The sequence below is a fragment of the Noviherbaspirillum soli genome (genome assembly GCF_015352955.1).
Taxonomy (GTDB): Bacteria; Pseudomonadota; Gammaproteobacteria; order Burkholderiales; family Burkholderiaceae_D; genus Noviherbaspirillum_A; species Noviherbaspirillum_A soli.
On sequence record NZ_JACYOX010000005.1, the window covers coordinates 56,733 to 112,494 of the forward strand.

The following is a 55,762-nucleotide window of genomic DNA, read 5'->3' on the forward strand; positions in this document are numbered from 1 at the left end:
GGTCGGCGTATTGTCGTTGATGAAATTCGTCAGCGTCTTGCGCAGATCTTCGATGTTGACCGCGCAGGCCCGCATCACTTCCGCCGCTGACGGGTTGTCGAGCAGTGCCAGCAGCAGATGCTCTACCGTAATAAATTCGTGCCGGGCCTGTCGGGCCTCGACAAATGCCATGTGCAAACTTACTTCCAATTCCTGAGCAATCATGCTTCCTCCATCACGCATTGCAGAGGGTGCCCTGCCTTGCGCGCGTGCGTTAAAACCAGTTCCACTTTAGTGCTGGCGATATCCTTGGGATACACGCCACACATGCCTTTACCATCTCGATGAACCTTGAGCATGATTTGCGTCGCCGTTTCACGATCCTTGTTGAAGTACTCCTGGATGATCGCCACGACGAATTCCATGGGGGTGTAATCGTCGTTCAACAATAATACTTGATACATCGGCGGCGGTTGGAGCTTTTCCTGCTGCTCCTTGCGCTCTATTACAGTATCGTTTTGGTCCTTGGTTGCCATGCGTTTCTTCTACTGCCTTCATGTCGGCCTCCGTACCAGCGAGCCGATGGTCATTGATATAGGCATCGATATTACGCCCTTTCTTGTTGAAGCGCAGATGACGTTCGAATGCTCAAAATCAAGGGAAGTTCGCGTCAAATTTCAGACTTTTGGCCTGCCGGCAAAAAACTTGACTTTTTTAAAATTTCCGCGAACAATGTAGATTATCAATTAATGCAACCAAGCATTATTGATCGAAGTGAGCAGGTTATAAGAGGGGGCAGCGTTGCATGAAGCTTCTGCTTTTACGGCTCGTGTGATTGTTAATATTTGAAAGACGCTTTTATGGCAACTGGTACCGTTAAGTGGTTCAATGATTCCAAAGGTTTTGGCTTTATTACTCCTGATGACGGCGGCGAAGATTTGTTTGCACACTTTTCCGCAATCAACATGAGTGGCTTCAAGACTCTCAAAGAAGGTCAAAAAGTGAATTTCGACGTCACGCAGGGCCCAAAAGGCAAGCAAGCTTCGAACATCCAGGCTGCTTCCTGAGATCCAAACGGACATCATCAAAATCCCCGCACTGCGGGGATTTTTTTTGCCCTGCTTCCCTAAAAGCAAACATGTTCCGGTAGCTTCCCAACAAAAAAGAAGCCGGAGTGATCCGGCTTCTTAATCAGGCAAATCGCCGCTTTACATGCTCTCGATCATCACTTCCCCAAAGCCGGAGCAGGATACCTGGCTTGCGCCTTCCATCAGGCGCGCGAAGTCATAAGTCACCCGCTTCGAACTGATGGCCTTTTCCATCGAGGAGATGATCAGGTCGGCAGCTTCCAACCAGCCCATATGACGCAGCATCATCTCGGCCGACAGGATCAGGGAACCCGGATTGACATAGTCCTTGCCAGCATACTTTGGCGCAGTGCCATGGGTAGCTTCAAACATCGCCACCGAATCGGACATGTTTGCACCGGGCGCAATGCCGATGCCGCCAACCTGGGCAGCCAGGGCGTCGGAGATGTAGTCGCCATTCAGGTTCAGGGTCGCGATTACGCTGTATTCATTCGGACGCAGCAAGATTTGCTGAAGGAAAGCATCGGCAATCGAATCCTTGATGATGATCTCCTTGCCCGTCCTTGGATTCTTGAACTTGCACCACGGCCCGCCGTCGATCATCTCGGCGCCAAACTCGCGCTGCGCCAGCGCATATCCCCAATCGCGGAAGCCACCCTCGGTGTACTTCATGATGTTGCCCTTGTGGACGATGGTGACGGACGGCTTGTCATTGTCGATCGCATACTGGATCGCCTTGCGCACCAGCCTTTCAGTGCCTTCCCGCGACACGGGCTTGATGCCTATCCCTGAGCTTTCCGGGAAACGGATCTTCTTCACCCCCATCTCATTGACCAGGAAATTGATCAGTTTCTTGGCGCCGTCCGAGCCTTCTGCCCATTCAATGCCTGCATAGATGTCTTCCGAATTTTCGCGGAAAATCACCATGTCGGTTTTTTCAGGCTCGCGCACCGGCGACGGCACGCCCTTGAAATAGCGCACCGGGCGCAGGCAGACATAGAGATCGAGTTCCTGCCGCAGCGCGACGTTGAGCGAGCGGATGCCGCCGCCCACCGGCGTGGTCAGCGGCCCCTTGATGGAGACCACATAATCCTTGACTGCCTGCAGGGTTTCCTCAGGCAGCCAGACATCGGGACCGTAGACGCTGGTCGATTTTTCGCCGGCGTAAATCTCCATCCAGCTGATCTTGCGCTGGCCGCCGTAGGCCTTGGCGACGGCGGCGTCAACCACCTTGATCATTACAGGGGAAATATCCACGCCGGTCCCATCGCCCTCGATGTAAGGGATGATGGGATTGTCGGGAACCTTGAGGGAAAAATCTGCGTTGACGGTGATCTTGCTGCCCTCTGCAGGCACTTGTATATGCTGATACATCGTTGTCTCCGGAAGGAAGGCCGAAAAAATTTATTTCAAATACAAAACATGATGAAAGCTTGGAGCGTGAATTTGCTTTGGCGTTCTGACTGATTTCAAACCGTTCTTATATAAGACAGAAGACCTGTGTTGCATTGAGCATCACAATTCTACCCTAGACCGTTGCTGCGACTGACCAGTCGAGACGGCTCGCGCCCGCGCGGCAAGTACAATCCGGTGTCATACATCGCTGCCGCCATCCTTTCGCCATGCCTCTTATCCTGTTCAACAAGCCATTCCAGGTAATGTGCCAGTTTTCCGCCCACGCCACCCGACCGACCCTGGCGGATCACCTTACGATTCCAGGCATCTATCCCGCCGGTCGCCTGGACGCGGACAGTGAGGGCCTGGTGCTGCTGACCGATGACGGCCGCCTGCAGCATGACATCAGTCATCCGGTGCAGAAGCTGGCCAAGACCTACCTGGCGCAGGTGGAAGGGGTGGTGACCGACGAGGCATTGCAACGCCTGCGTGCGCCGCTCGATCTGGGAGATTTCATTACCCTGCCCTGCCAGGCTGTTCGCATCGAGGAACCCGGCTGGCTGTGGCCGCGTACGCCACCCATCCGGGCGCGGCTCGGCATACCGGCAAGCTGGATTGCACTGACCCTGACGGAGGGAAAGAACCGGCAGGTGCGCCGGATGACTGCAGCGGTTGGCCTGCCGACCCTGCGCCTGATACGTATCGCGATCGGCCCTTACGCGCTCGCCACCCACCCGCTGCTGCCAGGTGAATGGATGGAAGTCTCGCCGCTGGAGATACGGCGCAAGTAGCGCGTCGAATACGCTGAGCGTAACGGCGGCCGGTCAGCCGCAACGACGCCCAATACCTTGCGTGCGGCGCTGCTAGAAGCTCAACAGCCGGATATTGGCGGCACGCTCGATCAGCCAGATGGAAGCGAGGATGGCAATCAGGATCGATCCGCCAAGCAGCAGCAGCCGGCGGTACAACCAGCTGCGGCGCAATACATAGATCAACGGCAGAAAGGCAGCGACGATCGCAAGTTGCCCGACCTCGACGCCAACGTTGAAGCCGACCAGTGCCAGCACCAGCGCATCCTGCGGCAAGCCAAGGTCCGACAGAACGCTGGCAAAACCGAAACCGTGGATCAGGCCAAAGAGAAATGCCATCACCCAGCGCCGCTCGCGAAACAGGGGAAACACATTATTCAGCGCTGCAATCACCACCGATGCGGCGATCGTGGACTCCACCCAGCGCGATGGCAGGCTGACCACGCCCAGAGTGGCCAGCGTCAGCGTGATCGAATGTGCGACCGTAAAGGCGGTCACGATGCGAAGCACATTCCAGAATGCCGGCCTGAATGCCGATACCGGCTTCCAGGCCCCTGCCTCGCGCATGGCAACGGCAGGCAACAGCAGCGCAAGCAGGAACAGGATATGGTCGTAGCCTATCCAGATATGCCAGATGCCTTCGCGCAGATAGTCGAGGAACTGCTGCATGCGGCTTGGCGCGCTGAGCGAGAATTGCTGGTCAGCCTTGTCCGGGCTGAAAATGCCAGTGCTTGAAGCCCCCTCGTATTGCAGCCGCAGCAATCCCTTGTGCTGCGGGTCGATATCGAAAAACAGGCGGTAACGCACCTGCAGGCTTTCGCGCACTGCCGCGCATTGCGCCTGGAACTGCAGCACGGCATAGGCGCCGTCGGTGTGGTTATCGACTAACAGCGCATCCGGCCGTACAGGACATGGTGATCCCGCACTGGAAATCTGCAGCCTCGACAAGGCATAGGCTTCAATCTCGGCCCGACGGGATCGCAGTTCGCCCCAGGTGATGGCGCCGTTGGCATCGGTATCAAGACCGATGGCGAAGTCCAGGTCGCGCAGGGCGATATCCCATTGGCCGGCCACGACATTGTCCTTCACCGACAGGGACAAATAGCTGTCGCTGGGCTTGTGGGCATGCGCGGAAACGGCCCATATGAAGAACGCCAGCCCTATCAGTAGCCGCATCATCGACGTACCTCGCCGAGCTGCCTTGCAAGATCGCGCAGCCGCGTGTCCTCGATCCGGCTTTCCCTCAGCCATTGCACGACCGGCGCAGCGGCAGCCGGCGACTTGGCGGCCAGGGCCGCTTCGAGCAGGATGCGCGCATCCCGCGGCTCCTTCTGCACTTTCCAGTTTTCCCGGGCCAGAACGAGCGCGTTCTTTTCGTCGTGGTAGATCTGCAGACGGAAGCGAGCCTCCTCCTGCTGATGCACAGTATCGCCGCGCAACTGGGCAGCTTCATAGCGCGCGGCAAGAGTTGCGGCATGCGCCTCGGCGACCGGCAGGTTAAGCCGGGTTTCGGCCAGCACCAGACGCAGCAGCAATCCGTCCGATGGCGTCCTGTCTTTCAACATGGCGACCACTTCTCCGTATCGTTTATGGTCCAGCAGGAAATCGGCATAAGCGGCAAGGAGAAAGGTGTCGGTAATGCCAAGACTGATCGCCTGGCGAAAATAAGACTCGGCAGCCAGCGGACGATCCTGCCTCTGCGCCATTTCGGCCAGCCGGATCAGTACCCAGAGCTTCTCCGCGGCGGTGGCTTCCGGATGCGCGGCCAGGGTGTCGGCCAGCTTGTCATGGGCGCTGTCGAGCTTGCCGGTCAGGCCATCGACCATCGCGCTGCAGCCCACGGCAATGAGTTCGCTGGTAATACCGCGCAGGCGCAGGCAATCCGCCTTGGCTTCCTGATAGCGGGCCTGCACGATGTAAATCGTGGCGCGCAGGGCGCGTGCCTGAGCATGATCGGGATCGCGCCCCAACACACTGCCAAGGTCGTTCAACGCACCGTCAAAGTCATGCCGGAACTGGGCCAGGCCCGCCCGCAGCACCTGGACTTCCACTGGCGGCTCGGGCATGTCCCACCACGGCGCCAGCGCCGCCTGGGCGTAACCGAGGTAGCGTGGATCGCCTTCTTCTCCGACAAGGCCGTAGTAGCGGCTGGCCAGCGCGGTGGCAATGGTGACGTTGCGAGGGTCGGCACGCAGTTGTTCGCGCAACTGGCGCATTTCCCGCGCCACCGGATCGTTCGGACGCAATGGCAGGTTTTCCAGGACCTGGTCATCGGTTTGCGGCACGAAAGGTGCTGCCAGCGCGGCGCGATCGTAACTTGCCAGCAGCAAGGCGGCAGCAAGGAGAAATCCGGTCAGAGCAATGCGGGACATGGGTTACGGCAGAAATGATGGCAGTGCATGATAGCAAGCCAGCGAACATTCGCATCGGAACCCAATTTATTTCGTTTGATTATTTTTTTAGCGCTTGTCAACCATTGCTACGATGATGCGTTACTCGGAGTGATTCGCAAGAATCGTCCAATAATTAAACCAGACACCGAATTGAAGGATAGAAAATGAAAAAACTGATAGCTGCAGTCGTCGCAGGTCTGTTCTCGCTTTCCGCTTTCGCCGCAGCACATACCGCTGCACCGGCAACGCCGGCTGCGCCAGCCGCCGCTGCAACGCCGGCAACGCCTGCCGCACCCGCCGCGGCACCAACCACGAAAAAAGCCAAGAAGGCAAAAAAATCAAAAAAGGCAAAAACGTCGGAAATGGCAGCATCGAAGTAATGCAGCCAGCATTCCTCAGGAAAGGCAGACTCGGTCTGCCTTTTTTTGGTTTACACTGCTGCCCATGAAAATTTCGACACGAGTTTCCATTCTGGCCAGTGCCCTGCTGCCGCTTGGCAGCGTATATGCGGAGCCGCAATTCCCTGTCGTGCCCCTGACCGCGGGCATGTATGTCATACAGGCAGAAGTGGCAGCCACCGAGGCACAACGCCAGCAAGGCCTGATGTTCAGGGAAAAACTGGCGCCCAATGCCGGCATGGTGTTTCTGTTCAATCGGCCCGCCCAGGTTTGCATGTGGATGAAAAACACCCTGGTGCCGCTATCGGTCGCCTTTATTGACGAGGGCGGAAAGATCATCAACATCGAAGACATGCAGCCGCAAACGACCAATTCCCATTGCGCCGGCAGCCAGGCGAGCTATGCGCTGGAAATGAACAAGGGATGGTTTGCGCAGAAAAATATCAAGCCGGGCACCGTGATTGCTGGCCTGCCGAAGGCGCGTCAATAGTCAACTGCAACAGGCGACCCGCAGTACCCGTCACATTTTCCAGATCGAAAAACACAAAAACCCCGCCAGTTCAAAACTGGCGGGGTTTAGCTAGCCCTACAACTTCCGGCCAGTCGATGACTGACCAGAGGCTATTTAAGCCAATGCTTTCAGCGCAGCGGACAAACGGCTCTTGTGGCGAGCTGCCTTGTTCTTGTGGATGATCTTCTTGTCGGCGATGCGATCGATGATCGAGATCGAGGACTGGAAAACCTGGGTTGCTGCGGACTTGTCGCCGCCTTCGATTGCCTTGCGCACTGCCTTGATGGCGGTACGCAGCGTCGAACGCTGGCTGGAGTTGTGTGCGTTCTGCTTGACTGCTTGACGAGCACGCTTGCGTGCTTGTGCGGTATTTGCCATGAAATTCCCTAAACGTGGTCGGTTGCGTTCGCAACACCTACCAGTTGCGAAACCAATTCAATAAAGCCCCGGATTATAAACCGTTTTCCACCGGGCGGTAAAGCACTAAGCGCTTCGAGCCGGCACAATACCGTGGACTTGCCTGGGTTGCAACCCCTGCCGGGCTATAATGCCGGCCATGAATTTGCATAGAACCCTTGCCGCGGTGTCAGGCATGACCATGGTGTCCCGGATAACCGGCCTGATCCGCGAGTTTCTGATTGCCCGCGCCTTTGGCGCTTCCTCCTACACCGACGCTTTCTTCGTTGCCTTCCGGATCCCCAATCTGCTGCGCCGCCTGTTTGCGGAAGGCGCGTTTTCCCAGGCTTTCGTTCCTATATTGGCCGAGTACAAGAACCAGAAAGGCGAAGCGGCCACCCGCGACCTTGTCGACCATGTGGCTACCATCCTGCTCTGGACCCTGCTTGCCACCTGTGCGCTCGGCATTGTGGCTTCACCGGTGGTGGTGTATCTGATGGCAACAGGGCTGAAGTCTGATCCGGATGCCTTCTCCGCCGCGGTGACGATGACCCGCATCATGTTTCCCTATATCGTCTTCATGTCGCTGGTGGCGCTGGCGGGCGGCATCCTGAACACCTGGCGGCAATTCAAGGTGGCGGCATTCACACCCGTTCTGCTCAACCTGAGTTTCATCGCAGCCGCGCTGTTCCTCGCGCCCTTGCTCGATCAGCCGGTGTACGCGCTCGCCATCGCGGTGTTCATCGGCGGCGTGCTGCAACTGGCGATACAGATTCCTTCCCTCGTCCGGATAGGCATGCTGCCCCGGCTTTCATGGAATCCGCGCATTGCCTTGTCGGATGCAGGCGTGCGGCGGGTGCTGCGGCAGATGGTGCCGGCCACCTTTGCCGTGTCGGTGGCCCAGATCAGTCTCATCATCAATACCAACATCGCTTCCCATCTGCAAAACGGCAGCGTTTCCTGGCTGTCGTATGCCGACCGGCTGATGGAACTGCCAACTGGCCTGCTGGGTGTGGCCCTGGGCACCATCCTGTTGCCCAGCCTTTCCAAGGCGCATGCGGACCGCGACACGGCTGAGTATTCCGCGCTGCTCGACTGGGGATTGCGCCTGACTTTTCTGCTGGCCCTCCCAGCCGCGGTGGCGCTGGCGTCCCTGTCGGAACCAATCACGACGACACTCTTTCACTATGGCAAATTCGATGTGCAGTCAGTCAACATGACCGGCCGCGCGCTGATCGCCTACGGTGTCGGCCTGATTGGCCTGATCGTGGTAAAGATACTCGCGCCCGGTTTCTACGCGCGCCAGGATATCCGCACGCCGGTGAAGATCGCCATCGGCGTCCTGGTAGCCACGCAATTGATGAACATGGTGTTTGTTCCCTGGATCGCTCACGCCGGTCTGGCCCTGTCGATCGGCCTGGGCGCCTGCCTGAACGCCGTCTTTCTTTTCCTGGGCCTGAGGCGCCGCGGCATTTACAAGGTGCAGGCGGGCTGGGGCCTGTTCCTGGCGCGGCTGGCTGGCGCGCTGTTTCTGCTGGCCGGATCGACGATGTGGGTGGCAGCGCACTTCGACTGGATTGCGATGCAGGCCCATCCCCTGCTACGCATGGGCGCACTGTTTCTGGTGATGGCAGTGGGCGGCGTTGTGTATTTCGGCGCGCTGCTGCTGACCGGATTCCGTTTTGCCGACTTCAAACGCATTGCGCGTTGAGCAATGTCGGCCGGATTCGTGCAACGCCAGGGCCAGTCCACGGTCAGACAACCATGATCAAGAATCTCGATTTCTTCGCCGCGCTGGTGCAGCAGGACAATACCATTCCGCTATTTGAGGCGGCGTTATCGATTGCCCAGGATGCCGATCCGCAACTCGACCTGGCGGCAACCCAGCTTCAGGTCGATACCATGGCGGCCCGCCTGCGCCGCAGGCTGCCGTCGGATACTTCGTCGGTGCAGAAGCTGCGGCTGCTCAACCATTTCTTTTATCAGGAACTGGGATTCGCCGGAAACATCAACGACTACTACGATCCGTCGAACAGCTACCTGAACCGCGTGCTGGAATCACGGCGCGGCATCCCGATTTCCCTGGCGGTGCTTTACATGGAACTGGCGCACCAGATCGGCCTGGATATCAAGGGCATCTCATTCCCGGGCCATTTCCTGATGAAGCTGTCGGTGCAGTCCGGCGATATCGTGCTTGATCCGCTCAACGGCGCCAGCCTGTCGCGCGAAGAGCTGGAAGAACGGCTGGAGCCCTATCTTTCGCAGAGCCCGGACCGTGACAGCGCGCTTTCCGCCTATCTCCACGAAGCCCGGCCACGGGAAATCCTGGTGCGCATGCTGCGCAACCTGAAAGCGCTGTATTTCGAGCGCGCTGAATGGGAGCTGGCGCTGGGCGTGCAGCAGCGGCTGGTGATCCTGCTGCCCGACGACCTGGCCGAACGGCGCGACCGCGGCATGGCCTATGCCAACCTGGAGTGTCCGCAGGCGGCCCTGAAGGATATCGAAGACTATCTGGCGCAAAGGCCGCACGCCCAGGATGCAGGGATGCTGCGCCAGATGCTGCCTTCCCTGAAGGAAGCGGCGCGGCGCCTGAACTGAGCCCGGACGTGCATCAGGCCTTGCTTCTGGCTTCGATCGCTTCCCATTTTTCCAGGCTGGCCATCAACTGCTCGTCCAGTTGCGCATAGCGCTCATTGAGCTTCTTGACCTCCGTCGGCTGCTCGCGGTACAGGTTGGGATCGGCCAGCTTTTCCGTGATCGATTTCTGCTCGGCTTCCAGCGCGGCAATCAGGGCTGGCAGTTCGTCCAGCTCGCGTTGCTCCTTTGAACTGAGCCTCTTTGCCTTGGGCGCGGGTGCGGCCGTTGGCGCTGGTGCGCCAGGCTTTTCCTTTTGCGCCGCCCTGGCTTCCGCCTTCGGCGCATTGGCACGCGGCTCGGGTACGGCGCGCACCCGCTCCCAGTCGGTATAGCCGCCGATGTACTCCTTCCAGTTGCCCTCCCCTTCGGCCACGATCACCTGGGTCACAACATTGTCCAGGAACATGCGGTCGTGGCTGACCAGGAATACCGTGCCGTCATATTCCTCCAGCAGTTCTTCCAGCAGTTCCAGGGTGTCGATGTCGAGGTCGTTGGTGGGCTCGTCCAGCACCAGCACATTGGCCGGCTTGGCAAACAGCCGCGCCAGCAGCAGCCGGTTGCGCTCGCCGCCCGACAAGGACTTGACCGGCGAACGGGCCCGCTCGGGCGCAAACAGGAAGTCGTTCAGGTAAGTCATCACATGCTTGCGCTGCCCATTGATTTCGACCCAGTCGCTGCCTGGCGCAATGGTGTCGGCCAGGCTCGCTTCCTCGTTGAGCTGGGCGCGCATCTGGTCGAAATAGGCCACCTGCAGCCGGGAGCCCTGGCGTATCGTACCGCTGTCGGCCTGCTCCTCGCCGAGGATCAGCTTCAGCAGCGTGGTCTTGCCGGCGCCATTCGGGCCGATCAGTCCAACCTTGTCGCCGCGCAGGATGGTGGCGCTGAAATTATCGACGATGACCCTGTCGCCGAAGGCCTTGCTGACCTCGACCAGTTCCGCGACGATCTTGCCGGAGCGGTCGCCGGTTGCCACATCGAGCTTCACCTGGCCCTGCTGTTCGCGCCGCGCACTGCGTTGAAGGCGCAGTTGCTCGAGGCGCCGTACCCGGCCCTCGTCGCGGGTACGGCGCGCCTGTACGCCCTTGCGTATCCAGACCTCTTCCTGCGCCAGGAACTTGTCGAACTTGGCGTTCTCCACTTCCTCGTTTTCCAGCAGCTCCGCCTTGCGGTTCTGGTAGGTGGTGAAGTTGCCCGGAAAGGACAGCAGGCGGCCACGGTCCAGTTCAATGATGCGTGTGGCGACGTTGTCCAGGAAGCTGCGGTCATGGGTAATGAACAGGACGCTGCCGCGGAAGTCGCGCAGCAGGCCTTCCAGCCACATGATGGAAGTGAAATCCAGATGGTTGGTTGGCTCGTCGAGCAGCAGCACATCCGGTGCACTGACCAGGGCGCAGGCCAGCGCCACCCGCTTCTGCATGCCGCCAGACAGCGTGCCCATCAGGGATGACTTTTCCAGGTTGAGCCGGTCCAGCGTGGTTTCGACCCGGTTGTTCAATGTCCAGGCATCGGCGGCGTCGAGGCGCATCTGGATTTCATGCATGCGCTCCATCAGCGCGTCGTCGTTGTCGCCACCGAACTGGGTGGTCAGGTGGTCGTATTCCGCCAGCAGGCCAGGCAGGTCGCCCAGCCCGGCCGCAACGGCATCGAACACCGACATGTCAGGCGAGAATTGCGGCTCCTGTTCCACGTAGGCGATTTTCAGGCCCTGCTGCATCACCATCAGGCCATCGTCCAGTTTTGATTTGCCGGCAATGATCTTCAGAAGAGAAGACTTGCCGGTGCCGTTACGGCCGATCAGCCCCACCCGCTCAGCCGGTTCCAGGGAGAATTCCGCATGATCCAGCAATGCGACGTGACCGAATGCCAACTGGGCATTGGAAAGGGAGATGACTGCCATGGTGTTCCAGAGAGGGGGTGATCGGAGGCCGCATTGTACCGCTTGCGTCGGCGGGACTGGAGATTGCCGCAATGTCAGCTATAATCTCGGGCGTAATTCAGCGCCCAGCGCTTTCTTACGCGCGTCTCGCCGTAGTTCAATGGATAGAACGAGTGCCTCCTAAGCGCTAGATACAGGTTCGATTCCTGTCGGCGGGACCAAATTCCAGTACAGCATCTACCATCGCCGGCCCACGCGCCCGCGTCTTGAGCCTCACTTGCAGGCAGCCCGTACAGCCCCGGAAAACGGAACCATAGAGTCGCAACAGTAGGACTTTATTCATGGCGATCGCCGCCTGCGCTCGCTCTGCAGGTATCTTCCCTCCATGGCGCACCGCCGGCAGTTGCAGCGGCACGCCATGGGCCACCGCTGAATCAGGCTGATCAATGCTCCGTCACTTTGCCGCGCCAGGCGCCGGTCTCCTGTCCGCGGCTTTCCAGCATTTCCTTGAACCGCTTCAGGTTGCCCTTGAGCTGCATTTTCACCAGACCAAGCGCGTCGCCCACCTTTTCATCCATGGTTTGCGGGTCGTAGTCCATCTGCAGCATGATGCGCGTGACATTGTCGGAAATCTTGTGGAAGGTCACCACACCGGCATTCTTCACGCCGCCGGTACTGCGCCAGGCAATGCGCTTGTCGGGGATCTGTTCCGTGATCTCGGCGTCCCATTCCTCCGGCTTGCCGGCGACGTCGGCGCGCCAGTGAAGATGGGTGTCGTCTGTCTGGCGGATTTCGTGAACGCTGTCCATGAACTTCGGGAAGTCCTCGAACTGGGTCCACTGGTTGTATGCCGTGCGCACCGGCACATTCACGTCGATCGACTCGGATGTAGAGGAGAGCATGCCTGATCCGCGCGATTTGCCCATCTGCTTGGACAACAACATGCCGCCAACGGCCAGCGCCGCTACTGTAACAAGTCTGTTTACCATCATCGTTCTCCTGAGTAGGCTCGGGGAGCCGTCTGACAAGCCGGCTGCAACATCACATCGATCAAGGCTAGACCGCGCGGGCTGTGCCGGCACTACCGGATGACACTGCGGCCAACCGATTGGTTCGTATGACGCATTCCGCTATTTAAATTCGATCAAACCCCCGGATTGCAAACTACTCCAGAAGCCCGCCAGCACAAGACAGAGATCCAAACCGGCAGACGTGTGGTTTTGCGGCAACACATGGAAAATTAATAGCGGGAAACTCCTCTGTTCAGGGATATGACACCTTTCGCTATCCTTTATTGTTTCACTTTCGGTTGAAAGTCCGCCAATCGGCTAAATAATCATGATGCATCTTGCAAGACCACGTTCCGTGCAAAGGCTATTGCTATGCGTTGTGGCTACTTCCAGCCTTCCGGCGCAGGCACTGGGACTCGGGCCGCTCACGGTGCAGTCCGGCCTCGGCAACCCGCTGCAGGCCACGATCCCTGTGTATGGCCTTCCCGGCGAAGAGCTGACTGCCAATTGCCTGAAAGCGCGTGTGACGACCCTGGATGGCAGCATGCTTTCCAGGCCAGCCGCTGCGGTGACGGGAAGCGGCGCCAATGCGAGCGTACGCATCAACGGCCGTGAAGGCATCGCCGAGCCGGCGGTCAGCATTACTGTGGAAATTGGCTGCGCGAACGCGGTCAGGCGTGAGTACCAGGTATTGCTCGACCCGGTACCGCCTGCGCAACTGACTGCATCGCCTGCTGCCGATGTCAGTCAGCCCGGCACGGCACAGCCAGCCCCGGCCAAAGCCAGAACCGCAAAGCCTGCAACTGAAGCGCCTTCCTCGACAGTGGCGCAACGCAAGACTGCCACGCCTTCGCCACACAAAAAACCAGCCGAAGGCAAAAGCATGCTGAGGCTGTCCACCGGCGATGCTGAAATGGAACAGGCGAGTACCAGCCTGGTTCTGCGTTACGCAACCAGCCTGTCCGAGCCGCGCGTGGATAACGATCCGGCCAGAATGGCTGCGCTGCGCGCCGATCAGCAACGCGTGGCGGCATTGCTGCGCGGAGAGAACCCGACCGTCGATATTCAGGCCCAGTTGCGGGATGCACAACTCGCACTGAAGACAGCCAGGCAGGACGCGCTGGAGGCCAGGCGCCAGATGGATGAGGAACGCAAGGCCCTGGAAGCGGAACGGCAGGACATGATCCCGGCGCTTTGGGCCAATCTGGTGGCAGCGCTGGCGCTCGTCGGCATGGCGGCCAGCGGCTGGCTGCTATGGCGTCGCCGCCAGGACCAGCGCCGCCACCAGGACGAACTGGCGATGCTTGCAATGCCGTTCGATACAGTGATGTCGGAAACCAATGCAGGCAACGTCCCGGCACCGTCTATTGCCGATCGGACGCACCCGGTTCCTGTAGCAATGCCCCCGGAGCCGGCGCCAGCCGCAACTGCGGCGCCGGCCGCCATCCTGCCCACGGCATTCGACTGGGGGGTGCATCTGCATGAAGTGCCGGTGGCGACTACGCCTCCGGATGCGATTGACATGCCGGCGTCATGGCAACTGATCGAACAACAGATAGATGGCCTGCGCGATGAAACTCGTGTCCCCGCCGAGATGGCGGTGCAGGTCATGGCGGACGGTCCTGCGCAGAGCCATGCCGCGCAGGTGGCCGACATGTTGCTGGCGGCTGAAAGCTGGATGGCAGAACATAATCCGAAACGGGCGGCAGACTTGCTGCAGCCTTATCTGGAACGCGAGGACATGCTGTCACCGGCGCCTGGCCTGTATCTTCTGACGCTGTACCGGACTATGGAAGACGAGGACCGGATACAAGCGGTCAAGGCGCAGCTTCAGCCCTGGTTTCCCGGGGAAGTCAGCCAATGGAGCGCAGGCGCAGAGGGGCGCCGCACCATTGCCGATTTCCCCAGCGTGCAGGCAATGATCGATACCCTGAAAGACAGCGGCGCCCTGCCGTCTTACCTGAGGGGATTGTTACTGGCGCCGGAGCCATTTGACTTTTCCACCTACCGCGAGATTGTCCGCGCCATCGGCATCGCCGACGTGGCCGTGAAAACAGACGGGATTTCGTCAATGACGCTGGACTTCCATTGAACAGTTCCTGCGCGGATGTACCATATGGTTTCCCTCCATCATCTACCTTGAATAAAACATGGTAATTTCCCACGTCCTCAAGCGGTGCCGGCGTTACGGTGTCCGGTCTGGCGCAGCCATCCTGCTCGTCGGCGTCATTGCCGGCAACCTCCAGGCCGGCCCGGTCGATGAGCAAGCGGACATTGCACGGCTCATGCAGAGCGGGCAGCTTGCGGAGGCACTGAGACGGGCGGAAGGCCTGCTGATGCTCAATCCCGGCAACGCCAAGATGCGCTTCACCAAAGCCATCATCCTTGCGCAGCAAGGCAAATCCCCCGAGGCGATCACGCTGCTGCTCAAGCTCACCGAAGACTATCCGGATCTTCCCGAACCCTATAACAACCTGGCAGTGCTCTATGCCGCAAATGGCCAGTACGAGAGTGCGCGCATTGCGCTGGACAAGGCGACTGCCACCAACCCCGGCTACGGCATGGCCTACGAAAATCTGGGCGATGTCTACACTGAACTGGCCAGCCAGGCTTATGAGAAGGCAGCCAAGCTTGACGCCAACGGCAATGCCAGGGCCAAGATGGCCGCACTGCGAGGCAATGTCCAGTCGGCGGGAGGCATCGTCAAGCCGACCGCCATGCCCGGAAAAGGCACGCTGGCGATGGCGGATAATACGACGCCGGTTTCCAGACCCGGCCAAGACAAGACAGCGGCGCAAAAATCCGCGACCGAGCCTGCCGCGTCCGCCAGCAAGGCCGAGCAGGCCGCCGTGCTCGATGCGGTCAAGGCATGGGCCGATGCCTGGAGCGCACGCAATGTCAATGCCTACCTTGCCGCCTATAGCAGCGACTTCGTGACGCCGCGCGGCATGAGCCACGAAAAATGGGCCGCCGAGCGTACCGAACGCATCACCGGCAAGCAGCACATCAGCGTCAAGGTGGAAGCGCCCAGGGTAATGTTGAATGGCGACCAGGCAACGGTGCAGTTCAGGCAGCAATTCAATTCCGACAAGCTGCGCTCGACCGACCAGAAAACCCTGATGCTGATCCGCCGTGACGGCGCCTGGCGCATCCGTGAAGAGCGCGTGGGCTAGCCGCTCGCGCAAAGGCCGTTGCCGGACCAGGCGCGCAGGCGCCTGAGGCTAACTGGCCAGGGCGCGCACCTGCTCCCAGTCGGTATAACCCTGCAAGACCTTGGCAATGCCGTCCTGGCGCAGCGTGGTCATGCCCTCCTCCATCGCCTGCGCCGTCAGTTCGGCCACGCTGGCCCGGTTCAGGATCATGCGCTTGATCGTCACGCTGTTGATCAACAGTTCATGGACGCCCAGCCGCCCCTTGTAACCGCTGCCGTTGCACTCCTCGCAGCCATGGGCTCGGTACAGCGTGAGCGTGCCATCCTTGCCGGCATGGCTGGCATGCCAGTCGGCCAGCACCTCGTCGGCCGCCAGCCTGGTGTCAAGACAGTATTCATAGGCCAGCATCGCCAGTTCGTCGTCGGAGGCAGTGTAGGCAATGCGGCAGGAAGCGCACAGGCGACGCGTCAGGCGCTGGCCGACGACGCCCAGCAGGGCATCGCCGAAGTTGAACGGGTCCAGCCCGAGATCCAGCAGACGCACGACGCTTTCAGCGGCGCTGTTGGTATGCATGGTTGAAAAGACCAGGTGGCCTGTCAGCGAAGCTTCGATCACCGTGCGCGCGGTTTCGGCGTCGCGGGTTTCACCGACCATGATCACATCCGGGTCGGCACGCAGGAAGCTGCGCAGCACCGCGGCAAAAGTCCAGTCGATGCGCGGCTGGACCTGCACCTGCCGCAAGCCTTCCTGGGTAATCTCGACCGGGTCCTCGACCGTCCAGATCTTGCGTTCCGGCGTGTTGATGTGGGCCAGGATGGAATGCAGGGTGGTGGTCTTGCCGGACCCGGTCGGTCCGCAGACGAACAGCAGGCCATGGGGCCGCGCAGCGATCCTGCGTATGCCTTCCAGCGCGTAGGGCGACAGGCCGAGACCGTCCAGCGACACCACCTTGGGTGCGCTCAGGATGCGCATCACCACATCTTCCAGGCCTTCGGTCGTGGGCATGGTCAGCACCCTGAGTTCGATGCGGGCCGGGCCGAACTGGGAAAAATCGATCTTTCCATCCTGCGAGCGCCGCTTTTCGGAAATGTCCAGGCGACTCATGATTTTCAGCCGGGATACCAGCGCATTGCGGAAGTTGGCCGGGATGTCGGAATAGTGGGACATCACGCCCTCCTTGCGAAAGCGTACCCGGGTTGGCCGATTGCCCTTCATGGTTTCGATATGAATGTCCGACGCGCCATCCTCGTAGGCATCCATGATGATCTTGTTGACCAGACGCACCAGCGTGTTGTCCGACTCCGATACATCATCCATCACGCTGATGGTGCTTGCCGGAGTGACCAGGTCGGCACTGCCCAGTTCGAACACCAGGTCTTCCATGCTTTCCCGGCTGGCCTGGCTGCCATAAAATTTCTTGATTGCGCCGTTGAGGTCGTCAGCCGACGCCATCACCGGGTCGATCTTCAGTTTGGTGTAGAAGCCCAGCGCCTGCAGGCCTTCGATGGCCAGCGGATTTTCCAGCGCGACGACCATGCGGCTCTCGGTACGGTAAAGCGGCATGATCTGGTGCTTGCGCACCAGATCGGCCGGCACCGATTTGATCAGGTTCAGGTCGAAATCGAACTTGCGCAGGCTGACCAGGGGAATGCCCAGCTTCTGCGCCAGCACCCGGCGCAGGGTATCGCGCTTGACCACTTCCATTTCAACCAGTATCTCGCCGAGATGGGTCTTGCGGTCGCGCGTCTGCAGGGTCAGCGCTTCCTCCAGTTGCTCCACCGAGATCAGCCCCTCCTGCAGCAGCGCTTCGCCAAGCCTGACGTGCGGCATTTCCTTCTGCTGCTGCAATGCCTTTTCAACCTGTTCCTGGCTGACGATATGCTGTTTCTGCAGATAGTCCCCCAGCCTCTGGGACCGCAGGGCTTCCTGCTTCTTCAGGCCGAGGTCGACAGCATCCTGGCTGACCAGCTTGCCCTCGACCAGCAACTGCCCGAGTTGCTCGCCGATCTGATAGCTGGTGATCGCGCCTGAAGGGATAAACCAGCGCAGCACATCGTCGCCATAGCTGCACAGGAAAAGGAACAGGCCGAACGGATGTTCGACATAGCCGATGGTTTCCGAAATCAGGCTGTCGCCATCCTTGAAATTGACGACGCAACGCTTGCGCAGGGAAAGGTTGGCCGGGTCGAACTGATCGCCCTGGTCCAGTGGCAGCGGCTTCAGCGCAATCGGGCGGGTCAGGCGGAGGCTCTTGAGTTCACGGAACCCTATCTGATTGGCGAGCAGGGACTTCTGCATCAGGAATTCGATGAGGCCGTTCTCGGGATCGAGCCGCACCAGCGTTCCCGCCGCCCGCTGGCCATCGTGCATTGCCAGCATTGCCGGTTCAGGGCCCGCCGCGTCAGTGGCAAGTTGAAAGTGCGGCGGTATGGGCCATTCAAAGTCAGTCATCATGGTATTTGCTGCCTGTTTTGCTTATTCAGCTGGAAAGCGGGGACGATGAAGCGCTATCGACGCAATTTACAGCAAGAATCAGGCAGGGTGAAGCAAAGAAACCGGACCGGCCAGGCAACGCAATGGAGAAGGCGCGGGAAGGTAATCAGCTGTAACAAGCTTGGCATCAGTTCGATCCGGCCGCATAGAATCGCCACTGGCTTGACGCCGCCATGCAGCCTATCCGGCCCGCGTCGGCTCTGTCCGATTCTGTTCGATGGCGTACAGACCCTCGCGACCGACCGGGATTAGGCTGTGGTCACAATATCAGGAGGTCATATGAAAACAAATCGCATCATCATCGCATCTGCTCTTGCCGCTTCCACCTTCCTGGCTGGCTGCGCGGCCCCTGGCTATCCGCCGGCCGCCTCGTCGCCCTACCCCGCTCCCGCCGGCCAGCAAGGCTATTACACCAGCTACGGCGTGGTGGATTCGATCCAGGTGGTCAACACCGCCGGCGGCAACAGCGGCATCAATGCGGGTACGGTCATTGGCGCACTGGCTGGGGGCATTCTGGGCAACCAGGTCGGCGGCGGCACCGGCCGTGCCGTGGCGACGGCCGCAGGCGCCGTGGGCGGCGCCGTGGTGGGCAACCAGGTCGAGCAACGCAATCGCCAGGGCGGCACCGCCTACCAGATCGGCGTGCGGCTGGACAATGGCACCTATCAGACCTTCACCCAGGAATCGATCGGCGACATGAACATCGGCAACCGGGTACGGATCGACAACGGCAGGGTCTATCGCTACTGAACCGGCCCTGAAAGAAAAACCGCTGCGACACCAGTCTGTCGCAGCGGTTTTTTATTGCCCTTGCAGGCTGTAGCCTGCAAGGATCGGATTTACTCCGCGTCTGGCTGCCTTGACGGCTCAGCCGTCGCAAACGCATCCACCTTCGCACAGTTTTCCGTGATGCGCAGCAGGGTTGGCATGCCCGACAGGTCACAGTCAAGCCGCCGCGCATTGAAGATCTGCGGCACCAGGCAGCAGTCAGCCAGCGTTGGCGTGTCGCCGAAGCAGAACTTGCCGGCGCGGCCATCGGCGTTGATCTTGGCTTCCAGCGCTGCCAGGCCTTGCTCGCACCAGTGGCGATACCAGGCATTCTTGTCTTCCTCGCTGACCTTCAGATCGCGCACCAGATAGCGCAGCACCCGCAGATTGTTCAGCGGATGGATGTCGCAGGCAATTGCCAGCGCAATGCTGCGCACATAGGCCCGGTCCAGCGGCGCGGCTGGCAACAGCGGCGGCTCCGGATACATCTCGTCGAGGTATTCCATGATGGCCAGGGATTGCGTCAGCACCTGGCTGCCGTTTTCATCCTCTTCGTCGACCAGCGCCGGCACCAGTGCCTCCGGATTGATGCGCCGGAATTCCTCGGTCAGCTGCTCGCCGCCCTGCTTGACCAGATGAATTGGCACCATGTCCACGTCCAGGCCCTTCAGGTTCAGCGCAATGCGTACCCTGAACGATGCCGAACTGCGGAAGTAGGTATAGAGCTTCAGGCTCATCAGATCACCTTGACGCGCAGCGGGGTCAGCCCTTCGACGCTGCCTTCCAGCAGATCGCCCTTCTGCACCGCGTTCACGCCTTCAGGCGTGCCGGTGAAGATCAGATCGCCAGGCTGGAGTTCGAAGTAGCGCGACAGGTGCTCGATGGTTTCAGCTACATTCCAGATCAGCTTGCTGATGTCGCTGTTCTGACGCGCAGCGCCATTGACATCGAGGCGGATGTTGCCCTTTTCCAGCAGGCCGGTTTCGGACAGCGGATGCAGGGGCGCAATCGGCGCCGACTTGTCAAAGCCCTTGCCGGTGTCCCAGGGACGGCCCAGCTTCTTGGCCTCGCCCTGCAGGTCGCGGCGGGTCATGTCCAGGCCGACGCCATAGCCCCAGATGTAGTTGCCCGCTTCCGCCGCGGGGATGTCGCGTCCGGCCTTGCCGATCGCAACCACCAGCTCGATTTCATGATGCAGGTCGGAAGTCATGGCCGGATACGGCATTTCGCCGGTGCCGCCGGCGGCCACCGGCAGCAGCGCATCAGCTGGCTTGAGGAAGAAGAACGGCGCTTCGCGACCGGTATGGCCCATCTCCTTGGCATGCTCAACATAATTGCGGCCGACACAATAAACGCGGTGAACCGGGAACATCCGGGTGCTTCCGGCAACTGGAACGACAGCCTGGGCAGGCGGCGTGAAGGTGTACTCCATGTTGGCTCCTTTTTAATAGTGCGAGGATTATGCCACTCTGATATGTATTTCGCCCAATCCTGCGATGACCGATGAAATCGATGCATCTGCCTCTTTAAATCCAGCTAGCGCCCCCAGATAGAGGGCAGCGCGGCGACCGGCCGTGGCGACTTTCCAAGGAGTATTTGACATGTTCAATCGTTTGCGCCGCCTGGCCCGGCTGGCTGGCCGCGAAGTCACCATCCTGTGGTTTGCCTGCCGCCACCCGGCAACGCCGTTGACGGTCAAGCTGGGCGCCGGCCTGCTTGCGGTCTACCTGCTGAGCCCGATCGACCTGGTGCCCGATGCACTGCCCGTGCTGGGATGGCTGGATGATGCAACCATTCTCGCCTTTGGCATTCCGGCCCTGCTGAAGCTGATGCCGGCCGGTGCGCTGACCGATGCCCGCAGCGCCAGCGAGCGTTTCCTGTCGAAATGGGCGTTCTGGCGGCGCGCCTGAGGCAACTGCCTATTCCTCGCCGAGATAGGCCTGGCGCACCTTCGGGTCATCCAGCATGGCTTGCGCCGGGCCGCTCATGGTGATCAGGCCCGACTCCATTACATAGCCACGGTGCGCGGCCTGCAGTGCCAGCCGCGCATTCTGCTCCACCAGCAGGATCGTTACGCCCCGCGCAGCAACATTGCGCACGACTTCGAAGATGCGCTCCACCATGATGGGCGACAGCCCCATTGACGGCTCATCCAGCAGCAGCAGGCGCGGATGGCTCATCAGTGCGCGCGCCATCGCCAGCATCTGCTGCTCGCCGCCGGAAAGCGTTCCGGCGAGCTGCGTGGAGCGCTCCTTGAGCCGGGGAAAAACGTCGTACCATTTGCCGATATCGTCATCGATACCCGCCTTGTCATTGCGGATATAGGCGCCCATCAGCAGGTTTTCGTGGATGGTCATGCGGGAAAACACGCCCCGGCCTTCCGGCACCATTGCCAGCTGCCGGCGCACCAGCTGGAACGAGGTCAGGCCGCGAATCGGCTGTCCTGCGTATTCGATGTGGCCTTCCACCCTGCAGTCCGGCAGTGTTCCGGTGATCGCCTTCAGCGTGGTGGTCTTGCCAGCGCCATTGGCGCCGATCAGCGTGATCAGCTCGCCTTCTCGCACTTCCAGACTGATGCCCTTGACGGCCTGGATGCCGCCATAGGCAACCGTCAGCCCGTCGACCTTCAATACGGTTGCGGCCATCAGTGCGACCCTCCCAGGTAGGCTTCAATGACAGCAGGATTTTTCTGGACTTCCGCGGGCGTGCCTTCGGCAATCGGTTTGCCGTAGTCCAGCACGGTAATGCGGTCGCACAGGCCCATGACCAGCTTGACGTCATGTTCGATCAGCAGAATCGTGCGGCCGTCCGCCTTGATCTTCAGCAGCAGTTCACGCAGGCCCAGCTTTTCAGTGGCATTCATGCCCGCGGCGGGCTCGTCCAGCGCCAGCAGCAGTGGATCGGTGGCCAGCGCCCGGGCGATTTCCAGGCGTCGCTGATCGCCGTAGGACAGGTGGCGGGCGGTGCGGCGGGCGAAGGCGCCGATGCCGACGAAATCAAGCAACTCCTGCGCACGGCGCCGGATCGCCGCCTCCTCTTCCCGCGCGGCCCGATGCCGCAGCACCGCGCCCAGCACGCCCTGGCGCGTGCGGACGTGGCGTCCGACCATCACGTTTTCCAGCGCGCTCATTTCGCCAAACAGCCGGATGTTCTGGAAGGTGCGGGCAATGCCGGCCTTGGCGACTTCATGCGGCGCCGATGGCGAATACGGTTTGCCATCCAGCTCGAAGCTGCCGCCGTCGGGCTGATACAGCCCCGTCAGCACGTTGAAGAAGGTGGTCTTGCCGGCGCCGTTCGGACCGATCAGACCATAGATCTGCCCTTTGGCGATGCGCATGTCCACGCCCGACAAGGCCTGCAGGCCGCCAAAGCGCTTGGTTGCCCCGCGAATGTTCAGCAAGCTGTTTTCCATTGCGTGGCTCCCTTACACCGGCGCGACGCCGGTGCTGGGCGCAGGCTTGTCGACATCGGCTTCGGGACGATCTTCATGCCGCGGCGCGGGCCACAGTCCTGCCGGACGGGTCAGCATGATGACGACCATCGCCAGGCCATACAGCAGCTGGCGCAGGATTTCCGCGTCGACCAGCACCTTGCCGAACAGCGCATGCTGCACCGGCTCCACGGTATGCCGCAGCACCTCCGGCAAGGCCGCCAGGATCACGCCGCCAAGCACCACGCCCGGTATATGGCCCATGCCGCCCAGCACCACCATGGCCAGCACGGCGATCGATTCGGTCAGGGAAAAGGATTCGGGAGAGACGAAGCCCTGAAACGCGGCAAACAGGCCACCCGCAACGCCGCCGAACGATGCGCCCATCGCAAAGGCAAGCAGCTTGACGTTACGGGTATTGATGCCCATCGCCTTGGCTGCGATTTCATCCTCGCGGATGGCGATCCAGGCGCGGCCCAGACGGGAGTCATGCAGGCGGTAGGAAATGAACACGATCGCCAGGCAGAGCGCCAGGAACAGGAAATAATAGGCATTCACCGAGGGCATCGAAAAGCCGCCTATCTTCACCATGGCGCCCGATCCGGCCTCGCCGCCGAGCGACACGCCAAAGATGCGCACCGGGTCGATCAGGTTGATGCCCTGCGGTCCGTTGGTGATGTTGACCGGACCATTCAGGTTGTTCATGAAAATCCGGATGATCTCGCCAAAGCCCAGGGTCACGATGGCCAGGTAATCGCCACGCAGCTTCAGCGTGGGCGCGCCCAGCAGCGCGCCGAAGACGCCGGCCAGCAATGCCGCTAGCGGAAGAATCACCCACAGCGACAGATGAATGCCCTGCTGCGCCACCTCCGGCCCGAAAAAGGCAATCGCCGCCTCGCCCAGCGGCTGGTACTGGTTCACCAGCGACTCGAGCAAGGTGGCGAACTGCGGCGAAGCCATCAATCCGGTCAGGTAGGCGCCGAGCGCATAGAAGGCGATATAACCGAGATCGAGCAACCCCGCGAAGCCGACCACGATATTCAGGCCCAGCGCCAGCATGATGTAGAGCAGCGCCAGGTCGATGATGCGCACCCAGGAATTGCCAAAATTGGAAGCGATGAAAGGGAACGCCAGTACGACGACCGCCAGCGCGATCAGGCTGGCGCGGCTGCGGGTTGGGCGCGAAGAAATGGTGTAGGCCATAGGATAGGGTAGGTTCCGTTCAGGCGCGATCGGCAACGCGCTCGCCCATCAGCCCGGAAGGACGCAGCGTCAGCACGATGATCAATACGATGAAGGCAAAGATATCCTGGTAGTTACTGCCGAGGAATCCGCCGGTAAGGTCGCCGATGTAGCCGGCACCCAGGCTTTCGATCAGGCCGAGCAGAATACCGCCCAGCATGGCGCCATAGATATTGCCGATGCCGCCAAGCACAGCGGCCGAAAATGCTTTCAGTCCGGGCACGAAGCCCATTGCAAACTGGGCCGAGGAATAATTCGCGCCCCACATCACGCCAGCCACTGCTGCCAGCGCCGCGCCCACAGCAAAGGTGACGACGATGACACGGTTGGCATCCACGCCCATCAGGCCGGCAATCCGCGGATTCTCGGCCGTGGCCCGCATTGCGCGGCCCATCTTGGTCTTCTCCACCAGCAGCACCAGCAACAACATCGACAGCGCCGCCAGTGCCAGCAGCATGACCTGCGTCGGCGTGATCAGCGCACCCATCAGGTTCAGCGACTCGGAAGGCATCACCTGGGGGAAAGGAAGTGGATTGCGTCCCCACACCATCATCGCGATCGTTTGCAGCAGGATGGAAACACCGATTGCCGTAATCAGCGGCGCCAGACGCGGCGCGTTGCGCAGCCGTCGGTAAGCAACGCGCTCGATCACGATATTGACGATGACACAGACTGGAATCGCGCCAAGGATGGCAATGATCAGCTTGACTACCCCTGGAAGGCCCGGGGCGGCACTGTTCACCAGTTTCAATATGGTCAGGCCCGACATCGCACCGATCATCAGCACTTCACCATGGGCAAAGTTGATCAGATTGAGAACGCCGTAGACCATGGTGTATCCCAAGGCGATCAGGGCATACATGCTGCCCAACACCAGGCCGTTGACGATTTGCTGCAGGAAAATTTCCATGGCCGGCCATGATCAAAAGTAGTTATATTTTTACGCCAGAACGGCAATCGGTCATGGCGCGCTTTTTATTCCGTACCTGAGGAATCAACCAGGTTCGGGCAGACCATGCAAGCCCTTGGGCAGGGGAAACGTCACATTCTCTTCCACACCTTCCAGTACCCGTACGCTACGCGCACCGAACACCTTCAACTGTGCAATCACCGCGTCCACCAGAATCTGGGGTGCCGATGCACCGGCAGTGACGCCGATGCGTTTGGTTCCCTCCAGCCAGGCCGGGTCGATTTGCGCTGCGTTATCCACCATGTAGGCGGCCGTCCCTTTCTTTTGGGCCACTTCACGCAGCCGGTTCGAATTGGAACTGTTCGGACTGCCAACAACGATCACCAGGTCAACCTGGGGCGCCATGAACTTCACCGCTTCCTGGCGGTTGGTGGTGGCATAGCAGATGTCACCTTTCTTGGGCTCGGCGATATTGGGAAACCGGCGCTTGAGTGCGGCGATGACGTCGGCGGTGTCATCCACCGACAGTGTCGTTTGCGTCACATAGGCCAGCTGGTCAGGATTGCGCACCTGGAGGTGCTCGACGTCGTCGGCGGTTTCCACAAGATACATGCCCTGGTCGGCTTGCCCCATGGTACCTTCCACTTCAGGATGACCGGCATGGCCGATCATGATGATCTCCCTTCCTTCCCGCCGCATCTTAGCCACTTCAACATGCACTTTCGTCACAAGTGGACAAGTCGCATCGAATACCGTGAGGCCACGTTGCGCCGCTTCCTCCTGGACGGAGCGCGGCACACCGTGGGCAGAAAACACAAGCGTGTTCCCGGGAGGGACATCAGCAAGCTGCTCGATGAAAATAGCGCCCTTGCGCCGCAGGTCATCGACCACGTAGGCGTTATGCACGATCTCGTGGCGCACATAGATGGGAGCGCCGAACTGCGCCAGCGCCCGTTCGACGATTTCGATTGCCCGGTCGACGCCAGCGCAAAAACCGCGCGGTTGCGCTAGCAGGATTTCCTGTTCCATAACTGTGTGTATTCCCTGATCGATTAAAAACGCGCTGCCTGGCTGCCGCTGCGCACGCTACAGTATGCCGATGATGCGTACGTCGAAACGCAGCGTCTGGCCAGCCAGCGGGTGATTGAAATCGAAAAGCGCATCATCGGCGTTGATTTCAAGCAGCACCCCGGCAAAGCGGCCGCCGCCGGGCGCCGCAAATTCAACCACATCGCCTACCTTGTATTCCTCGCCAAGCTGCGAATTATCGGCAAGCGTGGCGCGGGAAACCCGCTGCAGCAATTCCGGATTGCGCTCGCCGAATGCTTCGGATGGCGCCAGCGAAAAGCTGCGCTCGGCGCCGTCGGCCAGGCCAATCAGGCGTTCTTCGAGAAAGGGGGCAAGCTGGCCCGTGCCAAGTTGCAGAGTGGCTGGATTGCCGTTGAAGGTGGTAACGATGTCGTTGCCATCCTGCGACGCGAGTCGGTAATGCAGCGTCAGATAGGCTCCTGGGCCCACGACCGGCTGTGTTAGATTTTCCATGAGCTTCCGCCAGACAAAATAATCCGCCATTTTAAGCCACCACAGCCGCTAGCGCCGACTGGTGGCGATTGCACCGATCGAAGCACCCTGCATGAAAGACAGAACATGGGAATTGCTGACTGGCCGGAAGCATTGCGGCCGAGGGAAAGACTGATTGCGCTTGGCGCACACACCTTGTCCGATGCAGAATTGCTGGCGATCTTTCTCCGCACCGGTCTGCCTGGTTGCTCCGCCGTTGAACTGGCCCAGCGCATGCTGTTGCACTTCGGGTCCTTGCATGCACTCTGCAATGCTGCGGTACATGAGTTCTGCAAGCTCCCAGGCCTTGGCCCAGCGAAATTTGCGCAATTGCAGGCAGTACTGGAATTGGCACGCCGCACGACAATGGAAGAAATAAAACGCGGTTCGCCGCTGACCAGTACCCTGGCCGTTCGGCACTATCTCCAGTTACGCCTGGCCACCCTTCCCTATGAGAGCTTTGCCGTTATTTTCCTGAATGCAAAACACCATGTTATTGCATGTGAGGAATTATTCCGTGGCACCCTGACGCGGGCGCAAGTACATCCTCGTGAAGTGGTACGGGCAGCAATGCATTGCAATGCAGCCGCTTGCATACTGGCTCACAACCATCCTTCCGGCGAGCCATTGCCCAGTAGCCAGGACCATGAAATCACGCATCTCTTGATCGATGCGCTCGGCCTGATCGAGGTGCGAGTACTTGATCACCTGATTGTCGCAGGCAAGCGAATCTACTCCTTTATGGAGCATGGCGAACTGTGAAAAACGATGCGTCTTTTTGTTAAATAAAAAGAACAAAGCAAGAAACAATTGTTTTTCGCAAGTCGTTGAATATTCTACTTTTTTTGGATATACTCTCGTTTTTTCCAATTTCGGAAATATTTGAAGGAGTGAAACATGGCACGTCAATGCCAAGTCACCGGGAAGAAGCCGATGGTCGGCAACAACGTTTCCCATGCAAACAACAAGACCAAGCGTCGCTTTCTGCCTAACCTGCAGAATCGTCGCATTTTCGTAGAGTCGGAAAACCGCTGGGTTTCCCTGCGCCTGTCTAACGCTGGCCTGCGCATCATCGACAAGATCGGCATCGACGCCGTCCTGGCCGATATGCGCGCCCGTGGCGAAAAAGTCTAATCCCACAGTAAAGGAATCATCATGGCTACCAAAGGCCGCGACAAAATCAAGCTGGAATCGACTGCAGGCACGGGTCACTTCTACACCACGACCAAGAACAAGCGCACCATGCCGGAAAAAATGGAGATCATGAAGTTCGATCCCAAGGCTCGCAAGCATGTTGCATACAAGGAAACGAAGATCAAGTAATTGATCTGACCTCCCGGAAGCCCGCATTCGATTGCGGGTTTTTTTTCGCCTCCAGGTTTGAGAGTCGCCTTCTGGCCAAACCGGTCAACACTAAAAAAAGAGCCCGGCGAACCGGGCTCTTTTTGAGGGAATGCTTCCTAGCCTTGCTCAGGCATAGCTGCGCAACCGTAAGGAAAACTCCTGCAGCGAACGGATACCGGAGGATTCAGCGCGACGGCACCAGTCCTGCAAATGATGCAGCAGTTGGTCACTGGTGGAATGCGACCTTTCCCACAGTGCGCTCAATTCAGCACGCATATCGTGCATGGTCTTCAGCGCCTTGCTATGTGCCAGCAACTCGCTCAACTGCTGACGCTGCGGCGCTTCCAGTTTGGCGGGTTCCTTTTGCAGCAGTTTGCGCGACCGGCGCAGTGCATCGCTGCCCATTTCCGTTTTGCTGCGGATATGGGCAATTTCTTCACGCCAGGTATGACGAATGGACTTGGTGTATTTCGCCATCACGTCATAGCGGTTCGATACGATGGACTGCAAAGTGGCCAGGTCGGCAACACGCTTTCCGCTATCGAATTTCGGCGCCGGTGCGACCTTTTTCACGGTCGCCAGACCCAGCGTCTCCAGGATACGGATGTACATCCAGCCGATATCGAACTCGTACCACTTCGACGACAGTTTTGCCGAGGTGCCGAAGGTGTGATGATTGTTATGCAGTTCCTCGCCGCCGATCAGGATCCCGATTGGGAAGATATTGGTTGCCGCATCATTGCAGTCATAGTTGCGGTAACCCCAGAAATGGCCGATGCCATTGATAATGCCGGCGGCAGTCACCGGAATCCAGAGCATCTGCACTGCCCAGACTGACAGGCCGACAATGCCAAACAGCGCAAGGTCGATGAACAGCATCAGGATGATGCCAAGCGCACTGTGCTTGGTATAGAGATTGCGCTCGATCCAGTCATCAGGCGTGCCGTGACCGTATTTCTCCACGGTCTGCTGGTTTTTTGATTCTGCACGGTAAAGTTCAGCACCTTCGAGCAGCACCTTCCTGATGCCACGAGTAACCGGACTATGCGGATCTTCCTCAGTTTCACACTTCGCATGATGCTTGCGGTGGATCGCTGCCCATTCCTTGGTGACCATGCCAGTCGTCATCCAGAGCCAGAAACGGAAAAAATGGCTGGGGATGGCGTGCAAGTCGAGTGCGCGATGCGCCTGGCTGCGATGCAGGTAAATAGTCACACCGGCGATCGTTATATGGGTAACGACCAGCGTGTAGATAACGATTTGCCAGGCGCTAGCACGGGTCAGGCCATTCGACAGAAAGTCCAAAACTGCATTCAGAATCATTCAGGCTCCAAAGTTGATGGGCGGGAGGTCATATTCCCTGGCGGTCATGATCCTAGGTATGGATTAGCCGCATTTATTGAATTTTGTCCTATATTTTACGCGCTTTATTGCTTTATGGATGAAAGTTCTGACGATGCAAATGATTGTGACACATCCGTTGCCATCCTGATCTCATGTTGGGAATAGGGAATTCTGATCTTTTCTTCGCTTAAAACCTGCCAAATTGCACGGTTGACAAGTGACAACAAATTGCCTTTTCCGTTTTCCGGATCCTCTATCCAGAACCCCAGCTCCACTTCAAGCCCATTCAGGCCAAAGCCTGTCAGCAACGCGTGCGGTACCGGATCTTGGCAGATGCGTGGAATCTCGTGAATGGCATCGACCAGTTTAGGCAGCAGCACTTCCACATCGGTTTCATAAGCTACCGTCACCCGTGTAGCAAGCCTGAGTTTCCGGTCGCTCAGGGAATGATTCTGTACCGCACCTGAAATGAGGATATCGTTCGGTACCACTGTCTCTATTCCGTCCAGGCTGCGTATTATCGTATAGCGTGTGTTGATCCGGGTTACCTGTCCGTAAAAGGTTGCCACCGAAACCATATCGCCTACTGCCATGCTCCGTTCGAGCAGGATAACGAATCCTGATACATAACTGCTGACGATCTTCTGTAAACCAAGACCTATACCGACCCCAAGTGCACCACCAAACACGGAAAGCACCGTCAAATCGATGCCGGCAAGCGAAAGGCTGAGAAGAATGGCAACCAGAATCAGACTCGCCCGCCCTGCCCTCGCCATCACCAGGCGCGCCGATGAATGTATGGTGCTTACTTTCATCAGCCTTTCTTCCAGCACGGCGCCTAGCCATAACGCAAGGATGAGGGTTGCGCCGATGGAGGCAATGGCCTGAATAATCACCAGCAAGGAGGTCTGGTAGCGTCCGGTTGGAATCGAGGTGCGTTCCAGGTAAGCGATCAGGTCAGGCCACAGACCCGTCAGATGTATGGCAAGGCCCAGCCAGACCAGCGCGGCAAACACCTTTTCAAAGCCGAGCAGCAAGCCGCCGGCATTGCCGTTGCGCATGAAAACGCGCCGTAACAGATAGAACACCAGACGTACCAGCGCAAGAGAGCCCACGATTGGCAAGGCAAGCGTCAATAACGGCACTGGCTGCCATTTTAAAAACGCCATGCGAGCGGCCGCCAGGATGGCAAAGGCAGCGATAGGCCACAGCATCGAATGGACCGACCGGGCTTGGCTATCTTCGGTAACTACGGTTCGACTTTGGGCTGAACCCCAGCGAACTGCCAGACGAGAAAGCAACTGGGAAAGGAGAATGGAAGCCGTAACCGCGCCCGTCTGCCAGACAAAGCCGGCAGTACGGACCTCCGACCATAGATCAAGCCAGGAAAACGAAAGCATCATCTATTTCTGCAGGGAACGATTAAGGATGGCGCTGAGCGTACCCCGCAAATCAGAAGGGGTCAACCAAGCGCATCCTTGAGGTAACAAAGTTAATTGCTTCGTTCTAGCACCGCAGCGAAAAAACCGTCAGTCTGATGTAAGTGCGGAAACAGTTTCAGGAAGTCGCCCATCTCCAATGGGATCTTCTGCTCGTCCAGTACTTGTTGCATAGGCACAAGATGGAACGATGTATTTGTCTCCAGAAATTTCCGGACAATGGATTCGTTTTCCTCTTCCATGATGCTGCACGTGGCATACACCAGACGGCCACCTGCCTTCACCAGCCGTGCCGCTCCTTCAAGAATCGAAAGTTGCTTGGTGTTGAGTTCGGTGATTGATTCAGGTTTCAGGCGCCATTTCACATCCGGGTTACGGCGCAAGGTGCCAAGCCCGCTGCACGGCGCATCTACCAGGACACGATCTATCTTCCCCGCCAGGCGCTTGACCTTGGCATCGTTTTCATGCGCGATAACGACGGGGTGCACATTCGACAGCCCACTGCGCGCCAATCTTGGCTTGAGTTTGGTCAGCCGCTTTTCCGATACATCGAATGCATACAGACGTCCGGTATTACGCATGATTGCGCCCAGTGCAAGCGTCTTGCCGCCAGCGCCGGCGCAAAAATCCACCACCATTTCACCGCGGCGCGCACCCAGTATTTGCGCCAGAATCTGGCTGCCTTCGTCCTGCACCTCTATCGCGCCACTCTTGAACAAAGGCAGATTCTGCAGCGCCGGCTTTTTCCTGACCCTCAGCGCCAGCGGCGCGTAGGGCGTAGGCTCCGCGAGAATCGGCGCTTCGGCCAGTGCGGTGATCACCTGCTCCCGGTCGGCCTTGACGCTGTTGACACGCAAGTCCAGCGGCGCTGGCGTATTCAGGGTCTGCGCCAGCTTCTGCACTTCCTCTTCCCCGAAACGCTCCAGCAGACGCTCGTACAGCCACGCCGGCAGATTTGCGCGCAACGCAGCGGGCAGCATGTCACGGTCGATCTGCATCACCCGATTCAGCCAATCGCTTTCCTCTGGCGACAGTCCACCCAGCGCGTCTATTCCCGCCGCATCGGCAAGACCCAGCAAGGCCAGCCGGCGCATGCTCGGCCCCTGGCCTGATTCAGCAAAACTGGTATAGACCAGCTTGTTGCGCAACAGCCCGTACACTGCTTCGGCAATCACGCCGCGTTCGCGGCTGCCAAGTCGGGGATGATCGCGGAAATAACGGGACAGGGTATTGTCGGCCGGGCCGGTAAAACGAAGGATTTCCCGCAGGACTTCCTCGGTATGGCCGATCAGGGCGGGAGGCAGCCTCATGCGGATTCTTTCAAGGTCAAATGGTTTTCGGATTGGGGGATAACGCGCACGCAGCCATTGCCGACGAAAAGGCGACTTTCGACCGCCGCCAGTACTGCCGCGGGATAGAGACGATGCTCCACCTCCAGCACGCGCGCCGACAAGGTTTCCTCGGTGTCATCAGGCAAGACCGGCACCGCTTCCTGGGCAACGATAGGCCCATGGTCAAGCTCGGCGGTGACGAAATGGACGGTTGCGCCATGGAGTTTCACGCCTGCTTCCAGCGCCTGCCTGTGCGTATGCAATCCAGGAAAACTCGGTAGCAGTGAGGGATGGATGTTGAGCATGCGTCCGGCGTAATGGGCAACGAATTCAGCGGTCAATATCCGCATGAAACCGGCCAGGACCACGAAGTCAGGGGAAAACCGGTCGATTTCATCCTTTAACGCGCAATCGAACGCATTCCGGTCCGGATAATTTTTGCTCGGCACCGTGACGGCGGGAATCTGATGCTGTTCTGCAAATGCCAGACCGGGTGCATCCGGGCGATTGCTGATAATGGCGGCGATGCGCACCGGCCATTTTTCCTTCCGTGCGGCTTGCACGATGGCTTGCATATTGCTGCCGCGTCCAGAAATAAGAATGACGATACTTTTCATGGCGCGCATTGTACATGACGACCTGCGCGCACTTTGCGCTCAGCTCACCGGGCAGAGCCCAGAAAACCTTACTGGAAAGAATAGAAAACCCGGAAAGGCACTTTCTTTTCAGCCCAAAAATCCGCTGCGTCGCGAAACACATCGAGCAGGGTTTCACGAGCCTCGCGGTCAAACTTCTGGGTATTGGGAAGCTGCTCCAACACAACAAGAAATCCGGACTGACGGCCTGCCTTGTACACGAGGCTTGTCAGGCAGTCGGACAGGGCGTCGAAATTCTTGCCAAAGTGCCGCGGGAACTGAAAAGCTTCGGCAATCGTGGTCAATACCTGCTGTTTAGTCGTTGCATCGCCACAATAGGCATAAAGAAAATGCTGGCCCAGCTTGGCCGCCTCCGCCTGAAGTTCAGTGACACGGAAAGCACGGATCGACTGCACCACGTTGGGCGGGACAGTCTGGAACAAGCTCGCTTCTGCTGGCGCTTCTGGCATCAACTGCGGACCTTTCTCCGGAACCATAAGGGTATAGATATTCACTTCTCACTCTTGAATGCGTCGAAATGACGCGTAATGGTCTTCTGTGTAATAGAGTTCCCGTGGACTATTTAATTCCCCGCCAGTAATGATGCGTCTGGCACCACGGTTGCGCGCACCTGGGGTCTTTACAGTGAATTCACGATAATACCCTCGGTTTTGTTTTGGCAAAAGCCTTTCATAATTGCCAAATACCGCCCCATCTTTCTCGTAAGGAAATGGCCCACCCTGCCTGATCAATTGCAGCGTGCGCCTTGCTTCAACAGGAAGCTCTGAGACGGAAACGACATCGCTGCCACTGCTGGTACGTGCCCAAACACCGAATGCCAGCAGCATCCCAAGCAGGAGGATTAATGTCTGCCGAATAAAAATTCTCATTGAAAACAAGGCTATGTCACTTTCTGCGCAAGTTGACAGCGATGAAAAACCAGTTCCAAGGTTACCTGTACAGTTTGTGGGAAGCAACTGAAGATGGTTCGAGGTGCTTGAACTGAAACGTGAAGCGCCCAGAAACCGAGGCTTGCCATGAAGCCCGTATTGAAAGCCAGAGCGGCCCTAGTCGCCTCGTGCCACGCCTTCCCGGCGGGGGTCGGCGCCGCCGAACCACATGTCCTCGCCATTGCGCTGGACACGCATGATGGCCTGCAGGCCGGAAGTCTGCTCGTCGAGCCTGATCTGATGGTCCTTCTGTTTCAACAAACTAATGAAATTGGCGGAAAACCGGCCTCGCTCGAGTTCCGTAGGGCCATTTCGGCTACCAAAGTTCGGAAGACTGATCGCGCGCTGTACATCCATGCGCCAGTCCAGCACGCCGACCAAGGTTTTCGCAACGTAATTAATGATGTAGCCGCCCCCCGGGGAACCTACCAGCAGAATCAGTTTTCCCGACGAACGGTCGAACACCATGGTTGGCGCCATTGAACTACGCGGCCGCTTGCCGCCCTGCACCCGGTTGGCAACCGGGCCGGCATCATCTGCTGACACGTAGGAAAAATCAGTCAGTTCATTATTGAGCAAGAAACCGTGCACCATCTGGCGCGACCCGAATGCGCTTTCCACTGTCGAGGTCATCGCAACCGCCTGGCCGTCCCGGTCAACAACGGAAATATGCGTGGTTGAAGGCAATTCGGGTGAGGCATCATCACCCCAGGCCAGCTGCATGCCTTCCGGCTTGCCGGCAGCCGCCGCACCCATCGAGAGCTCGCCTATCAAGGCCGCGCGTTGCGCCAGATAGCGTTTGTCCAGCAGCGATGCAATGCCGCCGGGAACAGGCACGAAATCCGGGTCGGCCACATAGCGGTTGCGGTCGGCGTAAGCAAGCCGGCCCGCTTCGCTGAACAGGTGCACTGCCTGTGCGTTCAGGCCGTTGCTGTCAGGCGCAAGCCTGCCAATATCCGTATTTTCCAGTATGCCCAGTATCTGGGCAACGGCCAGTCCGCCGGACGACGGCGGCGGCATGCCGCAGACGCGCCAGATGCGATAGGTGGCGCAAAGCGGTTCACGCTCCCTGGCTTGGTAGGCTGCAATATCCTGCACGCTGAGACGCCCCGGATTGCGTGGGTGCAGCCCGACCTTGCTGACCATGTCACGCGCAATCTCTCCCTTGTAAAAAGCGTCCGCACCTTCTTTGGCGACACGCCGCATGACCGCTGCCAATGCGGGATTTTTCAGCAAATGACCAACTTGCCATGGCTCGCCATACTGATCATAGAAATAGGTTGCCGCAGCCGGGTCTTGCCTGAGATAGGGGTCGTCGCGCAGCAGCTTGGCGAGCCTGGGGCTGACCTCGAAGCCCTGCTCCGCCATCCTGATCGCCGACGCGAACAGCGCTTCCCAAGGCAGTTTTCCATGCTGCTGGTGCGCCCGTTCGAGCATGCGCAGCATGCCGGGGACGCCAACCGAGCGCCCGCCGATCAGGCCGTCAAAATAAGGCACTGGCTTGCCGCTGGCATCCTGAAACAGCTTTTCATCGGCCGCAGCCGGGGCGGTTTCACGGCCGTCCAGCGCGCGCAACTGCTTGCCGTCGAAATGCAGCATCAGGCTGCCGCCGCCCAGCCCGGACGACTGTGGCTCGACCAGCCCAAGCACCATCTGCACTGCAATGGCGGCGTCCACCGCCGAGCCGCCCTGCTTCAATATGTCGTATCCGGCATCGGCAGCCAGAGGATTGGCCGCCGACACCATGAAGCTGCGTGCATGCCATCCCGGCTTGTCGGCATAACCGGAAGCGGCTTCCGGCGCCGCCAGGCTGGCATCGCGCTCCGGCCAGCCGTCGGGCGAGGCGCAGCCGCCCAGAAGCGCGGCCAGCAGCAGCGCCTTGGTCAGATGGGCGAACGTCGCCAGACGGCGGACCGGGATCACTTGGGCTGCATGCGGATAGCGCCATCCAGCCGTATCGTCTCGCCGTTGAGCATCGTGTTTTCGATGATGGTCTTGGCAAGGTGGGCATATTCATGCGGCCGGCCCAGGCGAGGCGGGAACGGCACCATGCGTCCCAGCGCGTCCTGCACTTCCTGCGGCATGCCCAGGAGCATCGGCGTTTCGAAGATGCCTGGCGCGATGGTCATCACCCGGATGCCATTGCGGGACAGGTCGCGCGCCATTGGCAGCGTCAGGCCGGCCACTGCCGCCTTGGAGGATGCATAGGCCGCCTGGCCGATCTGGCCATCGTAGGCGGCTACCGAAGCGGTATTGATGATCACGCCGCGTTCACCGTCGGCATTGGCTTCCTGCTTGGCCATCGCATCCGCGGCAAGGCGCGACATATTGAATGTGCCGACCAGATTGATATTGACGGTGCGCTGGAAGACTTCCAGCGGGTGCGGACCATCCTTGCCTACCGTCTTGACGGCCGGCGCCACGCCGGCGCAGTTGACCAGGCCACACAGCTTGCCCAGTGCCAGCGCCGCTTCCACCACGGCCTTGCCATCGGCTTCCGAAGTGACATCGCAACGCACGAACTTGCCGCCCAGTTCGGCGGCCAGCTTCTCTCCGGCCTCTGCCTGCACGTCGGCCAGCACCACCTTGCCGCCATTTTCCACGATCATGCGCGCGGTGGCTGCGCCCAGCCCTGATGCGCCGCCGGTAATGATGAATACGTTCTCCTGAATCTGCATCTTGTCCTCTCTGGGGATGGAAAATGTTGGATTGCCTGCACGATTGACGTTAACGTCAACCAGCGGATTGTAGCGATTTTTATTTGAATAACAAAAAATGCGGATCGGGGCGTCTGACAAAATGGGCGCAGCGGTCTCCGGCCAGGTGCGCTGGCGCAGACGGTAAGCGCAGGCGCATGACGCCAGAAACATTTGGCCGGGCGCCACCAGAAATGCAACGGGCAAAAATTAGCCACCAAGATAACGGGGCACGACTTTTATAATGCACGCCTTCCCAACCCTGGCATTCCGGAAACAGCATGGCACTCACCATTCAGGTCAATCTCAGCACCTTGCTTCAGGCGATCGAGGTTTTGGGCATCGTCGCCTTTGCCATGTCGGGTTTCATCGAGGCCCGGCGCCGTGAAATGGACATGGTGGGCATTTTCACCGTCGGTTTCATTACCGCCTTTGGCGGCGGCACGCTGCGTGACCTTTTGCTGGACCAGCGCCCGCTGTTCTGGGTCGAACGTCAGGAATACGTGCTGCTGATCTTTGCGCTGGCGCTGGTCATCACGCCATTCACCCGCCACCTGAGCTCGGGCCGCGCGGAAAAATTCATCCTGGTGGCGGATGCGCTCGGCCTGGGCCTGTTCAGCGTGCTTGGCACGTCGATTGCCGAAGATGCCGGCATGCCGTTGTTCGTCTGCGTGATGATGGGTGTGATCACCGGCATTTTCGGCGGCGTGCTGCGGGACGTGCTGTGCAATGAAATTCCGCTGGTGCTGCGGCGCGGCCAGCTTTATGCAACATGTGCGTTTTTCGGCTGCTGGGTGGCGCTGCTGCTGGACAAGATCAATGCGCCGGAGAGCCTCACCGTCAGCGCCGGCATCGCGGTTACCTGCGTGATGCGGCTGCTGGCGGTGCGTTTCGATCTGAGGCTGCCGGCTTAGCGCGGCAAGCCCGGCTGCGTTGCGGCCGCAACGGCATGCGACACCGCTGCCGGCTTCGCGGCGCCGGTTTCCACCACGGTCACCGGCAACAGCGGCACGATCAGCAGCGCCACGATGTTGATGATCTTGATCAGCGGATTGATTGCCGGGCCGGCGGTGTCCTTGTACGGGTCGCCCACGGTATCGCCGGTGACCGCAGCCTTGTGCGCCTCCGACCCCTTGCCGCCGTGATTGCCTTCCTCGATGTACTTCTTGGCGTTGTCCCAGGCACCGCCACCGGTGGTCATGGAGATGGCGACGAAGATGCCGGTCACGATGGCACCCATCAGCACTCCGCCCAGCGCCGCCGGTCCCAGCAGCATTCCAACCAGGATGGGCACGATCACGGGCAGGAGCGAGGGCAGCACCATTTCCTTGATCGCGGCTGACGTCAGCATGTCCACCGCCTTGTCGTACTCGGGCCGGCCGGAACCGTCCATGATGCCGCGGATATCCCGGAACTGCCTGCGCACCTCGACCACCACTGCGCCGGCCGCCCTGCCGACCGCCTCCATCGCCATCGCCCCGAACAGATACGGCACCAGGCCGCCGATGAACAGGCCGACGATGACGGCCGGGTCGGACAGGTCGAAGGCGACGGAAATGCCGGCACTGTCGAGCGCATGGGTATAGTCGGCGAACAGCACCAGCGCAGCCAGGCCGGCCGAACCGATCGCATAGCCCTTGGTGACTGCCTTGGTGGTGTTGCCAACCGCATCCAGCGGATCGGTGACGGCCCGTACTTCCTCCGGCATGCCGGACATTTCGGCAATGCCGCCGGCATTGTCGGTAATCGGCCCATAGGCATCGAGCGCGACGATGATGCCGGCCATGGACAGCATGGATGTCGCTGCGATGGCGATGCCGTACAGGCCGCCCAGGGTGTACGAGACCACGATGGCGGCACAGACCGCCAGCACCGGATAGGCAGTGGATTTCATCGATACGCCCAGTCCGGCGATGATGTTGGTGCCGTGCCCGGTCGTCGAGGCGGCGGCGATATGCTTGACCGGCTTGTACTCGGTGCCGGTGTAGTACTCGGTGATATAGACCATCAGCCCGGTCAGCACGATGCCCACCACCGCGGAGCCCATCATTGGCACCCGCAGTTCGGGCGGCATGATCAGCCAGGTGACGATGCCGAAGCCGATCAGCGACAGCACGGCTGAAATCCACAGGCCGACATAGAGCGCCGACATGATTTTCTTGCCCGGCAGGTATTTCACCCGCGAGCAGCCGACGATCGAAGCCAGGATGGACACCGCGCCCAGCAGCAGCGGATACAGCGCCGCCTGCGTCTCCAGGCCATTGAGCATCAGGGTGCCCAGCAGCATGGTGGCGATCAGGGTGACGACGTAGGTTTCGAACAGGTCGGCCGCCATGCCGGCGCAGTCGCCGACGTTGTCGCCGACATTGTCTGCAATCACGGCCGGGTTGCGCGGATCGTCCTCGGGAATGCCGGCCTCGACCTTGCCCACCAGGTCGGCGCCGACGTCGGCGCCCTTGGTGAAGATGCCGCCGCCCAGGCGGGCAAAGATGGAGATCAGCGAGGCGCCGAAAGCCAGGCCGATCAGCGGCTTGATGATGTCATGCTGCGATACCGTAAAACCGGCGCCGTGCGGCGCGCTGGCGATCAGCACCCAGTAGAACAGCGTCACGCCCAGCAGTCCGAGACCGACTACCAGCATGCCGGTGATCGCACCGCCCTTGAAGGCCACATTCAGCGCCTCGTGGATGCCGACGCTGGCGGCCTGCGCGGTGCGCACATTGGCCCGCACGGACACGTTCATGCCGATGAAGCCGCAGGCGCCCGATAGCAGCGCGCCGATCAGGAAGCCTACGGCAGTGATAAGGCCGAGGCCGGGAATGAAGGCAATCAGCAGGAACAGGATCACGCCAACGATGCCGATCGTGCGATATTGCCGCGCCAGGTAGGCGGCTGCGCCCTGCTGGATTGCCGCCGATATATCCTGCATGCGGGCGTTGCCGGGGTCCTGCCGCAAGATCCATCCGCGCGACATCAAGCCGTAAATCACCGCGATCAGGCCGCACAAGACGGCGAATCCCAAAGCTGCTGCCATGTTGACTCCTCCATTGTTATTCACGACAAAGTTGCAAGGACCGTGACGCCGCTATGAGTGGACGCCTGCTACCGAAACTTATGCGCTGCCCTGTTCTTATGGAGTGCCTGGGCTGACCGAGTCTGTGCTGCATGCGGTGGCTAAGCCGCAAAAAAACAAGGCGGACACTTGGTCCGCCTTGCTGCTGTTTAATTCGCCAGTGCGGCGAAAGCCCGATCCCGGATTTCCTCGACTGGTCCGACGCCTTCTATCCTGCGGTATTTGGGCGCGCCCGGCTGGCCGGACTCCGCCCATTTGTTGTAGTAGCCGACCAGCACTTCGGTCTGCTCGTGATAGACCGCCAGGCGCTTCCTGACCGTTTCCTCATGGTCGTCATCGCGCTGGATCAGTTCTTCGCCGGTGACGTCGTCCCGGCCCTCGACCTTGGGCGGATTGAACTTCATGTGATAGGTGCGGCCGGATGCCTGATGCACTCGGCGTCCACTCATGCGTTCGATAATGGCGCTATCGGGCACATCGATTTCCAGAACGTAGTCAATTGCCACGCCGGCTTCCTTCATTGCGTCAGCCTGTGGAATGGTGCGTGGGAAGCCGTCGAACAGGTAGCCGTTCTGGCAGTCCGCTTCCTTCAGCCGGTCCTTGACCAGACCGATGATGATGTCGTCCGATACAAGGCCACCCGCGTCCATCACTTTCTTGGCAGCCAATCCCATTGGCGTACCTGCCTTGACCGCTGCGCGAAGCATGTCGCCGGTAGAAATCTGGGGGATGTTGAACTTCTCTTTGATAAAGGTCGCCTGCGTGCCCTTACCGGCACCAGGCGCTCCCAGGAGGATGAGGCGCATGAATCTTTCCTAACGAGTTTTGAAATCTGTTGCGGCGGCCGAGCTACGACGCCGTGGTAGTCTCTTTTACCACATTAACTTTGCACGAAACTTACCACAGAACCTTGCAACTATGGCAGCATCCGCATCGTTTTCCGCTATGACGCAGCGCAGTTGTCGTGATAGTGGCGACGCACTCGGGCCAGGTCCTCGGGCGTGTCGACACCGGCAGCGGGCGCATGATCGGTCAAATGGACGGCAATCGGGTAGCCGTGCCACAACACACGCAGTTGCTCCAGCGCTTCAATCTGTTCCAGCGGCGACAGCGCCAGGCCGGGATAAGCCTGCAGAAAAGCCTGGGAGTAAGCGTACAGGCCGATATGCCGCAGCGGTCGATAACCGGGCGGCAGTGTTGCCATAGATTGGGCAAAGCCGTCGCGGTGCCAGGGAATGGCGGCACGCGAGAAATACAGCGCACGCTGGTTCCTGTCGAGCGCCACTTTCACCACATTGGGATTGAAGACATCTTCCATGGCGGAAATCGGGTGGGCAGCAGTGGCCATGGGCACGTCGGCGGTGATCAGGCTGGCGGTTGAGGCAACCAGTTGCGGGTCGATCAACGGCTCGTCGCCCTGCACGTTTACCACCACCGCATCGGCGGGCAGGCCGATTGCCGCAGCCACTTCGGCGATGCGATCGGTGCCGGAAGGATGGTCGGCGCGCGTCAGATGGGCGGAAACGCCATGTTCGCGGCAGGCGGCCAGGATGTCGGCATGATCGGTCGCGACGATCACTTGGGCAGCGCCGGACAGCGCGGCCCGCTCGGCCACCCGCACCACCATGGGCTTGCCACCGAGGTCGGCCAGCGGCTTGTTGGGCAGGCGGGTCGACGCGAGCCGGGCAGGAATGATGACGGTAAAAGCCATGCCCTGCTTAATCGGCATGGTTGGAAGCCTGCTGGCCCGGCGCGCCCGGCACCAGCGTTGCCGCCTGCAGGTCGCGCGCCTCGTCCGGCCACATGATGGGAATGCCGTCCCGTATCGGATAGGCCAGCTTGTCGGGCCGGCAGATCAGTTCCTGCGCCTTCTTGTCATAATCCAGCGGGCGTTTGCAGATGGGGCAAACCAGGATGTCTATCAGTCGGGAATCCACGTAATTTCTCCACAATAGTGTCGGCCAGCGCGACATCGATGACGGCCTCGACTGGCACGAACCATAGGCGCGGATCGTTCCTGAGGGGCTCAGAGTGGCGACATTTTACTGCATCCTTCTCTGTGATCAGGATGACATCGGCATCCACGCCGGCGAAGGGATTGTCATGGAATGCATAGTGGTCGGGCAGAGGCAGGCGCGAGAAGCGCAGCCCGGCCGCTTCCAGCATGCCGAAGTAGCGCTCCGGGTTGCCGATGCCGGCGGCGGCGGCGATGCGCGGCGCGGGGCGCTGGCCAGCCAGTTCCGCCAGCGGGATGCGCCTGCCGGGCTGGGCCAGCTGTACTGCCATGTTGCCCTTGAGGCTCATGCGAAACGCATTTGGGGCAACGCCGGGCGCGCTGGCGGCGCCGTTGATGACGGTGACGTCACGGCGGCGCGATAGCGGCTCGCGCAGCGGTCCGGCCGGCAGCATCCAGCCATTGCCGGCGCCTCGGCCGTCGAACAGCATGATTTCAAGGTCGCGTGCCAGCGCATAGTGCTGCAGGCCATCGTCCAGCAAGAGCAGATCGACCTCGGGATGGGCCCGCAGCAGCGCGGCGCCGGCGGCGGCGCGGTTGCGCCCGACCGCCATCGGGCAGCCGGCATGGCTGGCGATGAGCAGCGGCTCGTCGCCGACCTCTTCCGGCAGCGAGTCGACAGTGACCAGGCGCGGCACGTCTACATTGGCGCCGTAGCCACGCGACAACACGCCCGGCCGGTAACCGGCATTGCGCAGCTGTTGCGCCAGCCAGATCGTCAGCGGCGTCTTGCCGGTGCCGCCGACAAAAATGTTGCCGACCACCAGCACCGGCACCGGCAGCCGGGCGGCTTTCAGCCAGCCGATCCGGTATAGCCAGCGGCGCGTACCGGCCAGCAAACCAAACAGCAGGGAGAGCGGCAACAGCAGCCAGGCCGCCGGGCCGCGCCGCTGCCAGATGCGTTGCAGAGCCGGCGCCAGGCCGGCAGGCTGGGTGGACACGCGGTGCTCGGCCTGGCCGGACGGCCGCCCTATTTCGCGCCGCCGGACTGGGCGGCGAAGGTCAGCTGCGGCAGGCCGGCGATACGGGCCGCCTCCATGATGTTGATCACCGTCTGATGCGTCGCCAATGCGTCGGCATTGATGATCAGCACAGGATCGGGCTTGCCCGGCCCGGACGCAGCCGAGGCGGCGCGGCGCAGGTCTTCGGCAAGGCCGGCCACGTCGCGATAAGCGATCTGGACATTGTTGATCGCATAGCGCCCCTGGGCATCGACCACCACATGGATTTCGGGTGGCCGCTGCTGGGCCTTTTCGGCCTCTGCCGTGGGCAGCGTCACCTGCAACGCGGTAAAGCGGCTGTAGGTGGTCGTGACCATCAGGAAGATCAGGATGACCAGCAGAACGTCAATGAAGGGGATCAGGTTGATTTCAGGCTCGTCGCGGGCCTTGCCTCGGCGGAAATTCATGGTCGGCTCCTTAATGCGGATGCTTACTTGCGGGCATCATGCACGATGTCGACGAACTTCACCGCCTGCTGTTCCATGTCGACAATAAAGCTGTCGACCAGCGCCCGGAAATGCCGATAGAAGACAACGGCAGGCATCGCGATGGCAAGGCCGAAACCGGTGTTGTACAGCGCCACCGAAATGCCGTGCGCCAGTTGCGCCGGGTTGCTGCCGGCGGCATCCTGCGCGCCGAAGATCTCGATCATGCCCACGATGGTGCCGAACAGGCCCATCAGCGGCGCCAGGCTGGCGATGGTGCCCAGCGTGGTCAGGAAGCGCTCCAGGTCATGGGCGGCGCCACGGCCGGCTTCCTCGATCGATTCCTTCATGACCTCGCGCGGCGCATTCACATTGCGCAGCCCGGCGGCCAGCACCCTTCCCAGCGGAGAATTCTGGGCCAGGTTGTCGATGACTTCCCTGTTGATCTTTCCGGACTGGTAAACCCGTATGACTTCCTGCAACAGTGTCGGCGGCAGTATCCTGTTGCGCCGCAAGTACAATGTTCTCTCTACGATCAGGGTAAGCGCCACCAGGGAGGCGATAAGCAAAAACCAGATCGGCCAACCGGCGGCTTGAATAATGGCGAACAAAAAAAACTCCTCAGTTTTGGGGGCAAATTGCTGGATGCAGGAATGTAACGTGTTGTCCCGGCATGGGCAAGTTTCCACAGACATTGTTGTCAGGAAAATAATGAGCCTGAAAGTTTTGCACAGGCGCTGTGGATAACATTGTGAACAAGGGTGGGATGCGCCGGCAAAGTGCTTGATTTCAAAGGCATTTTTTTGTGTGCTCAGGAAACATGCAGAGCCAGATAATCAATAAAATCAAATACTTATATAAAGTTCTGGAGTTTTTGGATGATTTGTGACAGGCAGATGTCTCAGGCTTTTTTCTGTGGAAAGGTAAGCGGATGAGCGAACTGCATCCCGTGCAGCCGGCGCCGGCATCGCCTCCCGTGCTGACCGTTTCAGCGCTGAACCAGGCGGTGGGCCGCATGCTGGAGCGGAGTTTTCCGCTGAGCTGGATTTCCGGTGAAATTTCGAATTTCACCCGCGCCGCCTCCGGCCATTGGTACTTCACGCTGAAGGACAGCGCCGCCCAGGTGCGGGCAGTGATGTTCCGCGGCCGGGCGCAATACGCCGATTTCATGCCGCGCGAGGGTGACCGGGTGGAGGTTCGGGCGCTGGTGACGCTGTACGCGCCGCGCGGCGATTATCAACTGAATGTGGAAGCGATACGCCGCGCCGGCATCGGCAACCTGTATGAAGCCTTCCTGCAACTGAAAGCCAGGCTGACCGAGGAAGGTTTGTTCGATCCGGCACGCAAGCGCTCGGTGCCGCTGTTCGCGCGCACGGTCGGCATCGTCACCAGCCTGCAGGCGGCGGCCCTGCGCGACGTGCTGACCACCTTGCGCCGGCGTGCGCCCCATGTGGCCGTGGTGCTGTATCCGGCGCCGGTGCAGGGGGAAGGTTCTGCCCAGAAGATCGCCCAGGCGATTGCCACGGCATCGCTGCGCGCGGAATGCGACGTGCTGCTGGTCTGCCGCGGCGGCGGCAGCATGGAAGACCTGTGGTCGTTCAACCACGAGGTGGTAGCAAGGGCGATTGCCGGCTGCACGATGCCGGTCATTTCCGGCGTCGGCCATGAAACCGATTTCACCATCGCCGATTTCGCCGCCGACCTGCGCGCGCCGACGCCTACTGCGGCGGCCGAGATGGCGGCCGCGCCGCGGGCGGACTGGCTGGCGTCGCTCGAAGGCACGGCGCAGGAAATGCGGCGCGTGATGCGGCGCCGGCTATCGGATGCTTCCCAGAGTCTGGACTGGCTGTCACACCGGCTGGTCAGTCCGGCAACCTATGCCGCGCACCAGCGTCTGAAGCTCAATGCCATGCAGTTGCGGCTGGCGCATGCGACCCGCACGCCGCTGAACATGGCGCGCTTTGCGGTACGGCAGCTCGAGACGCGGCTGCAGGGGCAATTGCCCGACCTCGCCGCCGCGCGGCGCCGGATGCAGGACCAGGGCCGCAGGCTCCATGCCCGCGTCAGTATCGAGCAGCGCCAGCGGCGCCAGGCCCTACTGGCGCTGGCTTCACAGCTGGAACTGCTGAACCCGCAGCGCACGCTGGAACGCGGCTATGCCATCGTGACCGATGGCAGCGGCGCGGTGATCCGTTCTCCGGCCGGGCTGAAGGTGCGCGAAAAGCTGACGATGACGCTGGCCGAGGGCAGCGCCGACGTGACGCTGGACAGCGTGCAACCGTCGCTGGAATAAATTGCATTTTTACAGGCAGTGCGGCCAACGGCCATCCGCTTTACAATGCTGTTTTGGCAAATTTACGTTCAACCCAAAAACCATAAGGACATACCATGGAACACACTCTGCCACCCCTGCCCTACCCAATGGACGCGCTGCAGCCGCACATGTCCAAGGAAACCCTGGAATACCACTATGGCAAGCACCACCAGGCCTACGTGACCAACCTGAACAACCTGATCAAGGGCACCGAATTCGAAAACATGCAGCTCGAAGACATCATCCGCAAGTCCTCGGGCGGCGTCTTCAACAACTCGGCCCAGGTCTGGAACCACACCTTCTTCTGGAACTGCCTGTCGCCACAAGGCGGCAATGCGCCGAGCGGCAAGGTCGCCGATGCGATCAATGCCAAGTGGGGTTCGTTCGACAAGTTCAAGGAAGAATTCACCAAGTCGGCCGTCGGCAACTTCGGTTCCGGCTGGACCTGGCTGGTGGCCAAGGCCGACGGTTCCGTTGACATCGCCAACACCTCCAATGCCGGCACGCCGCTGACCACGGGCGACAAGCCGGTGCTGACCTGCGACGTCTGGGAGCATGCCTACTACATCGACTACCGCAATGCCCGTCCCAAGTTCCTGGAAAACTTCTGGAACCTGGTGAACTGGGAATTCGCGAACAAGAATCTGGCGTAAGCCGCGGGTTCCTGTCCGGCAGCGCACGAGGTCATCCGGCCCGCGCTGAATGCAAAAAGCCCTCGTCGCATCGACGAGGGCTTTTTTATTTGTCCATTCTATTTCCGTAGGGTGCGATACCCGAAGGGCATCGCACCGTGGCCGCTGGCGCCGGGCGGCATGTCGGACATGAACCTTCGCTGACGCTGTGGTGCAATGCCCCTGCGGGTATTGCACCCTACTCCCTGCTCATCACTCGTCGCTCGCCTTCCGCTCCGCCATCGAAAATGCCGTCCAGCCTGTGCTGGACGGCATCGGAGAACAGTAATACTGAATTACTTCGGAATCGAGCCTTCCACGCCCTTGACGTAGAAATTCATGCCCTTGAGCATGCCAACCTCGGCTTCCTTGCCGGCCGGGACCATTTCCTTGCCGGACTGGTCGACCAGCGGGCCGGCGAACACGATAGCCTTGCCTTCAGCCAGTTCCGCCTTCTTCGCTTCCATGGCCGCCTTGGCTTCTTCCGGCACCGAGGCGTTCACGTTGACCAGGTTGATCGACTTTTCCTTCACGCCCCACCAGGTTTCGCCGTTCTTCCAGTTGCCGTCCAGGGCGGACTGGATCGACTGCTTGTAGTACGGCGCCCAGTCGATGATGGCCGAGCCCAGGTGGGCCTTGGGGCCGTAGGAAGACATGTCCGAATCCCAGCCGAAGGCGTTGACGCCTTTCTCTTCGGCAGCCTGCAGCGTTGCCGGCGAGTCGGTGTTCTGGATCAGCACGTCGACGCCCTGGCCGATCATGGTCATGGCGGCGTCGCGCTCCTTGGCGGGGTCGAACCAGGAGGAAATCCAGACCGCGCGGGTGGTGACGTTCGGATTGACCGACTGTGCGCCCAGGGTGAAGGCATTGATGTTGCGGATCACTTCCGGAATCGGGAAGGAAGCCACCACGCCCAGCTTGTTGGTCTTGGTGGTCTTGCCGGCGATGACGCCTGCCAGGTAAGCGCCTTCATAGGTCTTGGTTTCATAGACGGCCATGTTGGGCGCGGTCTTGTAGCCGGTGGCATGCTCGAACTTCACATCCGGGAAATCCTTGGCCACTTTCAGCATCGGCTCCATGTAGCCGAAGGTTGTGCCGAAGATGAGCTTGTTGCCCTGGCTGGCCAGGTCACGGAAGACGCGCTCGGCGTCCGAGCTTTCCGGAACCTTCTCGACGAAGGTGGTCTGGATCTTGTCGCCAAACGCAGCCTCGACTGCCTTGCGGCCCTGGTCATGGGCGAAGGTCCAGCCGCCGTCGCCCACCGGGCCGACGTACACGAAAGCCACTTTCAGCGGACCGCTGGCGGGCGCCGCAGCCGGCGCAGGCGCGGCAGCGGGCGCGGCCGCTGTCTTGGTTTCGGTCTTTTCGCCGCAGGCGGCCAGCATCATCGACGATGCGACCACCAGCAGGCCGGCTTTGAGCGTGCTGCGTTTTTTCAGGTCAAGCATAAAAAATTCCCCAAGGTGAAGAGCGAGAGTCAAACAAAAAAACCAGAATATTTCCGGTAGCAAATTTTACGCCAGAAGCCGTCAAAACCTTCAGGCGGCGTTCGGATTGAAGTTCTTGCCCAGCGAGGCCGGGATATTCAGCCTGATCCAGTCCGGATTGCGCGAGATCAGCGCCAGCACCACGATGGTGGCGACATAGGGCAGCATCGCCATGATCTGCGACGGCACCGCGATGCCCAGGCCCTGCAGGTTCAGCTGCAGGATGGTGACGCCGCCGAACAGCAGCGCCCCGGCCACGACCCGCCACGGCTTCCAGCAGGCGAAGGTGGTCAGCGCCAGCGCGATCCAGCCCTTGCCGGCGGTCATGCCTTCCTGCCACATCGGCGTATAGACCAGCGCCAGGTAGGCGCCGGCCAGGCCGCAGCAGGCGCCGCCGAACAGCACCGCCAGCAGGCGGATGCGGCGCACGTTGTAGCCCAGCGCATGGGCCGACTCGGGCGACTCGCCGGCGGCGCGCAGCACCAGGCCGGTGCGGCTGTGATTCAGAAACCAGGCAAGCCATGCGCAAAGAACGAGCGCGAGATAGACCATCGGATGATGGTTGAACAGCACTGGCCCGATGAAGGGAATCTTGGACAGCACCGGGATCGCCATGCTGGAAGTCTTCAGGCTCAGGCCGGTGTACGGTATGCCGACGAAGGCCGACAGGCCGGCGCCGAAGATCGACAGCGCCAGGCCGGTGGCGTACTGGTTGGTATTGAGCCAGAGCACCAGCACGGCGAAGAAGCCGGCGGCGGCCATGCCGCCCAGCGCGCCGGCGGCAAAGCCCAGCGTTGCGCTGCCGGTGGCGATGGTGACGGCGAAACCGGCAATCGCGGCCAGCAGCATCATGCCCTCCGCGCCCAGGTTCAGCACGCCGGCCTTTTCATTGACCAGCAGGCCGAAGGCGGCCAGCATTAGCGGCGTGCCGGCATTGATGGTGGCCGCCAGGGCCGGGGCCAGCAACAGCAGAAAGGTATCCATCTATTTACTCCAGCGTACGCGGTAGCCGATCAGCACGTCGGCGCCCAGCAGAAAGAACAGCAGCATGCCCTGGAACACGCCGGTAATCGCGCTTGGCAAGCCCAGGCGCGACTGCGCCAGTTCACCGCCGATATAGAACAGCGCCATGATGAAACTGGAAAACAGGATGCCCACCGGGTGCAGCCTGCCGACATAGGCGACGATGATGGCGGCAAAGCCATAGCCGGGCGACATCGACGGCGTCAGCTGGCCGACCGGGCCGATGGCCTCGATCGTGCCGGCCAGGCCGGCGGCCGCGCCGCTGATCAACAGCGTCATCCACAATGCCTTGCGCTGCGAAAAGCCGGCATAGCGCGCGGCGGCCGGCGCCATGCCGCCCACCTGCAGCCGGAAGCCGGCAAAGCTTTTCGACATGAATACCCAGCCCACCAGCACCGCCAGCACCGCGAACACGAAGCCCAGGTTCAGGCGCGTGGTCGGCACCAGCGTCGGCAGCAGCAGGCCGCTGGAAAACATCTTCGACTGCGGGAAGTTGAAGCCCATCGGGTCCTTCCACGGGCCGGTCACCAGGTAGCTCAGCAGCAGCTGGGCAACATACACCAGCATCAGCGACACCAGGATCTCGTTGGTGTTGAAGCGGTCCTTGAGCAGGGCGGTCAAGCCGGCCCAGGCCATGCCGGCCAGCATGCCGGCCACCACGATCATGGCGATCATTGCGGCGCCGCCATTGCCGCCCTTGTCCAGCAGCAGCGCCATGCCGCCGCCGCCAATGGCGCCGGCCACCAGCATGCCCTCGGCGCCGATCGACATCACCGAGGAGCGGTAGCAGATGGCATAGCCGATCGCGCACAGGATCAGCGGCGTGCATTTCACGCCGATCTCGGTCCAGCCGCGCAGGTTCCTGATCGGCTCCCAGAAAAAGACCGACAGGCCGGCCAGCGGATTCTTGCCCAGCAGGGAAAACAGGATGGCGCCGCACAGCGTGGTCAGCAGCACCGCCAGCAGCGGCGAGGCATACGACATCAGGCGCGACGGCGCGGGACGCGGTTCGAGCTTAAGCATGATTGCGCTCCGCCACGGCTTGCGCCTGCTCCATGCCGCTCATCCACAAGCCGATCTGCTCGCGGCTCACACTGCGCGCCGGCACCGGCGCACGCATCCGGCCCTTGGCGATCACCATGAGCCGGTCCGATATTTCAAACAGTTCATCCAGTTCTTCCGATATCACCAGCACCGCGCAGCCGGCATCGCGCAGGGCGATCAGTTCCGAGCGGATCTGGGCGGCCGCGCCGACGTCCACGCCCCAGGTCGGCTGCGCAATGATCAGCACCTTGGGCTGGCGCACGACTTCGCGGCCAACAATGAATTTTTGCAGGTTGCCGCCCGACAGGCTCTTGGCCAGGGATTGCGGCCCGCCGGCCTTGACCCGGAAACGCTCGATGATCGAAGCGGCCATTGTGCCGATCGCGCCATTCTTGATCATGCCCATCGCCACCGTGGCCGGGCCCTGGTGCGACAGCAGCACGTTGGCCGCCAGCGACATCTCCGGCACCGCGCCGCGCCCCAGCCTTTCCTCCGGCACGAAGCCCAGGCCGAGGTCGCGCCGGCGGGCCGCATTGAAGCGCCCGACCGGACGGCCGTCGAGGCGGATTGCGTCATGCGCGGCGCGCGGGTCCTCGCCCGACAGCGCGGCCAGCAGCTCCTGCTGGCCATTGCCCGAAACGCCGGCCACGCCGAGGATTTCGCCGGCCAGCAGTTCAAAGGAAATGTCCTGGAGTTCAGTGGCGAAGGGATGGCTTTTCGCCAGCGACAGCCGGTTCACCACCAGCCGCGCCGCGCCGGGCGTATGGCTGCGGCTTTCGACATGCGGCAACTCGGAGCCGATCATCATGCGCGACAGGCTGGCCGCGGTTTCCTGGCGCGGATCGCACACGCCCGTCACGCGGCCGCCGCGCATCACGGTGCAGGTGTGGCACAGCGAGCGGATCTCGTCGAGCTTGTGGCTGATGTACAGGATGCTGCAGCCTTCCGAGGCCAGCTGGCGCAGCGTGCCGAACAGCTTTTCCACCGCCTGGGGCGTGAGCACCGAGGTCGGCTCGTCGAGGATCAGCAGCTGCGGCCTGGTCAGCAGCGCACGGACGATTTCCACACGCTGCCGCTCGCCCACCGACAAGGTGTGCACATGGCGCTGCGGCTCCAGTTCCAGGCCGTACTGGCTGGCGGTTTCGGTGATGCGCGCGGCCAGGGTGTCGAGCTTCGTGTCCGGCGGCAGGCCCAGCGCGATGTTTTCCGTCACGGTCAGGGTGTCGAACAGCGAGAAATGCTGGAACACCATCGCGATGCCCAACTGGCGGGCAGCGGCCGGGTTGGCGATCTTCGCCTCGCTGCCATTCCAGAGCACCTGGCCGGCATCGGGCTTGACCGCGCCGTAGATGATCTTCATCAGTGTGGACTTGCCGGCGCCGTTTTCTCCCAGCACCGCATGGATCTCGCCGGGTTGCACCGTCAGGCTCACGCCGTCGTTGGCCACCACGGAAGGATATTTCTTGGTGATGCCGGTCAGCGTCAAACGCGCATTCATCATGTGTTCGTTGTAATGGTAGTGCAGTCATGGACGGGAATTGCCTGCTGCCCGGAAGCAAGAGTCAGGCCAAGCCCGCCGATTGTGCCCGACAGTCCATGGCTGCGTTCTGCGCTAGCGCGTCCATGACGATGGTTTTCGCCGCACGCCGGCATGTTGGATGCGCCAGCGTGCGGTAGGCGGCGAATTGTATCGCGGCAATCGAGCGGCGCGATACTATAGCGTTCCCTGATGACCGCTGGCGTGGCCGACCGGACACGCGGCATGGAGCAACTTCCTTGATGACCAATGATTTCTGGCCCGACTGCGGCTATTCCCTGCTGCGCCGCGATGCCGACCACCGCTTGCTTCTCACACCCGAATTCCTGCGCGCCGCCTGGCAACGGCCGGAAGTGGCGCCGGTGGAGGAATCGCTGGATGCCGAGCGCCGCCTGCACGCGGCATTGCTGGACGACCCGCTGCGGCCGGTGACCGAAGCCGAGCTGGCTGCGCTGCAGGATGCCGACGCGGTGGACAACTACCGGGTGATGCTGGACTGGCGGCAGCGCCTGACCGCTGCGCCGACGCTGGAAGCGGCTTACCTCGCGCTGTTCCGCACGGAAGTGACGGCGCCGCCGGTGCTGGTCCATAGCCTCACGCAAACCCTGCTGCGCGGCATGCTGGACGGCTGCGGCGATCCCCTGCGGCTGCGCGCCGCCGAACTGTTCTTCCGGGCGCAGAAGGTGTCGCTGCGCGACGGCGCCGTGCTGCTGGCCGATGCCGACACGGTGCGCCTGCATGAAACCGGCGGCAATTACGGCGACCTCGGCCGCCTGCTGGCCGAAGCCCGCATCAAGCCGCGCCGGGTGGACCTCGACGTGCTGGAACGCGGCAATGCCGAGCGCTACTGGGCGCGCAGCGAACGCTTCGACACGGTGCTGGATTTCCGCTTCGGCGGCGATGGCCTGGAAGCATTCTGCCGCCTGGTGGAACAGTGGCTGTACCATTTCTACCGGCTGCAAGCCACGGTGACGCCGCTGCGCGCGATCGAGGATGCGCACTGGGCATGGCATATCGGCCTGGATGCGCAGGCCAGCGGCATCCTGAACGACCTGTACCAGGGAAAGACGCTGGACGCGGCCCGGCAGCATCGCATCCTGTCGCTGTTCCGCATGGATTTCGCGGATGGCAGCCTGCTGCGGCCGGAGATGGCCGGGCGGCCGGTGTATGTGGCGGCGGCGATGGACGAGGAGAATGTGCTGCGGGTCAAGCCGCAGAACCTGCTGGTGAATTTGCCGTTGGCGGTGGCGGGCTGAGTGGTCGGCGACATGACCGGGGAACCGGGGTGGTTGGATCCTCTACTTACAGCACATCATTCGACTAGGAGATGGCAATGGACGGAACACCTGGTAGTACTAGCACTGGGCGGAACTCGAATGGCCCCGGCGGCTTGCCGCCTACGCCCAGGGTCCCGACCATCAAAGACCCTTTCGTGCTTTACCAAAAGGGCTTTATCAGTGAAGCGCAATTGAAGGCTGAAACCAGCAAGTCCAGGGAAAATGCCAAAACGGCATGGCAGGAAGTACGTGCACTAGTTGGCTGGATCGATTCCAAGGCTGCTGCAACCCAGACTGGGAAAAAAAATTCGCCCGTTGCGAAGTTGTCAGAAAAAAAAGCGGAAGAAGCATTAATTCAAAAATATCAAAAAGATGGCTACCAATTCATCCAAAGCAAAACTCCGACTGATTCGTTAATCAGTTCCCTTCTCACACTTTTTTCTAATGACGTTCAGGCAAATCACCAAGCCAAAATAAAGACATACCGCGACAAGTTGAATACTTTTTTGACAACTCAAAATCGAGCCACGTTAAAAGAAAAAGATTCGGCAAGAGACGAGCACATTCACGATATTGTGAAAAAAATGAGAAACGACAAGGGTCTCAAGTTCCGCGACCGCGCAGTTGAAATATGGCGCGCGAATGATAGGGGCGAAGTTGTCAAATTGTGTCTAGGTGATGGCGCTGAGAAAGTCATTCTTTTTCAACAAAGAAATAAATTCAGCGCGGTTATACCTCCGCAAAAACAAACTCCAGCCGTTACGCCAACGGATTCGGACGACGACATTGACAACCAGCGGGTTTCTCCCAAGACTCACCCTACCCATCCATTGGATATTTCCGACAATGAGAATGATGCCGACGATTCTTAGAAATTCTGAAGGCACCTGCGTATCCAGATTCATCTGAATAGGATTCTTCAATCGCTCGGGCCGGGCTGCACGGTCCGAACTGCATTCCTCCTCTTTCTTTTTGCCTTGCCTGCTGCATCGGGCAACCTGCCCAGACACCTCGACCGGATTCCAGACAAAATGAATAGGTCAAGGCGATCAGCGTCCACCATCTCCCCCCAAACGGCATTGCCTGCCTTACTCTCACTAGATCCATAGTCGCCATGGCACGCATCATGCGTGTGCCCATAGGCAAGTTCAAAACGGTGCGCCGTTTTTCGTTAAGCGTTCCGAATAACGACGTGCGTATATCGCACATCCATGAATGCATATAATCCTCCGCCCCCGCAGTGCTACGCTGCGCCCATAACAATCAAACTCCACGGCCATGTCACAACCCATCCGTTTCCATTACCGCGGCGCAACCCATACCGTCACCGATGCCCCGCCCACCCAGACCGTGCTGCAGCACCTGCGGGAAGACCTGCACTGCACCGGCACCAAGGAGGGCTGCGCCGAGGGAGACTGCGGCGCCTGCACCGTGGTGATCGCCGAACTGCAGGGCGATACCCTGGCGATGAAGGCGGTCAATGCCTGCATCCAGTTCACGCCCAGCCTCGACGGCCGTGCGCTGTTCACGGTGGAAGACCTGAAGCAGGCCGACGACGCGCTGCACCCGGTGCAGCAGGCCATGGTCGAATGCCACGGCTCCCAGTGCGGCTTCTGCACGCCGGGCTTCGTGATGTCGCTATGGGGCCTGTACCTGAAGCGCGAGGACAGCGGCCAGCAGGGCGCGCCGTGCCGCAAGGAGATCGACGACACCCTGTCCGGCAACCTTTGCCGCTGCACCGGCTACCGCCCAATCATCGATGCGGCGCGCCGCATGACGGAACTGCCGCCGGCCAGCTTCGACCGCACTGCCCTGTCCGACACGCTGCGCGCTCTCCGCCGCGACGCGCCGCTGCGCTATGAATTCGACGGCCGCCGCTTCGACGCGCCGCGCACGCTGGACGAACTGGCGCAACTGCGCGCCGCCCATCCACACGCCACGCTGCTGGCCGGCTCCACCGATGTCGGCCTCTGGGTCACCAAGCAGATGCGGGAACTGCCGCACATCATCTATCTCGGCCAGGTGGAGGAGTTCAGGCGCCTGCGGGAAGACGCAGGCTTCCTGGAGATCGGCGCCGGCGTCACGCTGGACGATGCCTATGCCGCGGCTTGCGCGCATTACCCGCAACTGGCCGAGATGCGCCAGCGCTTCGCCTCGCTGCCCATCCGCAATGCCGGCACCCTGGGCGGCAATGTCGCCAACGGCTCGCCGATCGGCGACTCCATGCCGTGGCTGATCGCGCTGGGCGCGCAGGTTGTGCTGCATTCGGTCGCCGGAGAACGCACCCTGGCGCTGGAAGACTTCTATCTCGGCTACCAGAAAAAGGACATGCGGCCGGACGAGTTCGTCGCCGCGGTACGGCTGCCGCTGCCGCAGGCACAGCCGGCCCCCGCCCTGCACTTCCGCACCTACAAGCTGTCCAAGCGATTTGACCAGGATATTTCCGCCGTCTGCGCCGCCTTCGCGCTGACGCTGGACGGCGAGCGCGTGGCACAGATCCGCATCGCCTATGGCGGCATGGCGGCCACCCCGAAACGCGCCGCGGCGGCGGAGTCCGCCATGCGCGGCCAGCCGTGGAATGAAGCCACGCTCGCCGCCGCGATGGCCGCGATGGACCAGGACTATGCGCCGCTGACCGACATGCGCGCCTCGGCCAGCTACCGCATCCGCACCGCGAAGAACCTGCTGCGCCGCTTCTGGCTCGAAACCCGGCCCGATGCGCCGCTGGCCAATGCCGACGTCAATGCCTACGCCGTGCAACCGGAGACACAAGCATGAATATCCAGACCGAATCCTTCATCAAGCAGGGCGCAGGCTGGGCCGAAGTCGGCCGCGCCCATCCGCATGAATCCGCGCTGCTGCATGTGTCCGGCGAGGCGAACTACACCGACGACCTGCCCGAGCTGCAGGGCACGCTGCATGCCGCGCTGGGCCTGTCGCAGAAAGCCCATGCGAAAGTGCGCGGCATGGACCTGGACCGGGTGCGCAACGCGCCGGGCGTGGTGGCGGTACTGACCGCGCAGGACATACCCGGCGTCAACGACTGCGGCCCCATCATCCATGACGACCCCATCCTGGCCGACGGCCTGGTGCAGTATGTCGGCCAGCCGCTGTTCCTGGTGGTGGCCGACAGCCACGACAACGCCCGCCGCGCCGCCCGGCTGGGCATGGTCGACTACGAGGAACTGCCGGCGATCCTGACGCCCAGGGCGGCGCGCGATGCGCAGTCCTTCGTGCTGCCGCCGATGCAATTGCGGCGCGGCGATGCGCAGGCCGCGCTGCAGGCCGCGCCGCGCCGTCTGCGCGGCGAACTGCACGTCGGCGGCCAGGAACAGTTCTACCTCGAAGGCCAGATCGCCTATGCGATTCCGCAGGAAGACCGCGGCATGCTGGTGCAATGCTCGACCCAGCATCCGTCCGAGATGCTGCATGTGGTGGCCCATGCGCTGGGCCTGTCGTCGCACCAGGTAAGGGTGGAATGCCGGCGCATGGGCGGCGGCTTCGGCGGCAAGGAATCGCAGTCGGCGCTGTGGGCCACCGCGGCCGCGATTGCCGCGGCCCGCCTGAAGCGCCCGGTCAAGCTGCGCGCCGACCGCGACGACGACATGATGGTCACCGGCAAGCGCCACTGCTTCTACTACGAATACGACCTGGGTTACGACGACGACGGCCGCATCCTCGGCGCGAAGATCGAGATGGTCAGCCGCGCCGGCTTCTCGGCCGACCTGTCCGGCCCGGTCGCCACCCGCGCCGTCTGCCATTTCGACAATGCCTACTACCTGTCGGACGTGGATATCCGCGCAATGTGCGGCAAGACCAACACCCAGTCCAACACCGCCTTCCGCGGCTTCGGCGGACCGCAGGGCGCGATCGCCATCGAATACCTGATCGACGACATCGCCCGCGCATTGGGCCGCGACCCGCTCGACATCCGCAAAGCCAACTTCTACGGTCGCAACGATGCCGAGGGCCGCAACGTCACGCCCTATGGCCAGAAGGTCGAGGACAACGTGATCCATGAACTGGTGGCCGAACTGGAAGCCAGCAGCCAGTACCGCGCCCGGCGCGAGGCGGTGCGCGCCTATAACGCCGCCAGCCCGGTGCTGAAGA

General features: G+C 60.8%; 57 protein-coding genes and 1 tRNA gene (2 of these 58 only partly in view). 22 read left to right on the forward strand and 36 right to left on the reverse strand.

The window, feature by feature from the left end:
- On the reverse strand, positions 1-204 hold the 5' end (the start) of the coding sequence (clpA, locus tag IGW04_RS06665) for an ATP-dependent Clp protease ATP-binding subunit ClpA (protein WP_194712278.1). 2,097 nt of this gene lie to the left of the window's left edge; only the first 204 of its 2,301 coding nucleotides appear in the window; its start codon is at positions 202-204; its stop codon lies beyond the left edge, outside the window.
- Positions 201-515 (reverse strand): ATP-dependent Clp protease adapter ClpS, encoded by a 315-nt coding sequence (gene clpS / locus IGW04_RS06670; protein WP_194712279.1) that lies wholly within the window; start codon positions 513-515, stop codon positions 201-203. Before clpS ends, clpA begins: the two co-directional genes overlap by 4 nt.
- Before the next feature lie 108 nt (positions 516-623).
- Here clpS and IGW04_RS06675 point away from each other — a divergent pair, with 108 nt between their 5' ends.
- Together IGW04_RS06675 and IGW04_RS06680 are read left to right on the forward strand one after the other, a co-directional pair.
- A complete protein-coding gene (locus IGW04_RS06675) occupies positions 624-788 on the forward strand; it encodes a hypothetical protein (RefSeq protein ID WP_194712280.1) in 165 nt (54 codons plus the stop codon).
- A 51-nt stretch (positions 789-839) separates the two neighbouring features.
- Complete coding sequence (locus IGW04_RS06680) at positions 840-1,046, forward strand: cold-shock protein (protein WP_194712281.1); 207 nt, start codon at positions 840-842, stop codon at positions 1,044-1,046.
- A gap of 141 nt (positions 1,047-1,187) precedes the next feature.
- On the opposite strand, the gene icd is transcribed toward IGW04_RS06680, so the two are convergent.
- Positions 1,188-2,441: an NADP-dependent isocitrate dehydrogenase gene (gene icd, locus IGW04_RS06685; RefSeq protein ID WP_194712282.1), complete on the reverse strand. Its 1,254-nt coding sequence runs from the start codon at positions 2,439-2,441 to the stop codon at positions 1,188-1,190.
- A gap of 248 nt (positions 2,442-2,689) precedes the next feature.
- Here icd and IGW04_RS06690 point away from each other — a divergent pair, with 248 nt between their 5' ends.
- A complete protein-coding gene (locus IGW04_RS06690; RefSeq protein ID WP_194712283.1) occupies positions 2,690-3,253 on the forward strand; it encodes a pseudouridine synthase in 564 nt (187 codons plus the stop codon).
- A gap of 72 nt (positions 3,254-3,325) precedes the next feature.
- On the opposite strand, the gene IGW04_RS06695 is transcribed toward IGW04_RS06690, so the two are convergent.
- Both IGW04_RS06695 and IGW04_RS06700 read right to left on the reverse strand, forming a co-directional pair.
- Positions 3,326-4,450, reverse strand: a complete 1,125-nt coding sequence (locus IGW04_RS06695; RefSeq protein ID WP_194712284.1) for a HupE/UreJ family protein — start codon at positions 4,448-4,450, stop codon at positions 3,326-3,328.
- Complete coding sequence (locus IGW04_RS06700; protein WP_228526902.1) at positions 4,447-5,643, reverse strand: tetratricopeptide repeat protein; 1,197 nt, start codon at positions 5,641-5,643, stop codon at positions 4,447-4,449. The genes IGW04_RS06695 and IGW04_RS06700 overlap by 4 nt, the downstream gene beginning before the upstream one ends.
- A 185-nt stretch (positions 5,644-5,828) precedes the next feature.
- Here IGW04_RS06700 and IGW04_RS06705 point away from each other — a divergent pair, with 185 nt between their 5' ends.
- Together IGW04_RS06705 and IGW04_RS06710 are read left to right on the forward strand one after the other, a co-directional pair.
- Complete coding sequence (locus IGW04_RS06705; RefSeq protein WP_194712285.1) at positions 5,829-6,044, forward strand: hypothetical protein; 216 nt, start codon at positions 5,829-5,831, stop codon at positions 6,042-6,044.
- Between the two features lie 64 nt (positions 6,045-6,108).
- Positions 6,109-6,552, forward strand: coding sequence for a DUF192 domain-containing protein (locus tag IGW04_RS06710; protein ID WP_194712286.1), 444 nt, complete (start codon positions 6,109-6,111; stop codon positions 6,550-6,552).
- Positions 6,553-6,687: 135 nt separating this feature from the next.
- On the opposite strand, the gene rpsT is transcribed toward IGW04_RS06710, so the two are convergent.
- Positions 6,688-6,951 carry a 30S ribosomal protein S20 gene (rpsT, locus tag IGW04_RS06715; RefSeq protein WP_194712287.1) on the reverse strand — a complete coding sequence of 88 codons (264 nt, stop codon included), beginning with the start codon at positions 6,949-6,951 and terminating at the stop codon, positions 6,688-6,690.
- Positions 6,952-7,129: 178 nt separating this feature from the next.
- On the opposite strand from rpsT, the gene murJ reads away from it, so the two are divergent.
- On the forward strand, positions 7,130-8,680 hold the full coding sequence (gene murJ, locus IGW04_RS06720) for a murein biosynthesis integral membrane protein MurJ (RefSeq protein WP_194712288.1): 1,551 nt from the start codon (positions 7,130-7,132) through the stop codon (positions 8,678-8,680).
- Positions 8,681-8,733: 53 nt separating this feature from the next.
- On the forward strand, positions 8,734-9,567 hold the full coding sequence (locus tag IGW04_RS06725) for a SirB1 family protein (protein WP_194712289.1): 834 nt from the start codon (positions 8,734-8,736) through the stop codon (positions 9,565-9,567).
- A 13-nt stretch (positions 9,568-9,580) separates the two neighbouring features.
- Here the strand turns inward: IGW04_RS06725 and IGW04_RS06730 are convergent, their stop codons facing one another.
- The gene (locus tag IGW04_RS06730; protein ID WP_194712290.1) at positions 9,581-11,503 is read right to left on the reverse strand and encodes an ATP-binding cassette domain-containing protein; all 1,923 of its coding nucleotides are present in this window, start codon (positions 11,501-11,503) and stop codon (positions 9,581-9,583) included.
- Positions 11,504-11,628: 125 nt separating this feature from the next.
- Here IGW04_RS06730 and IGW04_RS06735 point away from each other — a divergent pair.
- A tRNA-Arg gene (locus IGW04_RS06735) sits at positions 11,629-11,703 on the forward strand.
- A 222-nt stretch (positions 11,704-11,925) separates the two neighbouring features.
- On the opposite strand, the gene IGW04_RS06740 is transcribed toward IGW04_RS06735, so the two are convergent.
- Positions 11,926-12,471, reverse strand: coding sequence for an SRPBCC family protein (locus IGW04_RS06740; RefSeq protein WP_194712364.1), 546 nt, complete (start codon positions 12,469-12,471; stop codon positions 11,926-11,928).
- Positions 12,472-12,871: 400 nt separating this feature from the next.
- Between IGW04_RS06740 and IGW04_RS06745 the strand changes: the two genes are divergently transcribed.
- Together IGW04_RS06745 and IGW04_RS06750 are read left to right on the forward strand one after the other, a co-directional pair.
- Positions 12,872-14,584 (forward strand): type IV pilus assembly protein FimV, encoded by a 1,713-nt coding sequence (locus tag IGW04_RS06745; RefSeq protein ID WP_194712291.1) that lies wholly within the window; start codon positions 12,872-12,874, stop codon positions 14,582-14,584.
- Between the two features lie 58 nt (positions 14,585-14,642).
- Positions 14,643-15,665 carry a nuclear transport factor 2 family protein gene (locus tag IGW04_RS06750; protein ID WP_194712292.1) on the forward strand — a complete coding sequence of 341 codons (1,023 nt, stop codon included), beginning with the start codon at positions 14,643-14,645 and terminating at the stop codon, positions 15,663-15,665.
- A gap of 48 nt (positions 15,666-15,713) precedes the next feature.
- Here IGW04_RS06750 and IGW04_RS06755 read toward each other — a convergent pair whose 3' ends face one another.
- Positions 15,714-18,023: an ATPase, T2SS/T4P/T4SS family gene (locus tag IGW04_RS06755; protein ID WP_194712293.1), complete on the reverse strand. Its 2,310-nt coding sequence runs from the start codon at positions 18,021-18,023 to the stop codon at positions 15,714-15,716.
- A 393-nt stretch (positions 18,024-18,416) separates the two neighbouring features.
- On the opposite strand from IGW04_RS06755, the gene IGW04_RS06760 reads away from it, so the two are divergent.
- Positions 18,417-18,887 carry an outer membrane lipoprotein gene (locus IGW04_RS06760; protein WP_194712294.1) on the forward strand — a complete coding sequence of 157 codons (471 nt, stop codon included), beginning with the start codon at positions 18,417-18,419 and terminating at the stop codon, positions 18,885-18,887.
- A gap of 89 nt (positions 18,888-18,976) precedes the next feature.
- Here the strand turns inward: IGW04_RS06760 and maiA are convergent, their stop codons facing one another.
- Positions 18,977-19,636, reverse strand: a complete 660-nt coding sequence (gene maiA / locus IGW04_RS06765; protein WP_194712365.1) for a maleylacetoacetate isomerase — start codon at positions 19,634-19,636, stop codon at positions 18,977-18,979.
- Positions 19,637-19,641: 5 nt separating this feature from the next.
- Positions 19,642-20,337: a fumarylacetoacetate hydrolase family protein gene (locus IGW04_RS06770; protein ID WP_194712295.1), complete on the reverse strand. Its 696-nt coding sequence runs from the start codon at positions 20,335-20,337 to the stop codon at positions 19,642-19,644.
- A gap of 169 nt (positions 20,338-20,506) precedes the next feature.
- Here IGW04_RS06770 and IGW04_RS06775 point away from each other — a divergent pair, with 169 nt between their 5' ends.
- Positions 20,507-20,815, forward strand: coding sequence for a YkvA family protein (locus IGW04_RS06775; RefSeq protein ID WP_194712296.1), 309 nt, complete (start codon positions 20,507-20,509; stop codon positions 20,813-20,815).
- A gap of 9 nt (positions 20,816-20,824) precedes the next feature.
- Here the strand turns inward: IGW04_RS06775 and IGW04_RS06780 are convergent, their stop codons facing one another.
- The 6 genes from IGW04_RS06780 to IGW04_RS06805 form a co-directional block, all read right to left on the reverse strand.
- The gene (locus IGW04_RS06780) at positions 20,825-21,550 is read right to left on the reverse strand and encodes an ABC transporter ATP-binding protein (RefSeq protein ID WP_194712297.1); all 726 of its coding nucleotides are present in this window, start codon (positions 21,548-21,550) and stop codon (positions 20,825-20,827) included.
- Positions 21,550-22,317 (reverse strand): ABC transporter ATP-binding protein, encoded by a 768-nt coding sequence (locus IGW04_RS06785; RefSeq protein WP_194712298.1) that lies wholly within the window; start codon positions 22,315-22,317, stop codon positions 21,550-21,552. The genes IGW04_RS06780 and IGW04_RS06785 overlap by 1 nt, the downstream gene beginning before the upstream one ends.
- A 12-nt stretch (positions 22,318-22,329) precedes the next feature.
- The gene (locus IGW04_RS06790) at positions 22,330-23,538 is read right to left on the reverse strand and encodes an ABC transporter permease subunit (protein WP_194712299.1); all 1,209 of its coding nucleotides are present in this window, start codon (positions 23,536-23,538) and stop codon (positions 22,330-22,332) included.
- A gap of 19 nt (positions 23,539-23,557) precedes the next feature.
- A complete protein-coding gene (locus IGW04_RS06795; protein WP_194712300.1) occupies positions 23,558-24,487 on the reverse strand; it encodes a branched-chain amino acid ABC transporter permease in 930 nt (309 codons plus the stop codon).
- Positions 24,488-24,571: 84 nt separating this feature from the next.
- A complete protein-coding gene (gene ispH, locus IGW04_RS06800) occupies positions 24,572-25,516 on the reverse strand; it encodes a 4-hydroxy-3-methylbut-2-enyl diphosphate reductase (RefSeq protein ID WP_194712301.1) in 945 nt (314 codons plus the stop codon).
- 57 nt (positions 25,517-25,573) lie between these two features.
- A complete protein-coding gene (locus IGW04_RS06805; RefSeq protein WP_194712302.1) occupies positions 25,574-26,029 on the reverse strand; it encodes an FKBP-type peptidyl-prolyl cis-trans isomerase in 456 nt (151 codons plus the stop codon).
- Between the two features lie 105 nt (positions 26,030-26,134).
- On the opposite strand from IGW04_RS06805, the gene radC reads away from it, so the two are divergent.
- The 3 genes from radC (at position 26,135) to rpmG (ending at position 27,370) form a co-directional block, all read left to right on the forward strand.
- Entirely contained in the window at positions 26,135-26,809 is a 675-nt protein-coding gene (radC, locus tag IGW04_RS06810) for a RadC family protein (protein WP_194712303.1), read from the forward strand.
- A 135-nt stretch (positions 26,810-26,944) separates the two neighbouring features.
- Entirely contained in the window at positions 26,945-27,181 is a 237-nt protein-coding gene (gene rpmB / locus IGW04_RS06815; protein ID WP_194712304.1) for a 50S ribosomal protein L28, read from the forward strand.
- 21 nt (positions 27,182-27,202) lie between these two features.
- The gene (rpmG, locus tag IGW04_RS06820) at positions 27,203-27,370 is read left to right on the forward strand and encodes a 50S ribosomal protein L33 (protein WP_194712305.1); all 168 of its coding nucleotides are present in this window, start codon (positions 27,203-27,205) and stop codon (positions 27,368-27,370) included.
- A gap of 147 nt (positions 27,371-27,517) precedes the next feature.
- Here rpmG and IGW04_RS06825 read toward each other — a convergent pair whose 3' ends face one another.
- The 8 genes from IGW04_RS06825 to IGW04_RS06860 all read right to left on the reverse strand — a co-directional run bounded on the left by IGW04_RS06825 (position 27,518) and on the right by IGW04_RS06860 (position 35,768).
- Entirely contained in the window at positions 27,518-28,714 is a 1,197-nt protein-coding gene (locus tag IGW04_RS06825) for a DesA family fatty acid desaturase (protein WP_194712306.1), read from the reverse strand.
- Between the two features lie 104 nt (positions 28,715-28,818).
- Positions 28,819-30,138 carry a mechanosensitive ion channel family protein gene (locus tag IGW04_RS06830; protein ID WP_228526903.1) on the reverse strand — a complete coding sequence of 440 codons (1,320 nt, stop codon included), beginning with the start codon at positions 30,136-30,138 and terminating at the stop codon, positions 28,819-28,821.
- Positions 30,139-30,227: 89 nt separating this feature from the next.
- Positions 30,228-31,484, reverse strand: a complete 1,257-nt coding sequence (locus IGW04_RS06835; RefSeq protein WP_194712307.1) for an RsmB/NOP family class I SAM-dependent RNA methyltransferase — start codon at positions 31,482-31,484, stop codon at positions 30,228-30,230.
- Entirely contained in the window at positions 31,481-32,122 is a 642-nt protein-coding gene (gene purN / locus IGW04_RS06840; protein WP_194712308.1) for a phosphoribosylglycinamide formyltransferase, read from the reverse strand. Before purN ends, IGW04_RS06835 begins: the two co-directional genes overlap by 4 nt.
- Before the next feature lie 68 nt (positions 32,123-32,190).
- Positions 32,191-32,610 (reverse strand): barstar family protein, encoded by a 420-nt coding sequence (locus tag IGW04_RS06845; protein WP_323744825.1) that lies wholly within the window; start codon positions 32,608-32,610, stop codon positions 32,191-32,193.
- A 48-nt stretch (positions 32,611-32,658) separates the two neighbouring features.
- Entirely contained in the window at positions 32,659-33,030 is a 372-nt protein-coding gene (locus IGW04_RS06850) for a ribonuclease domain-containing protein (protein ID WP_194712309.1), read from the reverse strand.
- A 177-nt stretch (positions 33,031-33,207) separates the two neighbouring features.
- Positions 33,208-35,013 (reverse strand): gamma-glutamyltransferase, encoded by a 1,806-nt coding sequence (gene ggt / locus IGW04_RS06855; protein ID WP_407672056.1) that lies wholly within the window; start codon positions 35,011-35,013, stop codon positions 33,208-33,210.
- The gene (locus IGW04_RS06860; protein ID WP_194712310.1) at positions 35,010-35,768 is read right to left on the reverse strand and encodes a 3-hydroxyacyl-CoA dehydrogenase; all 759 of its coding nucleotides are present in this window, start codon (positions 35,766-35,768) and stop codon (positions 35,010-35,012) included. Before IGW04_RS06860 ends, ggt begins: the two co-directional genes overlap by 4 nt.
- Before the next feature lie 299 nt (positions 35,769-36,067).
- Between IGW04_RS06860 and IGW04_RS06865 the strand changes: the two genes are divergently transcribed.
- On the forward strand, positions 36,068-36,700 hold the full coding sequence (locus IGW04_RS06865; protein ID WP_194712311.1) for a trimeric intracellular cation channel family protein: 633 nt from the start codon (positions 36,068-36,070) through the stop codon (positions 36,698-36,700).
- On the opposite strand, the gene IGW04_RS06870 is transcribed toward IGW04_RS06865, so the two are convergent.
- From IGW04_RS06870 to IGW04_RS06900, 7 genes are all read right to left on the reverse strand, one after another.
- Positions 36,697-38,820 (reverse strand): sodium-translocating pyrophosphatase, encoded by a 2,124-nt coding sequence (locus IGW04_RS06870; protein ID WP_194712312.1) that lies wholly within the window; start codon positions 38,818-38,820, stop codon positions 36,697-36,699. The two genes, IGW04_RS06865 and IGW04_RS06870, sit on opposite strands and share 4 nt — an antisense overlap.
- 188 nt (positions 38,821-39,008) lie before the next feature.
- Positions 39,009-39,665 carry an adenylate kinase gene (adk, locus tag IGW04_RS06875; protein WP_194712313.1) on the reverse strand — a complete coding sequence of 219 codons (657 nt, stop codon included), beginning with the start codon at positions 39,663-39,665 and terminating at the stop codon, positions 39,009-39,011.
- 137 nt (positions 39,666-39,802) lie between these two features.
- Positions 39,803-40,570 (reverse strand): 3-deoxy-manno-octulosonate cytidylyltransferase, encoded by a 768-nt coding sequence (gene kdsB / locus IGW04_RS06880; RefSeq protein ID WP_194712369.1) that lies wholly within the window; start codon positions 40,568-40,570, stop codon positions 39,803-39,805.
- Positions 40,571-40,577: 7 nt separating this feature from the next.
- A complete protein-coding gene (locus IGW04_RS06885) occupies positions 40,578-40,796 on the reverse strand; it encodes a Trm112 family protein (RefSeq protein ID WP_194712314.1) in 219 nt (72 codons plus the stop codon).
- Positions 40,735-41,814, reverse strand: a complete 1,080-nt coding sequence (gene lpxK / locus IGW04_RS06890; protein ID WP_194712315.1) for a tetraacyldisaccharide 4'-kinase — start codon at positions 41,812-41,814, stop codon at positions 40,735-40,737. The genes IGW04_RS06885 and lpxK overlap by 62 nt, the downstream gene beginning before the upstream one ends.
- Positions 41,815-41,843: 29 nt before the next feature.
- Entirely contained in the window at positions 41,844-42,281 is a 438-nt protein-coding gene (locus IGW04_RS06895; RefSeq protein ID WP_194712316.1) for an ExbD/TolR family protein, read from the reverse strand.
- Positions 42,282-42,304: 23 nt separating this feature from the next.
- Positions 42,305-42,910, reverse strand: a complete 606-nt coding sequence (locus IGW04_RS06900; protein WP_194712317.1) for a MotA/TolQ/ExbB proton channel family protein — start codon at positions 42,908-42,910, stop codon at positions 42,305-42,307.
- A gap of 320 nt (positions 42,911-43,230) precedes the next feature.
- Here IGW04_RS06900 and xseA point away from each other — a divergent pair, with 320 nt between their 5' ends.
- Both xseA and IGW04_RS06910 read left to right on the forward strand, forming a co-directional pair.
- Positions 43,231-44,592 carry an exodeoxyribonuclease VII large subunit gene (xseA, locus tag IGW04_RS06905; protein ID WP_194712318.1) on the forward strand — a complete coding sequence of 454 codons (1,362 nt, stop codon included), beginning with the start codon at positions 43,231-43,233 and terminating at the stop codon, positions 44,590-44,592.
- A gap of 95 nt (positions 44,593-44,687) precedes the next feature.
- Positions 44,688-45,266, forward strand: a complete 579-nt coding sequence (locus tag IGW04_RS06910; RefSeq protein WP_194712319.1) for a superoxide dismutase — start codon at positions 44,688-44,690, stop codon at positions 45,264-45,266.
- A gap of 314 nt (positions 45,267-45,580) precedes the next feature.
- On the opposite strand, the gene IGW04_RS06915 is transcribed toward IGW04_RS06910, so the two are convergent.
- The 4 genes from IGW04_RS06915 to IGW04_RS06930 form a co-directional block, all read right to left on the reverse strand.
- On the reverse strand, positions 45,581-46,732 hold the full coding sequence (locus tag IGW04_RS06915) for a BMP family ABC transporter substrate-binding protein (protein WP_194712320.1): 1,152 nt from the start codon (positions 46,730-46,732) through the stop codon (positions 45,581-45,583).
- 90 nt (positions 46,733-46,822) lie between these two features.
- Complete coding sequence (locus IGW04_RS06920; protein ID WP_407672060.1) at positions 46,823-47,755, reverse strand: ABC transporter permease; 933 nt, start codon at positions 47,753-47,755, stop codon at positions 46,823-46,825.
- Complete coding sequence (locus IGW04_RS06925) at positions 47,756-48,817, reverse strand: ABC transporter permease (RefSeq protein ID WP_194712321.1); 1,062 nt, start codon at positions 48,815-48,817, stop codon at positions 47,756-47,758. It lies immediately after the preceding gene.
- The gene (locus IGW04_RS06930) at positions 48,810-50,336 is read right to left on the reverse strand and encodes an ABC transporter ATP-binding protein (RefSeq protein WP_194712371.1); all 1,527 of its coding nucleotides are present in this window, start codon (positions 50,334-50,336) and stop codon (positions 48,810-48,812) included. The genes IGW04_RS06925 and IGW04_RS06930 overlap by 8 nt, the downstream gene beginning before the upstream one ends.
- Positions 50,337-50,617: 281 nt before the next feature.
- Between IGW04_RS06930 and IGW04_RS06935 the strand changes: the two genes are divergently transcribed.
- The 4 genes from IGW04_RS06935 to xdhB all read left to right on the forward strand — a co-directional run.
- Complete coding sequence (locus IGW04_RS06935) at positions 50,618-51,631, forward strand: DUF6352 family protein (protein WP_194712372.1); 1,014 nt, start codon at positions 50,618-50,620, stop codon at positions 51,629-51,631.
- Between the two features lie 77 nt (positions 51,632-51,708).
- Entirely contained in the window at positions 51,709-52,524 is an 816-nt protein-coding gene (locus IGW04_RS06940) for a hypothetical protein (RefSeq protein WP_194712322.1), read from the forward strand.
- Between the two features lie 406 nt (positions 52,525-52,930).
- Positions 52,931-54,430, forward strand: coding sequence for a xanthine dehydrogenase small subunit (xdhA, locus tag IGW04_RS06945; protein ID WP_194712323.1), 1,500 nt, complete (start codon positions 52,931-52,933; stop codon positions 54,428-54,430).
- On the forward strand, positions 54,427-55,762 hold the 5' portion of the coding sequence (gene xdhB, locus IGW04_RS06950) for a xanthine dehydrogenase molybdopterin binding subunit (protein ID WP_194712324.1). Its footprint extends 1,004 nt past the window's final position; only the first 1,336 of its 2,340 coding nucleotides appear in the window; the start codon lies at positions 54,427-54,429; its stop codon lies off the right edge, out of view. Before xdhA ends, xdhB begins: the two co-directional genes overlap by 4 nt.

Coding starts and splice junctions, on each gene's coding strand:
- clpS (WP_194712279.1), bottom strand. CDS start 515: ATGGCAACCAAGGACCAAAACGATACTGTAATAGAGCGCAAGGAGCAG.
- IGW04_RS06675 (WP_194712280.1), top strand. CDS start 624: ATGCTCAAAATCAAGGGAAGTTCGCGTCAAATTTCAGACTTTTGGCCT.
- IGW04_RS06680 (WP_194712281.1), top strand. CDS start 840: ATGGCAACTGGTACCGTTAAGTGGTTCAATGATTCCAAAGGTTTTGGC.
- icd (WP_194712282.1), bottom strand. CDS start 2,441: ATGTATCAGCATATACAAGTGCCTGCAGAGGGCAGCAAGATCACCGTC.
- IGW04_RS06690 (WP_194712283.1), top strand. CDS start 2,690: ATGCCTCTTATCCTGTTCAACAAGCCATTCCAGGTAATGTGCCAGTTT.
- IGW04_RS06695 (WP_194712284.1), bottom strand. CDS start 4,450: ATGATGCGGCTACTGATAGGGCTGGCGTTCTTCATATGGGCCGTTTCC.
- IGW04_RS06700 (WP_228526902.1), bottom strand. CDS start 5,643: ATGTCCCGCATTGCTCTGACCGGATTTCTCCTTGCTGCCGCCTTGCTG.
- IGW04_RS06705 (WP_194712285.1), top strand. CDS start 5,829: ATGAAAAAACTGATAGCTGCAGTCGTCGCAGGTCTGTTCTCGCTTTCC.
- IGW04_RS06710 (WP_194712286.1), top strand. CDS start 6,109: ATGAAAATTTCGACACGAGTTTCCATTCTGGCCAGTGCCCTGCTGCCG.
- rpsT (WP_194712287.1), bottom strand. CDS start 6,951: ATGGCAAATACCGCACAAGCACGCAAGCGTGCTCGTCAAGCAGTCAAG.
- murJ (WP_194712288.1), top strand. CDS start 7,130: ATGAATTTGCATAGAACCCTTGCCGCGGTGTCAGGCATGACCATGGTG.
- IGW04_RS06725 (WP_194712289.1), top strand. CDS start 8,734: ATGATCAAGAATCTCGATTTCTTCGCCGCGCTGGTGCAGCAGGACAAT.
- IGW04_RS06730 (WP_194712290.1), bottom strand. CDS start 11,503: ATGGCAGTCATCTCCCTTTCCAATGCCCAGTTGGCATTCGGTCACGTC.
- IGW04_RS06740 (WP_194712364.1), bottom strand. CDS start 12,471: ATGGTAAACAGACTTGTTACAGTAGCGGCGCTGGCCGTTGGCGGCATG.
- IGW04_RS06750 (WP_194712292.1), top strand. CDS start 14,643: ATGGTAATTTCCCACGTCCTCAAGCGGTGCCGGCGTTACGGTGTCCGG.
- IGW04_RS06755 (WP_194712293.1), bottom strand. CDS start 18,023: ATGCTGGCAATGCACGATGGCCAGCGGGCGGCGGGAACGCTGGTGCGG.
- IGW04_RS06760 (WP_194712294.1), top strand. CDS start 18,417: ATGAAAACAAATCGCATCATCATCGCATCTGCTCTTGCCGCTTCCACC.
- IGW04_RS06770 (WP_194712295.1), bottom strand. CDS start 20,337: ATGGAGTACACCTTCACGCCGCCTGCCCAGGCTGTCGTTCCAGTTGCC.
- IGW04_RS06775 (WP_194712296.1), top strand. CDS start 20,507: ATGTTCAATCGTTTGCGCCGCCTGGCCCGGCTGGCTGGCCGCGAAGTC.
- IGW04_RS06780 (WP_194712297.1), bottom strand. CDS start 21,550: ATGGCCGCAACCGTATTGAAGGTCGACGGGCTGACGGTTGCCTATGGC.
- IGW04_RS06785 (WP_194712298.1), bottom strand. CDS start 22,317: ATGGAAAACAGCTTGCTGAACATTCGCGGGGCAACCAAGCGCTTTGGC.
- IGW04_RS06790 (WP_194712299.1), bottom strand. CDS start 23,538: ATGGCCTACACCATTTCTTCGCGCCCAACCCGCAGCCGCGCCAGCCTG.
- IGW04_RS06795 (WP_194712300.1), bottom strand. CDS start 24,487: ATGGAAATTTTCCTGCAGCAAATCGTCAACGGCCTGGTGTTGGGCAGC.
- ispH (WP_194712301.1), bottom strand. CDS start 25,516: ATGGAACAGGAAATCCTGCTAGCGCAACCGCGCGGTTTTTGCGCTGGC.
- IGW04_RS06805 (WP_194712302.1), bottom strand. CDS start 26,029: ATGGAAAATCTAACACAGCCGGTCGTGGGCCCAGGAGCCTATCTGACG.
- radC (WP_194712303.1), top strand. CDS start 26,135: ATGGGAATTGCTGACTGGCCGGAAGCATTGCGGCCGAGGGAAAGACTG.
- rpmB (WP_194712304.1), top strand. CDS start 26,945: ATGGCACGTCAATGCCAAGTCACCGGGAAGAAGCCGATGGTCGGCAAC.
- rpmG (WP_194712305.1), top strand. CDS start 27,203: ATGGCTACCAAAGGCCGCGACAAAATCAAGCTGGAATCGACTGCAGGC.
- IGW04_RS06825 (WP_194712306.1), bottom strand. CDS start 28,714: ATGATTCTGAATGCAGTTTTGGACTTTCTGTCGAATGGCCTGACCCGT.
- IGW04_RS06830 (WP_228526903.1), bottom strand. CDS start 30,138: ATGATGCTTTCGTTTTCCTGGCTTGATCTATGGTCGGAGGTCCGTACT.
- IGW04_RS06835 (WP_194712307.1), bottom strand. CDS start 31,484: ATGAGGCTGCCTCCCGCCCTGATCGGCCATACCGAGGAAGTCCTGCGG.
- purN (WP_194712308.1), bottom strand. CDS start 32,122: ATGAAAAGTATCGTCATTCTTATTTCTGGACGCGGCAGCAATATGCAA.
- IGW04_RS06845 (WP_323744825.1), bottom strand. CDS start 32,610: ATGCCAGAAGCGCCAGCAGAAGCGAGCTTGTTCCAGACTGTCCCGCCC.
- IGW04_RS06850 (WP_194712309.1), bottom strand. CDS start 33,030: ATGAGAATTTTTATTCGGCAGACATTAATCCTCCTGCTTGGGATGCTG.
- IGW04_RS06860 (WP_194712310.1), bottom strand. CDS start 35,768: ATGCAGATTCAGGAGAACGTATTCATCATTACCGGCGGCGCATCAGGG.
- IGW04_RS06865 (WP_194712311.1), top strand. CDS start 36,068: ATGGCACTCACCATTCAGGTCAATCTCAGCACCTTGCTTCAGGCGATC.
- IGW04_RS06870 (WP_194712312.1), bottom strand. CDS start 38,820: ATGGCAGCAGCTTTGGGATTCGCCGTCTTGTGCGGCCTGATCGCGGTG.
- adk (WP_194712313.1), bottom strand. CDS start 39,665: ATGCGCCTCATCCTCCTGGGAGCGCCTGGTGCCGGTAAGGGCACGCAG.
- kdsB (WP_194712369.1), bottom strand. CDS start 40,570: ATGGCTTTTACCGTCATCATTCCTGCCCGGCTCGCGTCGACCCGCCTG.
- IGW04_RS06895 (WP_194712316.1), bottom strand. CDS start 42,281: ATGAATTTCCGCCGAGGCAAGGCCCGCGACGAGCCTGAAATCAACCTG.
- xseA (WP_194712318.1), top strand. CDS start 43,231: ATGAGCGAACTGCATCCCGTGCAGCCGGCGCCGGCATCGCCTCCCGTG.
- IGW04_RS06910 (WP_194712319.1), top strand. CDS start 44,688: ATGGAACACACTCTGCCACCCCTGCCCTACCCAATGGACGCGCTGCAG.
- IGW04_RS06915 (WP_194712320.1), bottom strand. CDS start 46,732: ATGCTTGACCTGAAAAAACGCAGCACGCTCAAAGCCGGCCTGCTGGTG.
- IGW04_RS06920 (WP_407672060.1), bottom strand. CDS start 47,755: ATGGATACCTTTCTGCTGTTGCTGGCCCCGGCCCTGGCGGCCACCATC.
- IGW04_RS06925 (WP_194712321.1), bottom strand. CDS start 48,817: ATGCTTAAGCTCGAACCGCGTCCCGCGCCGTCGCGCCTGATGTCGTAT.
- IGW04_RS06930 (WP_194712371.1), bottom strand. CDS start 50,336: ATGAATGCGCGTTTGACGCTGACCGGCATCACCAAGAAATATCCTTCC.
- IGW04_RS06935 (WP_194712372.1), top strand. CDS start 50,618: ATGACCAATGATTTCTGGCCCGACTGCGGCTATTCCCTGCTGCGCCGC.
- IGW04_RS06940 (WP_194712322.1), top strand. CDS start 51,709: ATGGACGGAACACCTGGTAGTACTAGCACTGGGCGGAACTCGAATGGC.
- xdhA (WP_194712323.1), top strand. CDS start 52,931: ATGTCACAACCCATCCGTTTCCATTACCGCGGCGCAACCCATACCGTC.